Genomic DNA, 56,181 nt, shown 5'->3' with positions numbered 1-56,181 from the left:
AGCGGCCGTCGTCCCGGGCCGGTGCGACGGCGGCGGCCACGGCGCCGTCCTGACCGCCGTCCCGCGGTACGGTCGCGGTCCCGCCCCGGCGGGCGGCGGCGCGGTCGCCCGCCTCGGCCGAGGTGACCGGCGGGGACTGCGCACCGACGAGCCCGGCGAGGTAGGCGAGGTAGCCCGGGACCAGCGGGACGACGCAGGGCGAGGCGAAGCTCACCAGGCCCGCGGCGACCGAGACCAGCACTGCGAGCAGCAGCGGCCCCGAGATCGCCAGCGTCGTCGTCGCGTCCATCGCATCCCAGGGTAGAAGCCCTGCTCGGGGTGCCGCGCGGCGGGTTCTACAGCGTGTAGTTCACCGGGCGGCGCGCGACCGGCTGGTCACCCGGGGTCAGCGGGACGAACCGGCCCGCGGCTCGGCGGCCAGCCGCGTGATGAGCGGCAGCAGGTCGGAGCTGCCGACCGGGACCAGGAACACCGCGGCCACCCGGGAGTCGCGGTCGAGCACGATCGTCGAGGGGACGACGTTGCGCGGGTAGCCGTCGAGCCGGGCCAGGGTGCGGCCGGGCGCGTCGTAGATCGAGTCGTAGGTGATGCCGCGGTCGGTGACGAAGTCCAGGGCGGCCTGCCGGTCGTCGCGGACGTCGATCCCGAGGACGACGGCCTTGCCCTTCGCCGCCTCGGCCACCGCCTGCAGCTCGGGGGCCTCGGTCCGACACGGGCCGCACCAGGAACCCCAGATGTTGATGACCCGAACCGTGTCGGGGAAGTCGCCGATGCCGACCTGGGTGCCCTCGCGCAGCAGACTCTCGCCACGCAAGTCGGTGATCGTCTGACGGCTCTCCGGCGGGTCGCAGGTGATGCGCACCTGGCCGCCAGGAGCGACGAACTGGAAGTCCTGGCCCGGTCCCCCGCCCGCGGCGTCGCGGCCCACACCGCAGCCGGCGACGAGCACCAGCAGTCCCAGCAGGGCCGGCAGCAGGCGGCTCATGCGCCGGTCACCATCGCGCCGCTCGGGCCGGCCGGCTCGGCGTAGCGCAGCCCGGTCATCCGGGTGCCGGTGAACTCGATGCTGGTCAGCGAGGCCAGCGCGCACTGGCGGCGGCGCGGGTCGTGCCAGAGCCGCTGGCCCATCAGGTAGCGGCGCAGCGTCCAGATCGGCAGCTGGTGCGACACGCACACGACCTCGCGGCCGGGGGCGAGCGCCCGTGCGGCGTGCACGGCGCCGAGCATCCGGTGTGCGATCGCGATGTAGGGCTCGCCCCAGGACGGGGTGAACGGGTCGCGCAGCAGCCGCCACACCTGCGGGCGCTTGAGCGCGCCGTCGCCGACGCCGAACCGCTTGCCCTCGAAGAGGTTGCCGGACTCGATCAGTCCCTCGTCGGTGTGGATGTCGACGCCGTGGGCGTCCGCGATCGGGCGGGCGGTCTCCTGCGCGCGCTGCAGCGGCGACGCGACGACGGCGGCGACGTCGTTGCCGTCCAGGTACGCGGCGACGGTCTTGGCCTGGGCCCGGCCGTGGTCGGACAGGTGGTAGCCGGGGATGCGGCCGTAGAGGACGCCCTCGGGGTTGTGCACCTCGCCGTGGCGCAGCACGTGCACCACGGTCACCGGTCCCGACGCGGGCGGGCTGGTCCGGTCACCCATGGTCAGACCCCGTCCGGTCGGGTGGCGGCGGCCGCGGCGCCCGCGGCGGCGACGAGGCCGGTCTCGATCCGCTCGAAGGCCTCGTCGTCCAGCGCGGTGGAGACGAACCAGCCCTCGAAGGCGCTGGGCGGCAGGTAGACCCCGTGGTCGAGCATGGCGTGGAAGAACGCCGGGTAACGCCAGGTCTCGGCGGCCTTGGCACCCGCGTAGTCGGTGACCGGGTCGGCGGTGAAGAACGGGGAGAACATGGTGCCCGCGTACTGGATCGTGTGGGCGACGCCCTCCCGGTCCAGCGCCGCGGTCACCATGGCGCCGATCCGGTCGGCGTTGGCCGCCAAGGTGGCGTAGACGGCCTCGTCGGCGTGGCGCAGCGTGGTGAGCCCGGCGGCGACGGCGACGGGGTTCCCGGCGAGCGTGCCCGCCTGGTAGACCGGGCCGGCCGGTGCCAGGTACGACATGTGCTCGGCGGACCCGCCGAACGCGGCGGCGGGCAGGCCGCCGGACATGACCTTGCCGAAGGTGTAGAGGTCCCCGGCGACGCCGTCGCAGCCGAACCAGCCCTGACGCGAGGCCCGGAAGCCGGTCATGACCTCGTCGATCACCAGCAGCGCGCCGTGCTCGTGCGCGAGGTCGCGCAGCGCGGCGTTGAACCCGGGGACCGGCGGGACGACGCCCATGTTCCCGGCGGCGGCCTCGGTGATCACGCAGGCGATTTCCGGGCCGCGCTGCTCGAACACGGTGCGGACGGCGTCGAGGTCGTTGTAGGGCAGCACCACGGTGTCGGCGGCCTGGGCGCCGGTGACGCCCGGGCTGGTCGGCAGGCCGAGGGTGGCGATGCCGGAGCCCGCGTCGGCGAGCAGCGCGTCCACGTGGCCGTGGTAGCAGCCGGAGAACTTCACGATCACCGTGCGACCGGTGATGCCGCGGGCGAGCCGGATGGCGCTCATCGTCGCCTCGGTGCCCGAGTTGACCAGGCGGACCTGCTCGACCGGGGTGCGGTCGACGATCTCGGCGGCGAGATCGATCTCGCCCGGGGTCGGGGTGCCGAACGACAGCCCCTGCGACGCCGCGGACCGCACCGCCTCGACGACGGCCGGGTGCGCATGCCCCAGGATCATCGGCCCCCAGGAGGAGACGAGGTCGACGTAGGTGGCGCCGTCGGCGTCGGTGAGGCGGCAGCCCTCGCCCGAGACCATGAACCGCGGGGTGCCGCCGACCGAGTTGAACGCCCGCACCGGGGAGTTCACCCCGCCGGGGATCAGCTCGGTCGCCCGCTCGAAGAGGCGGGCCGACTCCTTCGGTTCCGGGTTGCTCACGGTGGTCCCTGCGCTTCCGGTGCTCACGGGCCCAGTCTCGCAGCCGGTGTCAGGACCGGCTCGCGCCCCCGAGCTTGCGGGCGGCGTACCACTCCTTCGCAGGGCGACCGAACAGCAGCGCGACCCCGGCAGCGGCGACACCGACGACCAGCACCGCGAACACCGGCTGCCCGCCGATCAACATGATCAGCAGTAGTGGGATCCCGTAGAGCACGAGCAGCACGATCAGCGCGATCCGCGCCCCGGCAGCACCGAGGAACGCGGCGACCGCCAGCGCGATCCAGACCAGTGCCAGCACCAGGAAGACCACGCCCATGACCCGCACCGCCTGGCCGAACTGGGCCATCGTCATCCCGGCCGCGGCCAGCGCGGCGTCGAACTCCCCGCGCGGGATGCCGGAGTCGTTCAGCAGCGACTCGTTGACGGTCACGAACAGCGAACCGATGCCGGTGACCACGAACGGCACCGCCGCCGCGATCAACGCGACGAGCGCGGTCACGACCTGACGAGGCCGGGCCGGACGGCCCTGTGGCCCGCTGCCGAGACCCGCCGGGGGGCGGTCCCCAGCCCGACGTGGTGTTCCACTGCGGGCCCTGCCCCGCCTGCGGCCCGGGGCCAGACTGCTGCCCGGGCCCCGGCTGCGCGGCAGAACCCGGCTGTGCTGCGGAGCCCGGGTGCCCGGTCGAGCCCGGCTGCGGTGCCGGCGCGGCGGGTGCCTGCGACGGCGACGGCGGCGTGGAGCCGCCGTGCCAGCCGTTCGGGTACGGGTTCTGCGGGTACTGCGGGTAGCGCCCCGTCGACGGCTCGGGCCGGTAGTACTGCGGGGCGTCGTGCTGTCCGGGGTCGCTGCTCACGTCGTCCACGGTAGCCGTGCCGGTGTCCGGTTTGCCACGTTCGGCGGTACCCGACGGCGCGATTCACTCTTCGCCGGACGCCCGGCCCGAGAGCCGCCCACAGCGCCGCCCACAGCACTGCCACGGCACGAGGCCGTACGCCGTCCGGTCGTCACCCGGCACGGCCACGATCGGGCGCGCGAGGTCCTCCGGCTCGTTCGGGAGGCGAACTCGAACTCGGGCCGGGAGCGGGGCCGGGCCCGGGAGCGGGCACGGGTCCGGGGCCGAGCTCGGGGCCCAGAGTCTGCGAATTCGCTTACCGGGTAAGCGAACTCGGAGAAAGGTGGCCTCGCTGGAACTTCCCCGGGCCGCCCACGGCGGACACGCTCTCCACCGCGCGAGCAGAAGATCGTCCCGACGGTGGCGGGATCAGCCCCGGTCGAGCCAGGACGCGACCTCGGTGGCCCAGTAGGTCAGGATCACGTCCGCACCGGCGCGGCGGATCGAGGTCAGCGTCTCCATGATGGTCCGCTCGCGCTCGAGCCAGCCCCGGGCGACGGCGGCCTCGACCATCGCGTACTCACCGGAGATCTGGTACGCCGCGACGGGCACGTCGGCGACGTCGGCCACCCGGGCCAGGATGTCGAGGTAGGCCAGGGCGGGCTTGACCATCACCATGTCGGCGCCCTCGTCGAGGTCGAGCGCGAGCTCGCGCAGGGCCTCACGCGCGTTGCCGCCGTCCTGCTGGTAGGTCTTGCGGTCGCCCGTGAGCTGCGAGTTCACCGCCTCGCGGAACGGGCCGTAGAACGCCGAGGCGTACTTCGCGGTGTAGGCGAGGATGCCGGTGTCGGTGAACCCGGCCTCGTCGAGCGCGGCGCGGATGACGCCGACCTGGCCGTCCATCATGCCGCTGGGCCCGACCAGGTGGGCGCCCGCGCGGGCCTGCTCGACACCCATCCGCGCGTAGATCTCCAGCGTCGCGTCGTTGTCGACGCCGCCGTCGGCGTCCAGCACGCCGCAGTGGCCGTGGTCGGTGAACTCGTCGAGGCACAGGTCGGACATCACGACAAGGTCGTCGCCGACCTCGGAGCGCACGTCGCGCAGGCCGACGTTGAGGATGCCGTCCGGGTCGACGGCGCCGGAGCCGGTCGCGTCGTGGTGCTCGGGGACGCCGAACAGCATCACGCCGCCGACGCCCGCGGCCGCCGCCTCCGCGGCCGCCTTGCGCAGCGAGTCGCGGGTGTGCTGCACGACCCCGGGCATCGAGCCGATCGGGACCGGCTCCGTCGCGCCCTCACGGACGAACATCGGCAGCACCAGCTGCCGCGGACGGACCTCGGTCTCGGAGACCAGCCGCCGCATCGCGGGGGTGGTCCGCAACCGTCGGGGACGCTGCGCCGGAAAACCCATGCGGACCAGGCTACGACCGCCCCGGACACACGTCGGCCCCGCACCACCTCGGAGAGGCGGGACGGGGCCGGACGGGGACGGCAGCGGCTCAGCGGCAGTGCCGATGCGCCCTTCGCTCCGCTCAGCGGCAGTGCCGATGCGCCCTTCGCACGCTCAGCGGCGGCGAGCCTTCACCTTCTTCGGCGGCGGCAGGTTGCCCTCGGCGCGCAGCTTCGCGGTGTGGCTGGCCAGCGCGTCGACCAGGGTCGGGACGCGGGACTCCTCGGGCTGCACGGCGACCCGCAGGCCGAACTCGCGCGCGGTCTCCGCGGTGGCCGGGCCGATGCAGGCGACCAGGGTCCTGGCGTGCGGCTTGCCGGCGATGCCGACCAGGTTCCGCACCGTCGACGACGAGGTGAAGCACACCGCGTCGAAGCCGCCGGTCTTGATCGCCTCACGGATCGGCGCGGGCGGCGGGGCGGCCCGGACGGTCCGGTAGGCCGTCACGTCGTCGACCTCCCAGCCGCGCTCCTGCAGCCCGGCCGACAGCGTCTCGGTGGCGATGTCGGCGCGCGGGAGCAGTACCCGGTCGACCGGGTCGAGGACGTCGTCGTGCGGCGGGAAGATGTCCAGCAGGCCCTCGGACGTCGAGGACTGGGCCTCGTCGATGTCGGGGACGAGCTCGGGCTCGATGCCGAACTCGCGGACCTTCTCCGCGGTCGAGCGGCCGACGCAGGCGATCTTCACGCCGGAGAAGGCGCGGGCGTCGAGGCCGAACTCACCGAACTTCTCCCAGACGGCCTTGACCGCGTTGGTCGAAGTGAACACGACCCACTGGTAGCGGCCGTCGACCAGGCCCTTGACCGAGCGCTCCATCTGCGCGGGCGACCGGGGCGGCTCGACGGCGATCGTCGGCACCTCCTCCGGGATGGCGCCGTGCATCCGCAGCCGCTCGCTCATCACGCCGGCCTGGTCCTTGGTGCGCGGCACCAGGACCCGCCAGCCGTAGAGCGCGCGCGACTCCCACCAGGACAGCTCGCCACGGCGACCGGCGGCCTCGCCGACGGTGAGGACGAGCGCGCCCTCCAGGTCACCGCCGTCGGCGGCGATCCGCCCGACCGACGACGAGATGGTCCGCTGGGTGGAGGTGGTGCCGCCCGCGGTGATGGCGACCGGCGTCTCGTCCGGGACGCCCTGGGCGGTCAGACCGGCGGCGACGTCGCCGAGCAGCGCGCTCGTCGCGTGCAGCACGACCGGACCCGGGCTCGCGGCCAGCGCGGCCCAGTCGACGCCCGCGCGGACGTCGGCCTCGACGTGCGCCGACCCGAGCGCGACACCGGCGTAGGCCGGGACCGCGGTCGAGGACGGGACGCCCGGAACCACGTCGAACGGCGTGCCCGAGGCGGACACGGCCATCGCCTCAGCGACGACGGCGTCGTTGGTCAGCGGGTCGCCGGAGACCAGCCGGGCCACCGAGCGGCCCTGGCCGGCCTCGCTGAGCAGGTCGCTCGCGATGTCGGCGGGCTGCCCGACGGCCGGGCGCACCTCGGCGCCGTCCGCGGCCAGGGCGAGGATGCCCTCGGGCACGTCCGGGTCGGTGATGACCAGCGGCGAGCCAGCGAGCACGTCCCGGGCACGCACGGTGAGCAGCGCCGGGTCCCCCGGTCCGCTGCCCACGAAGGCGATCCGCCCCGAGGTGTTGGCAGGTCCTGTCATTGAAGAAACTCCCGAATCAGCGGTTGGCGGGACCACCGGGACCTGCGGGGCGCAGGTCCTCGGCTCCCAGGTCGAGAAGCTCGAGGGCGACCGCGGCCCCGATCTTCTCTGCGTCGTCCATGTCTCCGGTGGCGGAGGCGCGCACCACGTCGCCCCCCGCGATGTCCCCGATCCCCAGCGCGCCGCGCAGCGACAGCCGGTCGACCGCGCGGCCGTCGTCGTCGAGGTCGGAGACGACCTCGGCGAGCGCGCCGACGGGGGTCGTGCACTCGGCCTCCAGCCCCGCCAGCACCGCACGCTCGGCGGTGACGGCGAAGCGCACACCGCTGTCGTCCAGCACCGCGGCCAGCACCGCCGCCAGGTCGGTGTCGGCGGTGCGGCACTCGATCGCCAGCGCGCCCTGGGCCGGGGCGGGCAGCATCTGCAGCGGGTCGATCAGCTCGTCCGCCTCGTCGACGCGGCCCAGCCTGCGCAGTCCCGCGGCGGCCACGACCACCGCGTCCAGCTCGCCGGACCGCACCTTCCCGATCCGGGTGTCCACGTTCCCGCGGATCGGCAGCACCTCCAGCCCCAGGCCGAGCGCGTGCAGCTGCACGGTCCGGCGCGGGGACCCCGTCCCGACCCGGGCACCACGGCCCAGCTCGCCGAGCACCCGACCGCCGGTGACCAGCGCGTCGCGGACGTCCTCGCGCTCGGGGACCGCCGCGATCGTCAGCCCCTCGGGCTGCGCGCTCGGCAGGTCCTTGTACGAGTGCACGGCCACGTCGATCTCGCCGGCGTAGAGCGCGTCGCGCAGCTGCGAGACGAACACCCCCACCCCGATCTGCGGGATCGGCGCCGACGAGCGGTCACCGCTGGTCGAGATGGTGACCAGCTCGCACGGGTGGCCGGCGGCGACGAGCCGGTCGGCCACGGTGGTGGACTGCGCGACCGCCAGCTTCGACGGCCGGGTGCCGATCTTCAGGACGCTCACGAGATCTGCTCCGGGGGACGGGACCCGATCGACGGGGTGACGTCGAACGGCACGGTGGGGTCGCTGAAGCGCAGGGCGGCGGCGACGTCGCCGCCGTCGACGCTGGCGTCGGCGCCACGGACCGGGGCGGCGACCGCGGCGGCGGCCTGCGGGTCGAGCTCGAACAGGGTGCGCAGCGCCGCGGCGTAGCTGTCCCCGTCCGGACCCTCGGCCAGGCGCTTCACCTGGACGGTGGGGGTGTGCAGCAGCTTGTCGACGACCCGGCGCACGGTGCGGGAGAGCTCCTCGCGGACCCGGGCGTCCAGATCGGGCAGCCGCGAGTCGAGGCGCAGCAGCTCGGCGTCGACGACCTCCGAGGCGCGCCGGCGCAGCGCGGTGACCGTCGGCGTGACCTCGGCCGAGCGCTGCCCGGCCAGGTACTGCTGGGCCTCGGCGTCGACCATCTTCTGGGCCACGGCGACCGAACCGCCGTCGGCGACGTCGAGCAGCCGACGCTGCAGGGTGATCAGGTCGACCATGCGCACGCCGGCCAGCTCGCCGACGGCCGGGTCGACGTCGCGCGGCAGGCCCAGGTCGCACACGACCAGGGGGGAGGTGCGGCCGTTCAGTGCCTGCGCGACCGGCTCGACGTCGACGACGTGGCCGATCGCGCCGGTACAGGCCAGCAGCAGGTCCGCGTCGCGCAGCTCGGCGGCCAGGTCGTCCATCACCGCGAAGCGCGCCGTGGTGCCCGGGTCCGCGTGCTCCCGGATCTTCTCGACGAGCCGCTCGCCGCGCTCGGCCGACCGGTTCAGCACGACGATCTTGCCCGCCCCGGCGCGACGCAGGTGGGCCGCGGCCAGCGCGCCCATCGCGCCCGCCCCGACGATGACGGCGCGGCGCCCGGCCAGACCGTCCCCGCCGAGCTCGCGGTCGGCGTCGCGCAGGGCCTCCGACACGACCGAGGCACCCGCCTCGTCGATACCGGTCCCGGCGTGCACCCGCTTGCCGACCCGCAGCGCCTGCTGCACCAGCTCGTGCAGGACCTTGCCGACGGCGCCCGCGCTGTCCGCGGCCGCGTAGGCCCCGCGCAGCTGACCGAGGATCTGCGACTCGCCGACCACCATCGAGTCCAGGCCCGCCGCCAGCGCGAACAGGTGCTGGACCGCCGAGCCCGCGTAGTGCACGAACAGGTGCTCGGACAGCTCGCCGATCGGGAACCCGGCATGGGCACCGAGCACGTCGGTGACGTCGCCGAGGCCGCCGTGGAACGCGTCCACGACCGCGCAGATCTCGATCCGGTTGCACGTGGAGAGGACGACCGCCTCCTCCACGTGCGAGCGGTCGAGCATCTCCTCGAGCAGCTTGGGCACGTCACCCGGAGCGACCGCGAGGCGCTCCAGCACCTCGACCGGCGCGCTGCGGTGCGACAGGCCGACCACGAGGACGCTCATGGCTCTACGACACCACCGATTCGTTCGTCTTGTCCGTCACCGCGGCGGCACCGGTGTGCCGTCGCGCCACGTGGAACGCGAGGACCTGCAGCTCGACCGACAGGTCGACCTTGCGGACCTCGACGTCGTCCGGGACCGTGAGCAGCACCGGAGCGAAGTTGAGGATGGACTGCACACCCGCCGCCACGAGCAGGTCGCAGACCTTCTGGGCAGCCGGCCCCGGCGTCGCGATCATCCCGATGGTGACGCCGTCACCGGCGCACACCTCGGGGATCTCGCGCGCGTGCCGCACCCGGATGCCGTTGATCTCACTGCCGACGAGGTCGTCGTCGACGTCGAACAGGGAGCTGACCGGGAAGCCCCGGCCCGCGAAGCCGGAGTAGCCGGCCAGGGCGTGGCCCAGGTTGCCGACGCCGACCAGCGCGACCGACTGCCGCTGGTCCATGCCCAGCTCGCCCTGCAGCCGACCCTGCAGCGAGGCGACGTCGTAACCGACGCCGCGCACGCCGTAGGAACCCAGGTAGGACAGGTCCTTGCGGAGCTTGGCCGAGTTGACCCCGGAGGCACCGGCGAGCTCCTCGGACGACACCGTCTCGACGCCCGCGTCGCGCAGCTCACCGAGCACGCGCAGGTACACCGCGAGCCGGGACACGGTCGCCTCGGGCACCGGGCGCGCGGGGCGCTCGCCGGTGCCGTCGGGCGCGGCGACGCCGGACTCGGGCGGCAGGGTCACGGGCCGTCCTCCTCGGGCGTCGGTCGGCGGGCGGCCGGGGTCCCGGTGGCCGTCCTGCTCACGGGGGCTTGTCCGCGGGCGGTCGGTCATCGAGACTGGGCGTGCTCCGTTCGGGGATGTACAGGGGCCGGTCGTCGGCGTGCTCGCGGCACGCCCGCGAACCGGCCGGGCGGGCCGGACGGGCTGCGGACGGACGAGACCCGGCGTCCTCGGCGCCGCAGGGGCACCGTGCCACCGGGACCGGCGACGGGAACCCACGGTAGCCGCTTGTGAAGGCACGCACAAAGTTGCGATCTTGGTCCTCTCCGTGCTCGACCCCGCCCCTGACCTGGAGCTACCGGTGATCGACGGGCAGGAACCGCTCGTCGTGCGACGACCGCCACGTCGTTCCCCACGACACCACCGTCACGCAGTCCTGACGACCGCTCGTGACACAGCTCTCCGCGCGGAGGGGGCCCACCGGGATCCAGGTCGGCGCCGCCCGTCGGCGCCGCTCAGGTCACGGTGACCGTGCGAGTCGGCCAGCCGGTCGCCGCCCCCGGCAGCGGGGAGCGGCGCTCGGCGGTCTGGACGACGCCGTCGCCGTCGGTGGCACGGCACACCAGGGTGTACCCGCCCGGCGGTAGGTCCAGCTCGGCGCGCCACTGCCGCCAGGTCGCCCCGCCGGCGGGCACCGGCGCGAGCTCGGCGGTCACCCAGGACCCGGATCCGCCGCCGTCCTGCACCCCGACCTCGACCCGGCGGATCCCCCGGGGCACCGCCCAGGCGGTGCCGGTGACCACGACCCGACCGGCGGGCACGCTCGCGTACGAGGCGGGCGACTCGATCCGCGCGGCCGTCTCCATCGGTCCGGGCGGGGCCCACCCGCGGGCGCGCCAGTAGTCGGCGCGCGCGCCGAACGTCGTGAACTCGATGTCGGTGACCCACTTGGTGGCCGAGACGTAGCCGTAGAGCCCGGGGACGACGATCCGCACCGGGAAGCCGTGCTCGGGCGGGAGCGCGACCGGGCCGTCGGGTCCGGCCATCGCGACCGCGAGCAGCGCGCCGCGGGCGGGGTCGAGCAGCAGCGACGACGGGCTGCCCGCCGTCCAGCCGTCGGTGGAGGTGGACAGCGCCTGGTCCGCGGCCGGGTCGGGCTCCGCGGCCGCGAGCAGCGGCGCGAGCTCGACGCCGGTGAACCGGGTGGTGGAGACGAGGTCGCCGCCGACCTCGTTGGAGACGCACGCCATCGTCACCCAGCGTTCGACGAGCGGGCGGGCCAGCAGGTCGTCGAGGGTGAGGGTGAGCTCGCGCCCGACCCGCCCGTGCACCCGCAGGCTCCACGACGCCGGGTCGACCGACGGGACCCGCAGCGCGGTGTCGATCCGGTAGAAGGCGTCGACGGCGGTGGTGAACGCGGCCGCGCCGGGCACCTGTGCCCCCGCGGGCAGCGTCGGTGCGGCCGCGATGCGGCCCTGCGCGGCGAGCATCCGGATCCGGGCGGTGAGCGCCTCGCGTGCAGGCCCGATGCGGCCCGAGGGCAGCAGCGGCGCGGCGGCCGCGGCCCCGGCGCCCAGCACGACCCCGCCCGCCCCCGCCAGCGCGGTGGTGCGCAGGAACCGCCGCCGGGTCAGCGACGACCGGACCGGCCGCCCGTCGGGCAGCGTCCCGTCCGCGGTCGGGGCGGGGATCCGGGCCGCCAGCGCGTGCAGCTTCCGGAACACCGTCACCGCGACGACCGCGGCGGCACCCGCCGGGACCATGTCGAGCTGACCGGCGCCCGACGCCGTCGCCGCGGCGACCACGCCCGCCAGCCCGAGCACCGCGAGCCCCCACGCACCGGGCCACGGTGAGCGGCGCGACAGCGCCCCGAGCCCGGCCGCGGCGAGCGCAAGGACGACGAGCACCCCGGCGACGACGGTGTAGCGGCTGCCGATCCCGGCCCCGACCGTCGCCGCACCGGCCAGCGCGGGCGGGGTGAGCGCCACGACCTGCTCGGCGACGGCGTTCACCGGCCCGGCGGCCGGGGCGATCAGCAGCGCGAGAGCCTGCCCGGCGCCGACGCCCAGTGCGGCCGCGGCCAGCCCGGCCAGGGCGGTGCGGGCGGGCGGCGCGGGACGGGCCAGCCGCGTCCCCCGGCCGGCCGGGCCTCCGGCGGGGAAGGCCCGACCGTCGACGGTGGAGGCCGGACCGTCCGGGGCCGGGCTCACCGCCGGGCCAGGTCCGCGCGCAGGCGCTCCTCGTCGACCCGGAACGAGTCGTGCTCACGGCCGTCGAGCAGCACCACCGGCACCTGGTCGCCGTACTCGGCGCGCAGCTCGTCGTCGGAGTCGACGTCGACGGTGTCCCAGCCGGTGTCCGTCTCGGCGCACACCCGGGCCAGCACCTCGGCGGCGTCGTCGCACAGGTGGCAGCCCACCCGGGTCAGCAGTCGTACCCGCATCTCACATCCTCGCCAGTGTCCTCCGGGCGATCTTGCCCGTCGGGGTGCGGGGCAGCTCGTCGACGAACGCGACGACGGCGGGCCGCTTGAACCGGGCGAGCCGGGCCGCGCAGTACTCGGCGACCGCCTCCTCGGTGAGCTCGGCGCCCGCGACGGGCACGACGACCGCCTTGACCGCGGCGCCGGTCCGGTCGTCGGGCACCCCGACGACGGCGACCTCGGCCACCGCGTCCAGCTCGGCGACGACCTGTTCCACCTCGCGCGGGTAGACGTTGAAACCGTTGACGATGACCAGGTCCGAGGACCGGTCGACGAGGTGCAGGTCGCCGTCGGCGTCGAGGTAGCCGACGTCGGCGGTGACGAACCAGCCGTCCTCACCGGGGCCGCCGCAGCCGTCGGGCCAGTAGCCGGAGAACAGGTTGGGACCGCGCAGCGCGATCAGGCCGGTGTCGTCGGCGGGGTCGGAGTCGTCGTCGTAGTCGAGGTCGTCGAGCGGGTCCTCGCCGCGCGGTGCCGGCTCCGGGTCGCGCTGCGGCAGCGGCTGCCCCGCGGGGTCGACCAGACGCAGCTCCACCCCGGGCAGCGGCCGGCCGACCGAGCCCGGCTTGGCCGGGCGGCCCAGGTCGTTGCTGGTGACGACGGGCCCGCCCTCGGTGAGGCCGTAGCCCTCGTGCAGGTCCAGCCCGCTCGCCGCGCGGAAGTCCGTGAGCCAGCTCGCGGGCAGCGGGGCGCCGCCGGAGGTGCACAGCCGCACCCCCGCCATCGCGGCGCGCAGCCGCTCGGGCCCGAGGTCGAGCAGCATCCGGAACATCGACGGCACCCCGGCCACGACGCTGACCCGCTCCTGCACGACCGCCTCGGCCAGCCGGTCCGGGGAGAACCGGCCGGGCAGGACGACGGTGGCGCCGGTCCAGCAGACCTGCAGCAGCCCGGCGGCGAGCCCGTAGACGTGGAACAGCGGCAGCGCCAGCAGGACCCGGTCGACCGCATTGACCGGTGCCGGGCGGAGCTCCCCCGCCTGCTCGCGGTTGGCCAGCAGCGCGCGGTGCGACAGCCGCACCCCGCGCGGACGCCCGGTGGTGCCGGAGGTGAACACGACCAGCGCGATCCGCTCGGGGTCGGCGGGGGCCCGGTCGACCGGGGCGTCCGGGACCGGGGCGGCCAGGTCCGGCGGGCCCAGCAGGGTCGCGCCGACGCCCTCGGCGCAGCCGGCCGCGACGGCGTCGTCGAGCCGGGCGACGACCGCGACCGGCCGGGCCTGGTCGAGCACGACCTCCAGCTCGCGGGTCACCGCGCCTGCGCCGAACGGTACGACGACCGCGTCGGCCCGCAGCGCTCCGAACAACGCCACGCAGTAGTCGGCCCCGTCGGGCAGGCCGATCGCGACCCGGTCACCGTGGCGGACGCCCGCCGCACGCAGCCGGGCGGCCTCGGCGGAGACCGCCGCGTCGAACGCCGACCAGGTCAGGGTGAGCGGTGCCGCGCCGGACAAGTCGCGGACGGCGTCGTGCCCGGGGCGCTCGGAGGCGTTGCGCGCCACCAGGTCGGCGAGGTGGGTGGGCCGCTCGGGACGGTGGCCCGGCGCGGGGTCGGAACTCGGCACGGCGGTCTCCATCCTCGGACCCCGCCGGGGCGGGGTCGGCTCGTCGGCACGCGTCACGGCCAGTGTTCCAAACCCGGCCGGGACCGTCGCGCCCCGAGGGACCGTTCACCGCTGTGTACGCCACGTGTCGATTCGGACACGCTTCGCGCACGGTTCGTCCACCGCGCGTATCGGGCCGCTCGCCGGAACGGGACGCGACGAGAGGCGGCGAGTGCGCTGCGCCACTCGACAGACGTCTATGCTCCGCCGCTACATGTAGTTCAACGCGTGAACCGCCGGTTCGTCGCGCGACTCACCCGAGGGAGTGGCATGCAGCTCGACGCCAGCGCGCCACGGTGCACACCGTGCCGCGGTGCACACCGTGCCGCGCCGCGCGGGACGCGCCGGCGGTCCCCGCCCGCCGGGTCGCCCGCCGAGCCGTACCCCGTCCAACCCCCCCGGGATCCATGACCCGGCCGACGCGACCGCACCGGCTGCTCCGACAGCAGCGCTCCGAGACCATCCCCGAGACCGTCCGTCCGCCCCGGGCCCCCGAACCCGGCCAGGACAGACCCGACACCGTCCGCCCCCAGCCGGACGGGGAGGTGTCCGTGACTTCAGCGACCTCTGCGCCGTCCCAGCCGACGGGGCCGATCGCGTCCGCTCCCCTGGTCGACGCTCCCCCCACGTACCCCGCAGGCCCTGCGCTACACCGCCCGGACGGCCGGACCACCCGGTCGGGTCCGCCGGGCCGTACCGAGCAGGACATGCCGATGCCACGACGGGCACCGCAGATCTCGCAGGAGCTGCAGCGACCGGAGGCCGACCCGGCCGACGAGGCCGCCCGCGCCGTCGAGGACGCGAACAGCTCCTGGGCGCTGGTCGAGGCCTGCCAGGCCGGCGACGTGGCCGCGTTCGGCGAGCTCTACGAGCGCTACCACGACGTCGTCTACCGGTACGTGCTGTTCCGGATGGGCGACCGGTCCTTCGCCGAGGACGTAACCCAGGAGACCTTCGTCCGGGCCCTGCGCCGGATCTCCTCGGTCAGCTACCAGGGCCGCGACATCGGGGCCTGGTTCGTCACCATCGCCCGGAATCTGATCTTCGACTACGTCAAGTCCAGCCGCTTCCGGCTGGAGCAGACGACCTCGGAGATCGTCGAGCTGTCGCCCAGCACCGGTGGCCCCGAGCAGCAGGTGCTCGACATGGCCACCAACGACGAGCTGCTGGCCTCGATCGCCAAGCTCAACTCCGACCAGCGCGAATGCATCCAGTACCGGTTCCTCAAGGGCCTCTCGGTCGCCGAGACCGCCGAGCTGATGGACCGCAACGAGGGTGCGGTCAAGGCGCTGCAGCACCGCGCGGTGCGCCGCCTCGCACAGCTCCTCCCGGACGGCCTGCGGTGAGCGGGTCTCCCGCCGGAACAGCCGGAACGCGAGAGGGTGTGTCGATCACTGCGCCGAACGCACTACTCGATGCGGTGAACGGTTGGAAGGCCGTAACCTCGTCCGCAGTCGGTCGTTGTACCGACCGGCGCGCACTGACGGCGCCACACGCGCCGACGAGCAGCGCGAGACTGCAGTGAGGACGGACGGCATGCCCAGGGCATGGGACGACGGGTATCCCGGCGACGACGGTTTCGACCGCGCGCCGGCGGGTGCCCCTGCATCGGAGGAGCTGGCGCACGAGATCGCGCTGGCCGCCGCGCTGGACCGTTCGCGGCGTGACCTCTCGCCCGATCCGCACGCCTCGGCCCGGATGCGGGCACGGCTGTTCGAGGTGCTGGCCCAGGAGGGCGTCGGGCAGCAGTCCGGCGGGCCCTCGTTCGGCGACCGGTTCGACCGCGTCGACCCGGCCGACCTCACCGCGCCGATCGGCCCGCCGATCGCCGACGACCTCGACTGGGACGCGGTGTCCAACCGCCGCGCCGCCGGCGAGCACGCCCCGGCCGCGGACGACCCGACCGGTCGCGGCGGCCGTCCGCGCCGTGGCCGCCACGTGCTGCCGTCGGACCACCCGGACCACCCCGAGCAGGTGAGCGCCCCGGCCGGACCGGCCCGCGACGCCGAGGCGGGGCCCGGCCGCGACGACTCCGCCCGTCCGGCGCCGTCCGGCGCCCGGATGCTGGACCGCCGCCGCCCGAGCGTGCGCAAGCGCTTCGGCGTCGTCGTCGGCGGGTTCGCCGCGCTCGCGGTGATCGCCGGTGTGACCTCGACCGTCAGCCGCGACGCCCTGCCCGGCGACGCGATGTACGGCATGAAGCGCGCCAGCGAGAGCGTCGGCGGGGTGTTCACCGTCGGCCAGCAGGCCGCGGCCGCCCGCCAGCTCGACCTGGCCCGCTCCCGGGTCGACGAGCTGGAGAGCCTGGTCGCGCGGTCCACGCCGCCGTCGCCGGACGCGGTGGCGTCCGCGATGGGCGACTTCGACCGGGCCACCAGCACCGGCAGCAGGCTGATGCTGGCCGGCGCGGGCACCGACGGCGCGGACACCTCGCGCCTGGCCGAGCTGCGGACCTGGGCGGCCGCCCAGTCCGGGCGCATCACCCGTCTGCAGTCCGACCTGCCCGCCGAGAGCCGCGGGGAGACCTCGGAGGCCATCCGCCTGCTGGACCGGGTGCTGACCCGGGCCGAGGCGCTGCGGGCCGGCACCGGCTGCGCCGCGGACAGCGGCGGCACCGTCGACGACCTCGGCCCGGTGCCCGGCGAGTGCCGCACCGCGGGTGGGCCGTCCTCGGCCCAGGCCGTCGAGCAGTCCGCGCCGGTGACGCCGTCGGAGACCGCGACCGGCACGCCGTCGCCGACCTCCGGTCCGGCCACCTCGACCTCCCAGACCCCGACCACCTCGGGGTCCTCGCAGGACGGCGGTGGGCTGCCGCTGCTGGACGGCGGTGGCTCGGCCACCTCCGAGAGCGGGTCGAGCAGCTCGTCGGAGCCGTCGGCGGAGCAGAACCGCCTGCTGCCGCCGATCACGATCCCGCCGCTGCTGCCGGGCCTCGGCCCGGTCACCCTCGGCTGATCCACCCCGGAGACCACGGGCACGGGCCCGGCGCCCGGTACGTCGACACGTGTCACGTACCGGAGGCCGGGCCCGCTCCCGCGTTCCGGCAGTAGGCTGGGGCCGCGCCCCGATCCCCTCGGGACGCGAGACGCCGTCGCACCAGGAAGGCCGCCGTGGTGAGTGATCCCGGGTCCGTCCCCCCTCTCGACCAGAGCGGGACCCGCGAGTCTCACCCGCCCATCGACACCGGGCTCTCCGAGGAGCCGGGGGTGCTGGAGCGGGCGACCGCACTCGACTCCGCGCAGCGGGCGGGGCAGGCCTCCGCCGCCGCGGCCGTCGCCGCCGAGGCCGACGACCACCCCGACGGCCCGGAGGGCGGGGACGGCGCACCGCCGGACCTCACCGCCGCCGCGTTCTTCGACTGCGACAACACGATGATGGTCGGCGCGTCGATCTTCCACTTCGCCCGTGGGCTGGCCGCGCGCAAGTTCTTCACCACCTCCGACCTGGCCGGGTTCGCCTGGCAGCAGATCAAGTTCCGGGTCGGCGGCCGGGAGGACAAGGGCGGCATCGCGGGGCACCGCGACACCGCGCTGTCGTTCGTCGCGGGCCGTCCGGTCGACGAGGTCGTCGCGCTCGGCGAGGAGATCTACGACGAGCTGATGTCGGACCGGATCTGGGCCGGGACCCGGGCGCTGGCCCAGATGCACCTCGACGCCGGCCAGCGGGTGTGGCTGGTCACCGCGACGCCGATCGAGCTGGCCCGCATCATCGCGCGGCGGCTCGGGCTGACCGGGGCGCTGGGCACCGTCGCGGAGTCCGTCGACGGGCTCTACACCGGGCGGCTGGTCGGCGAGATCCTGCACGGTCCGGCGAAGGCGCACGCGGTCCGCGCGCTGGCCGCGTCGGAGGGTCTGGACCTGCGTCGCTGCACCGCGTACTCGGACTCGGTGAACGACGTCCCGATGCTCTCGGCGGTCGGCACCGCGGTCGCGGTGAACCCGGACTCGGAGCTGCGCGACGTCGCGAAGGCCCGCAACTGGCAGATCCGCGACTTCCGGACCGGCCGCAAGGCCGCCAGGATCGGGGTGCCCTCGGTGCTCGGCGCCGGCGCCGTCGCCGGTGCGGTCGCGGCCGGGATGGCCTACCGCAAGCGCTGACCCGCCCGGCCGCTCAGGGCGGCGGGGCCCCGCGATAGCGCTCGGCGTAGCGGCGGGTGGCCTCGGCCCGCTCGTCGGCGGTGGCCTCCAGCCGCGTCGCGCGGGCGGTGCCCGCGGGGTAGCCGGCCTTCACCACCCGGTGCTCGACGGACTCCTCCATCACGAACAGCGCGTACTGCAGCGACACCAGCCAGCCGAGCAGCAGGGCGCTGAGCCGCAGCCACAGCGGGCCGGGGATCACCAGGGCCAGCGGCACCGACAGCAGCGTCAGCACCGCCGCGGTGCGCGCGAAGTGGCGCAGGTGCCAGGTCCGGCAGGTCGTGTCGTGCAGCACCCACTCGCGGTACCGCGGGGGCAGCCGCCCGCCGGCGGCGTACCACAGCCACCGCAGCGGGTCCGGCCGTCGGATCATCCCAGGAACACGTTGCGGCGCTGGGACAGCAACCGGTACAGCGTGTGCTGGATCGTCTCCCGGACCTGGTCGGTCAGGTTGAACACGAGCATCGGGTCGTCGGCGTCGGACGGCGCGTGGTCGTCGGTGCGGATCGGCTCGCCGAACTCGATGTACCACTTCGACGGCAGCGGGATCAGCCCCGCCGGGCCGAGCAGCGGGAAGATCGGCGTGACCGGGAAGTACGGCGCGCCGAACAGCCGGGCCAGCGGCGCCAGGTCACCGATCTTGGGGTAGATCTCCTCGGCGCCGACGATCGAGCACGGGATGATCGGGACCCCGGTCCGCAACGCGGCGGAGACGAACCCGCCGCGGCCGAACCGCTGCAGCTTGTAGCGGTCCCGGAACGGCTTGCCGATGCCCTTGAACCCCTCGGGGAACACCCCGACGAGCTCGCCGGAGGTCATGAGCCGCTCGGCGTCGGGGTTGCAGGCCAGCGTCGCGCCGGCCTTGCGGGCCAGCGAGCCGGACACCGGCATGGTGAACATGAGGTCGGCGCCGAGCAGCCGCAGGTGCCGGTGCGACGGGTGGTCGTCGTGCACCGCGACGGTGGTCATGACCGCGTCGAGCGGCAGCGTCCCGGAGTGGTTGGCGACGATCAGCGCGCCACCGGTCTCGGGGATGTGGTGGGTGCCGATGGTCTCGACCCGGAACCAGCGCTTGTAGAGCGGGCGCAGGGCGGGCAGCACCATCGCGTCGGTGAGCTCGCGGTCGAAGCCGAACTCGTCGATCGGGTAGTCGCCCGCGAGCCTGCGGCGCAGGAACTCCAGGACCTGCTCCAGCGCGGCCTCCCAGGCCGGGCCCTCGGTCTCCTCGGGCTCGGCCGCGGAGGGGACCGGCGCGGGTCGTGACGGCTCCTCCGCCCGCGCAGGCCGGGCAGGCCCCCGGTTGCCCCGGATCGGGATCACCCGCGCCTCGGCCATGCCGTCGCCCTTCCTCGTGCCACCGCGGCCGCCCGGCCGTCCCTGCTCGTGTGCCCGCATGCCGCCGTCCCGGCCCGTCACCGCAGCGCCCGGGCCAGGCCGAGCACGCCCCGTTCGATGGAGGCGATCCGCTCCGGGCCGAGGACCGGCGCCAGCGCCTTGCCGCGCACGAAGTCGTCGAACGCCTGGGTGGTGGTCCACCGTGGTTCGAAGCCGAAGTCGTTGATCAGCCGGGTGAGGTCCACGACCCGGCCGAAGTTGAGGAAGCGCATCTGCTCCGGGGAGAAGTCCACGACGCGCGCGCCCCGCAGCACCCGGCTGACCGGCCCGACCGCACCGCTCGGCACCGGGACGGCGATCTTGCCTGCGCGGCGGATGGCCTGGGACAGCATCAGCACCCCGTGCGCGGCGACGTTGAACACGCCCGGCAGCTCGTGGGTGGCGGCACGCTCCAGCACGGCGAGGCCGTCCTCCTCGTGCATCAGCTGGATCCGTGCGTCGTAGCCCAGCACGGTGGGGACGACCGGCAGCGCGAAGTAGCGCGACAGCACGGTGTCCATCCGCGGGCCGATGAAGTTGGCGAACCGCAGGACCGTGGTGGTGACGTCCGGGCGGCGACGGCTGAACCCGCGCAGGTAGCCCTCGATCTCGGCGGCGTCCTTGGCGTACCCGCCCGACGGCAGGTCCTTGGCCCCGATGGCCTCGTCGAACACGGCGGGGTCGCGCGGGCTGGAGCCGTAGACCGCGGTCGTCGACTTGAGCACGACACGGCGGACACTCGGCGCCTTCTGGCACGCGGCGAGGAGCTGCATCGTGCCGATGACGTTCATCTCCTTCATCGTCGCGCGGCCGCCCGACGATGCGGGGCTGGCCGAGAGCGACGCGTGCACGACCGTGTCGACGGCTCCCGAGGAGATGACCTTCGCGATGAGCGGGTTGCGGATGTCGGCGCGCACGAACTCGGCGCGGCCCATCCGCTTCAGCAGGTCCCGGGGCGGCGGGACGGTGTCGACACCGAGCACCCGGTCGATGGACGGGTCGGCCGCCAGCCGGGCCGCGAGGTGCCCGCCGAGGAAGCCGCTGACCCCGGTGACCAGCACGACGTTCGGGGTCGGCCGGTCCATGGGCGCTCCGTTCACCGGGGGCTGACGCGAGATCGTCCGATCGTAGACCCGCCCCGTCACACCGGGCAGGTACGCGGACACGTGAGGTGCGCGACGCGTCCGACCGGGGTACGGACCGCCACAACGACACCGGCCGCGCACCCGCCGGAGGGCGGGCACGCGGCCGGTGCGCGAGTCACTTGCCGAGCTTGCGGCGCTGCACCCGGGTCTTGCGCAGCAGCTTGCGGTGCTTCTTCTTCGACATCCGCTTGCGGCGCTTCTTGATGACCGAGCCCATGTGGGTGCTCCTCCTGTGTCGACGCAGATCGTCAGCGACCGCTCCACCGGGTGACCTCGGAGTGGGCCGCCCGCACGACCCGTGCACGTGGACACGAGGCGCGGGCCGGGCGACGCCCGCCGGAGCGGGCGACGACGCGATGCGACCGGTGGGGGTCGGCAGCCGGTTCACCAGTCTACCCGGGCGTACCGGCCGTCACCCCACCGGGGATCAGCCCGCGTCGAAGTAGGCGTTGCGCAGGTAGTCCTCGACCGCGCGCTGCGGCACACGGAACGAGCGACCGACCCGCGCAGCCGGCAGCTCGCCCGAGTGGACGAGCCGGTACACGGTCATCTTGGAGACGCGCATCATCGACGCGACCTCGGCCACCGTCAGGAACTGGACCTGGGACGACCGCAGGGGCTCGGGTCGTTCCGCCGCCATGGGGCACCGCCTTCCTCCCCCGAGAGGGGTTCCCCGGTTCGCCCGGTGGTGGGGGATGCAGGTGCAGTCTACCGGGGCGGATGTGACGATCGGTCCGCCAGAGGCGGGCTCGATCGTGCTACGGCACGGCGCGTCCGAGTGACTTTGCGTCATACGATGCGCTGAACGAGGTACCGCTGGGCCGGTCAGCCGCGACCGAGCGCCACCGAGCGGTCGTACGCTGCGGTGACCGCGTCGGCCAGTGCTGTGCGCAGCCCGTGCCGCTCCAGCTCGCGCAGGGCGGCGGCCGTGGTCCCGGCGGGCGAGGTGACGTTCTCCCGCAGCACCGCGGGGTGCTCGCCGGTCTCGCGCAGCATCCGCGCGGCGCCGAGCGCGGTCTGCACGGTCAGCTCGGTCGCGTCCGGGCGGGTCAGGCCCAGCCGGACCCCGGCCTCGATCATCGCCTCGGCGACGAGGAAGAAGTACGCGGGCCCGGAGCCGGACAGGGCGGTCGCGGCGTCCTGTTTCGCCTCGTCCAGGCGCAGCACCGCGCCGACGGTGGACAGCAGCGTCTCGGTCTCGTCGAGGTGCGCGGGGGTCGCGTGCGCGCCCGGGGAGATCGCGCACATCGCCGCGCCCAGCAGCATCGGGGTGTTCGGCATGACCCGCACGACCGGCGTGCCCTCGGGCAGGGCGCCCTCGAACAGCGAGGTCGGCAGGCCCGCGCACAGCGACACGACGAGCGCGCCAGGCTCCAGCACTCCGGCGACCTCGCCGAGCAGCGTGACGACGTCCTGCGGCTTGACCGCGACGACCACCGTCCCGGCCCCGCGCACCGCCTCGTCGACCGGGGCCGCGGTCACCCCCAGCGACGCGGTCAGCTCCTGCGCCCGGGCCGGGAACCGCTCGGCCACCACCAGGTCACCGGCGTCCCGCCCGGCCGCCAGCAGCCCGCCGAGCAGCGCCTCGCCGATCCGTCCCCCACCCAGTACCGCGATCCTCGTCATGGGAGGAGCGTAGGAACCCCTCAGCCGGCCTGTGGGGCCAGGGCGAGCTGGCGGGCCTGGCAGACGGTACGGCCGTGCGCGTCGACGACGGTGACGTCCTCGTCGAACTGCGCGCTCGACACCCCACCACCGGCGGACGGGCTCGCCACGGCGCCGGAGCGGGACTCGACCCGCAGCCAGCCCGGAGCCGGGCGGGCCCGCAGCAGCGCGGTGAGCTGCACCGTCGGCGCCCAGCCGAGGGAGCCGCCGAGGTTGAACACCGTCGGGGGCAGGATGTCGCCGGACATCAGCGCGAACAGCACGTCGGGCTCCTCCCCGCGCGGGCGGACCCAGCCGGCCATCTCCGGCGGCCCGGTCTCGCCGCGCAGGAACGGCAGGGCACCGCGCGGGTAGCGCAGCTCGCAGGCGGCGGCGAGGCCGCGCGCGCCCCCCTCGGCCGAGGCCGGGTCGAGCGCGTCCGGGTCCGGTTCGACGGCGAGCGCGGAGCCGTCGTCCAGGCGCGGGGCGTCGGTCGGGAGCACACCCGCGGTGACCGTGGAGTGCAGCATGAGCCGGCCCTGCTGGTGCAGGCGGACGGCGACCGTGGACACCGTCCGCCCGATCTTGAGCGGGTCGGTCGTGATCTCGACCGGCCCCAGGTCCGGCGCGCGCAGGAAGTCCACGGCGACGGCCAGCGGGTCGGGTGCGGGTGCCTCGTCGGCCGCGAGGCGGGCCAGCCCGGACTTGGCCATGAGCACCATCAGCAGGCCGCCGAACGCCTTGTCCCCGATCGCCCAGGTCCCGTCGAGCCGGGCGCGGAACCGGCCGTCACCGAGGTGCTCGATGTCGTGCGCGTCGGCGAACGGCCGGACCGTCGTACTGCTCATGCCGGCATGTTACCCACGGGTAGGAGCGATGGCGGACATCGTCGGCGTGAGGTGCAGCCGGGCGAACAGCAGCGACTCGGCGAGCAGCCCGGTGCGTTCCTGGCGGGTGCGGCAGCGCCGGGTCGACACCTCCAGCACGACGGTGCCGCCGTCCGCGGCGAACCGGGAGTCGGCCAGGCGCTCGCACACCTCGGCGCACGGCTGCGTCCCGCGGCCGGGGACCAGGTGCTCGTCGCGCGGGGCTCCGGAGCCGTCGGTGAGGTGCAGGTGGGTGAGCCGGTCGCCCATCCGCTCGGCGAGGTCGAGCGCGTCGACCCCGGCCGCGGCGGTGTGCGACAGGTCCAGGGTGTACGCGCCGAACCCGATCTCCGTCGGGTCGTGGCCCAGCGCGTAGGGCACGGTGCTGATCGCGCCGCGGGTCACCGGGAACATGTTCTCCACCGGCAGCGTGACGTCGTGGACCTCGTGGGCGCGGGCGACCTCGTCGGCGAAGACCCCGGCGTAGCGGCGCTGCCAGCGGAACGGCGGGTGCACCACCACGGTGCGCGCGCCCAGCCGGGCGGCGACCTCGACGGTGCGCCGCAGCCGGTGCACCGGGTCGGCGCCCCAGACCCGCTGGGTGACGGCCAGACAGGGCGCGTGCACCGCGAGGATCGGCACCCCGTGTCGGTGGGCGAGACGCTCGACCGCTCGCGGGTCCTGGCTGACCGGGTCGGTCCAGATCATGAGCTCGACGCCGTCGTAGCCCAGCTCGGCGGCGATCTCGAACCCGGCGGCGACGCCCTCCGGGTAGACCGAGGCCGTGGACAGCGCGACGGGTGCCGACCCGGTCGGGTGGGCGACGGGCGGGCGCGACGGTGTCACGAAACGTGGAGTCGTCGCGCCGTCGCTCATCGTTACCGGTCCAGCAACACCAGGATCGCCGGGGACACGGTCAGCAGCAGTCCGACGAGCACCGCGAACAACGTGGTCTTCAGGTCGTCGTTGCGCAGCAGGGCCCGCACGCCGAGCACCAGCCCGACGGTCAGCACGACCGCGAGCGACAGCGCGACGATCGGCAGCGAGGTCCACAGGAAGCGGAACAGCACCCAGATCGCCGCACCGGCGACGGCGCCGCCGATCCACTGGGCGATGACGACCGCCCAGGCCTGGCCGGTCCCGGCCGCACCGGCCGGGGCCTCGTCGTCGAGGCCCGCGGGCGGCTGCGCACCGCTGTCGGTGACGCCGTCGCGGCGCCCGGAGCGGCGGCGCGGGGGCTCGTCGTCCTCGACCGCGCCGGCGGCGAGCTCACCGTGGTCCTCGTAGTCGTCGTAGTTCTCGTGGTCGGCGTAGTCGGTGTAGTCGTCGTGGTCGCGGTCGTCCTGGGGGCGCTCGGGGGCCAGCACACCGGTGCGACCGCCGTCGGCGGAGCCGGGCCCGTCGTCGTATCCGGCGGGGCCGTGCCGGCCGTCGTAGCGGGGGTCGGCGTCGTAGCCCCGGTCCCGGTCGTCGTAGCCCTGGTCCCGGTCCTGATAGCCCTGCCGGACGTCGTAGCCCCGGTCGTCGTAGCCCTGCTGGTCGCCGTAGCCCTGCCGGTCGTCGTAGTCGTCGGCGAACGGGTCGTAGGCGCCGGTGGGCGGGCCCGCGTCGGCCGGACGCGCACGTCCGGTGGGGCCGTCGTGCTCGTCGTCCAGCGGCGGGGCGCCGAACTGGGTGGGCGGGCCACCGTCGTCGTCGGCCGTGGGGGTCGGGCGGCGGGCGCCGAGCCGGCTGGTCGGGATCTCGTCGGCGACGCCGTCGGCGGTGCCGGGCGGGGGGCCGTACGGACCGGACGGGCGCGGGGCGTCGCCGCGGGGTCCCCAGTCCTGGGTGGCGGGGCCGTCGTCGCGGCCGTAGGGGCGACCGTTCGGCGGGCCCTGCGGCTCGGGGGCGAACGGACGGGCCTGCGTGGCCGGTCCGGGGCCCGCGGCCCACTGCCCGGGGGGCGGGCCCTGTGGCCTGCGGGGCGGGGCGCCGCCGAAGGCCGCGGCCCCGTTCGGGCCGCTGCCGTTCGGGCCGCTGCCGTTCGGGCCGCTGCCGTTCACGGCGCTCCCGTGCGGGGCGCCGCCGTTCGGAGTGCCACCGTGGGCGGCACCGCCGTTCGGCGCGTTGCCGTTCGGCACGAACGGCTCCGGCGCGCGCCCGGTCGAGCCCTCGGAGGGGTCGGGGCGGCGCGCGGGCGGGAACGAGGGGTGGTCGAGGGGCGGCGGACCGTCGCCGCCGCGCGGGGCGAACCCGCCCGCGCCCTCGGGCGGACGGACACGGTCGGCGGCCGCCGGGCGTCGCGGCGGGGCGGCCACGTCGGTCCGCGCGGGTGCCGCGGACGACGGGGCGCCGGGGCCCTCGTCGTCCTCCGCGGCGCGACGACGGCGGCGTCGTCCGGGCTGCTGGCCGCCGTTGGCGGCCAGGAGCTCCGCGACCGTCCGCTGGCGAGGCTCTCCGCTGTCCACACTCATCACGACCACCGTGCCCTGTGCGTTGTCAAGGGTCCAAGCCCGCCCGGGGATGTCTGCGCCGAGCGGTCGTCCCCGTTCGTCCCATCGAGCATGTCGAAGCGCCGGAGGATCACTCCCTCGCGCAACGCCCACGGACAGATCTCGAGTTCGGTCACGCCGAGGGCGTCCATCGCCGCCTGCGCGACGACCGCCCCGGCGACGAGCTGGTGCGCCCGGCTGGCGCTCACGCCGTCGAGCTCGGCGAGGTCGGGGCCCGACATCCGGGTGATGAACGCCGACAGCTGGCGCAGGCCCTGCGCGGTCAGCGTGCGGCGGGCCCCCGGCCCGGCGCTGGACGGCGCGGCGCCGGCCAGCCGGGCCAGCGTCCGGAAGGTCTTGGAGGTGCCCACGGCCCGGTCCGGGCGGCCCGCGGCACGCAGCCGTCCGGCGATGGGGGCGATCTCGTCGCGGACCCGTTCGGTCAGCGCGGCGACCTCCGCCCGCGACGGCGGGTCGGAGGTGAACGCGTCGCGGGTCAGCCGCCCCGCGCCGAGCGGCACCGACGCGGCGACGTCGGGAGTCTCGTCCCGCCCGACGGCCAGCTCCAGCGAGCCGCCGCCGATGTCGAGCACGAGCAGCCGCCCGGCCGACCAGCCGCACCAGCGGCGGACGGCGAGGAAGGTCCAGCGGGCCTCGTCCTCGCCGGGCAGGACCTCCAGCGCCACCCCGGTCTCGCGCTGCACCCGGGCGAGCACCTCGGCGGAGTTCGTCGCGTCGCGCAGCGCGGAGGTGGCGAACGCCAGGAGGTCGTCGCAGCCGGCGGCCCGCGCGGTGTCCCGGGCCCGGTGCACGCTCTCCAGCAGCGCCTTCACCCCGTCGCGGCTCAGTGCGCCCTTGCGGTCGAGGTGCTCGGCCAGACGCAGCTGGTCCTTCTCCGACGACATGGGCTTCGGATGGGCACCCCGGTGGGCGTCCACCACCAGCAGATGGACGGTGTTGGACCCCACGTCGAGAACGGCCAGGCGCACCCGGTCAGGTTACCGACCTGTTATCGGCCGTCGGGCAACCCCTGGCTCACACGTCGAACTTGTAGCCGAGCCCGCGCACCGTGACCAGGTGCTTGGGCGCCGAGGGGGCGCCCTCGACCTTGGACCGCAGCCGCTTGACGTGCACGTCGAGGGTCTTGGTGTCGCCGACGTAGTCCGCGCCCCACACCCGGTCGATCAGCTGGGCCCGGGTGAGCACCCGCCCGACGTTGCGCAGCAGGTACTCCAGCAGGTCGAACTCCTTGAGCGGGAGCGCGACCTCGTCGCCGTTGACCGACACGACGTGCCGCTCGACGTCCATCCGCACCGGGCCGGCCTCCAGGACGCCGGTGCCGCCCTCGGTCTCGCCGCCGGCCTCGCCGCCGCGGCGCAGCACCGCGCGGACGCGGGCGATGAGCTCGCGCGCCGAGTAGGGCTTGGTGACGTAGTCGTCGGCGCCGAGCTCCAGCCCGACCACCTTGTCGATCTCGCTGTCCCGGGCGGTCACCATGATCACCGGCACGGCGGAGCGGGAGCGCAGCGCCTTGCAGACGTCGGTGCCGCTCATGCCGGGCAGCATCAGGTCCAGCAGCACGATGTCGGCACCGTTGCGGTCGAACTCGCTCAGCGCGTCGTTGCCGTTGGCCGCGACGGCGGTGGTGAACCCCTCCTTGCGCAGCATGAACGCGAGCGGGTCGGCGAAGGACTCCTCGTCCTCGACGATCAGCACCCTGGTCATCTCATCCTCCGGTTCCGGCGGTCTGGGGGGAGCTGCCGACGGCAGCCTCACCGTGCGGGGCGCCGCCGATGCCCATCCGGGCGGGCAGGCGCATGGTGAAGGTCGATCCGGTGCCGGGGCGGCTCCACAGCCGCACCTCGCCACCGTGGTTGGCGCAGACGTGCTTGACGATCGCCAGGCCGAGCCCGGTGCCGCCGGTGGCCCGCGAGCGGGCCGGGTCGACCCGGAAGAAGCGCTCGAAGACCCGCTGCTGGTGCTCGGGGGCGATGCCGATGCCGCGGTCGGTCACGGCGATCTCGATCGAGCCGTCGACCGCGCGCCGGCTCACCGACACCGACGAGTCCGCCGCGGAGTAGGCGATCGCGTTCTCCAGCAGGTTCGTCAGCGCGGTGACCAGCAGCGTGCGGTCGCCGTCGACGACCAGCCCCGAGTTCTCGTCGGCGGTGATCTCGACGGCGTGCGACTCGGCGGAGTTGCGGCTGCGGGCCAGCGCCTCGGAGACGACCTCGTCGACGTCGACGGCGGCCAGCGCGGGCAGCCGTTCGGCACCGGTGAGCCGGGACAGCGCGATCAGCTCCGAGACCAGGTTGCCCATCCGGGTCGCCTCGCGCAGCAGCTTGTCGCCGAACCGGCGGACCTCGCCGACCGCGTCCGGGTCTGGCTCGCCGCCGTCGGCGCGCTCCAGGCCGTCGAGGCTGTCGAGCAGGGCCTCGGCCAGCAGCGCGACCGCGCCGACGGGGGTCTTGAGCTCGTGCGAGACGTTGGCGACGAAGTCGCGCCGGGTCGCCTCCAGCCGGGCCACCTCGGAGGTGTCAACGGCCTCGACGAGCGCGAAGCCGTCGCCGAGGGAGCGGATCCGGGCCTGCACCGCGACCGGGCCGCGGGGCGTGCGGTCCAGCGGCGAGAGGTCGACGGTGTAGTCGCCGGAGGCGAGCAGCCGGTCCCCGCCCTGCACCCTCCGGCAGGCGGCGAGCGCGCGCGGGTCGAGCCGCTCGCCGGTGACGGCGCCGAGCGCGGCGGCCCGCCGGTTGTGCAGGAGCACCTCACCCCCGGCCCCGACGACGGCGAGCCCGGAGCTCGACTGCCGGAACGTGCGGTGCAGCAGCTCGCCGAGGGTGGGGCCGTCGACGGCGACAGGGTCCGCCGGAGGGCGGCCGGTGCCGGGGCTGGTCCGGCCGTGCGACGACCGTCGCGCCAGTGCCACCCCGGCGGCGAGACCGAGGAGCAGGGCGAGGGCCGAGATCAGCCACGCGAGCGTGGTCACGGGTGCATGGTAGGCAGCCGGGGGTACCCCCTGACCAGCGCCGGACACCGGATGGTGACGCCCGCGACCCCTTCGCGCGACACTGTTCGGTCCCCGTTCACCGTGGGTTCAGCGAACCCCGTCCGGTCCCCTCGTGTCCCACGAACGGGCTCCTCGTACGAGAGGTGCGTGCGAGGGGCCCGTTCGGGTGCGAGAGAGGGGTGGGCGCGGTCAGCGCCCCTGGTTCGCCACCACGGCGATGGCCTCCTGCGCCGCGGCCGGGTCGAGGTAGCGCCCGCCCGGGTTCGTCGGCGCCAGGTCGTCGGCGAGGTCGTAGACGAGGGGGATGCCGGTGGGGATGTTGAGGCCGGCGATGTCGGCGTCGGAGATCCCGTCTAGGTACTTCACCAGCGCGCGCAGCGAGTTCCCGTGCGCGGCGAGCAGCACGACCTTCCCGTCGCGCAGGTCCGGCACCACGGCCTCGGTCCAGTACGGCAGGAACCGGTCGACGACGTCGGCCAGGCACTCGGTCAGCGGCGCGTCGACACCGGCGTAGCGCGGGTCGGCGTCCTGGGAGAACTCCGAGCCCTTCTCGATGGGCGGCGGCGGGGTGTCGTAGGAGCGGCGCCAGAGCATGAACTGCTCCTCGCCGTACTGCTCCAGGGTCTGCTTCTTGTCCTTGCCCTGCAGGGCGCCGTAGTGGCGCTCGTTGAGGCGCCAGTCGCGCCTGACCGGGATCCAGTGCCGGTCGGCGGCGTCGAGGGCGATGTTCGCGGTGGAGATGGCACGGCGCAGCAGGGAGGTGTGCACGACGTCCGGCGCGACGCCCGCCTCGGCCAGCAGCTCGCCGCCGCGGCGGGCCTCGGCCTCGCCCTGGGAGGAGAGCGGCACGTCCACCCAGCCGGTGAACAGGTTCTTCGCGTTCCAGTCGCTCTGACCGTGACGCAGCAGTACGAGGGTCGGCATGGCGGACAGCCTGCCACCTACCCGCGGGAAAGGTCTCCGAGCACGTCCCCGAACGTGTCCACCAGCACGTCGACCTCGTCGTGGGTGACCACCAGCGGCGGGGACAGCCGCACCGTCACGCCGTGGGTCTCCTTGGCCAGCACCCCGCGCCGGGCGAGCGCGACGCACACGTCGCGGCCGGTGCCGATCCGCGGGTCGACGTCGACGCCGAACCACAGCCCCACCCCGCGCACGGCGGTGATCCCGGGCAGCGCGCGCAGCCGCGTGTCCAGGTGCGCACCGAGCTCGCGGGCCCGGGCCTGGTACTCCCCCGTCGCCAGCAGTGCGCACACCGCGGACCCGACGGCGGCGGCGAGCGGGTTGCCGCCGAAGGTGGAGCCGTGCTCGCCGGGGCGCAGCACGCCCAGCACGTCGCGCCGGCCGACGACGGCGCTGACCGGCACGATCCCGCCGCCGAGCGCCTTGCCGAGGGTGTAGAGGTCGGCGCGCACCCCGGACAGGTCGGTGCACAGCGTCGCCCCGGCCCGGCCGAGCCCGGACTGGATCTCGTCGCAGACCAGCAGCACGCCCCGCCGCTCGGTGAGCTCGCGGACCGTGCGCAGGTAGCCCGGCGGCGGCACGAGGACCCCGCCCTCGCCCTGCACCGGTTCGAGCAGCACCGCGACGGTGTCGTCGGTGAGCGCCGCGGCGAGCGCGTCGGCGTCGCCGTAGGGGACGCGGTCGAAGCCGGGGGTGAACGGGCCGAAGTCGTCGCGGGCGACCGGGTCGTCGGAGAAGGACACCACCGTCGTCGTGCGGCCGTGGAAGTTCCCCGCGGCGACGACGATCCGGGCCGCCCCCGGTGCCACGCCCTTCACCCGGTAGCCCCAGGCGCGGGCGATCTTGACCGCGGACTCGACGGCCTCGGCCCCGGTGTTCATCGGCAGCACGGCCTCGGTGCCGGTCAGGGCGGCGAGGTCGCGCTGGAACCCGGGCAGGCGGTCGTTGTGGAACGCCCGCGCGGTCAGGGTCAGCGTGTCCAGCTGGGCGTGCGCGGCCGCGGTGAGCGCGGGGTGGCGGTGCCCGAAGTTGAGCGCGGAGTAGCCGGCGAGCGCGTCGAGGTAGCGGACGCCGTCGACGTCGGTGACCCAGGCGCCGTCGCCGTGGGACAGCACCACCGGCAACGGCGCGTAGTTCGCCGTGCCGAACTCCTCGGCGAGGGCGATCTGCCGGTCGGTGCCCGGGACCACGGCGGTCACGACCGCAGCTCCAGCGTGGCGCACTTGATCCCGCCACCGCCGCGGCGCAGCTCCGAGGTGTCGACGCCGACGGTGCCGAACCCGCGCTCGGCGAGGTCGGCGGCGAACTTCTCGGCCTGCGGCGCGTGGACGACGGTGCGGCCGTCGGAGAAGCAGTTCAGACCCAGCACCGACGCGTCCTCGTCGGAGACGATCACCGCGTCCGGGAAGCGGAACCGCAGCACCTCCTGGGAGGCGTCGTCGAACGCCGCCGGGAGGTAGGCGACCGCGCCCGGCCCGCCGGCCGGGTCGAGCACCGCGAACGCCGTGTCGAGGTGGTAGTAGCGCGGGTCGACGAGCTGCAGGGACAGGACCTCGCGGCCGAACACCTCCGCGGCCTCGGCGTGCGCACGCGGGTCGGTGCGGAACCCGGTGCCGGCGTAGACGGTGTCGCCGACGAGCAGCAGGTCGCCCTCGCCCTCGTTGACGTGGCGGGCCTCGTGCACGGCGAACCCTGCGGCGCGGAACCACGCGCCGTACGCGGGCCCCTCGGCGGCGCGCTCGGTGTGCCGGAACCGGGCGGTCAGCGCGGTCCCGTCGATCACGGTGCCGCCGTTGGCGGCGTAGACCATGTCCGGGTACCCGGGCAGCGGGTCGACGAGCCGGACGTCGAACCCGAGGTCCCGGTAGACCGCGTGCAGGGTCTCCCACTGGGCCAGCGCGAGCCGGGTGTCGGTCGCCTGCTCCGGACGCATCCAGGGGTTGATCCGGTAGCTCACCGTGAAGTGCTCGGGGCGGCACATCATCACAGAGGTCATGCGCACAGCATGGCGCGCACACCCCGTGCGTTTCCCGGCATACAGCGCACGATCCGTGCGTGCCGCATCGGTTCCGAGCCGGATCCGGGCGTGCCGGGCTAGCATCCGGCGTCGTGGACGGGATCGACGCGATCGACCGCAGGCTGCTGGACCTCCTGCGGGTCGACGGCCGGGCGAGCTGGGCGGACCTGGGCGGGCGGGTGGGCCTGTCGGCGTCGGCGGTGCGGCGGCGGGTGGACCGGCTGACCGCCCGCGGCGTGGTGCAGGGCTTCACCATGCAGGTGGACCCGGACGCCGAACGGACCCCGGGCGTGGCGGCCTACGTCGAGCTGTTCTGCCGCGGCACGGTCGCGCCGGCCGAGCTGCAGCGGATGCTCTCCGCGGTGCCCGAGGTCGTCACGGCGGGCACGGTGACCGGGGAGGCCGACGCACTGGTCCTGCTGCGCTCGCGCGACGTGCAGTCCCTGGAGGACGCCCTGGAACGGCTGCGACTGGCGGCGAACGTCGACCACACCCGCTCGGCCGTCGTCCTCACGTGGCTGGTCACCCGTTGAACTCGCCGGGGCACGGGCGTACCGTATGAGTTGAGAGTTCAACTTCTTTCGATGGAGACCGGGATGCCCGTCCAGCGCCTCAACCACGCCGTCCTCTACGTCCGCGACGTCGCACGCAGCGTCGACTTCTACCGCGACACGCTCGGCTTCCGCCCCGTCGTCGAGCTCCCCGGTGGCCGTGGCGCGTTCCTGCAGGCCGAGGGGTCGACCAACGACCACGACCTCGCCCTGTTCGGGATCGGCGCGCAGGCCGGGGCCTCGCAGGCGGGTCGCGGCACCGTCGGGCTCTACCACCTGGCGTGGGAGGTCGACACGCTCGGCGAGCTCGCCAGGATCGGTGAGCAGCTCCAGGCTGCCGGGGCGCTGGTCGGCGCCTCGGACCACGGCACCACCAAGGCGCTCTACGCGCGGGACCCCGACGGGCTGGAGTTCGAGGTCTGCTGGTTGGTCCCGGCCGCCCTGGTCGACGGCGCCGACGACCACGACATGCGCATCGAGCCGCTCGACCTCGCGGCCGAGATCGCCCGATACGGCGCGGACACCCGCGGCGGGATCGGCGTCTCGGTCCCCGCCTGAGGCCCTGCGGCCCGAGGCGTTCCGGTTCCGGCGTGCGGCGTTCCGATCCCGGCCCGCGGCGATCCGGTTCCGAGTGCGGTGTTCCGGCCCCGGTCCGAGGCGCCCCGGTCAGTTCGGCTCGTTGAGGTCCACCCGGTAGCCCGAGCGGGCCGAGAACTGGGCGGTGACCGAGAACCGGTCGCCGCGGACCAGGGTGTGCCGCCACTCCACGGGACGCCCGGCGGACAGGCCGAGCCGCTCGATCGACAGCGCGGCGACGCCCTCGTCGATGCCGAGCAGCTCCCGCTCGCCGCGCCCGGGCAGCACCGCCCGGATGTTCTCCATGCCCCCGTCGACACGGATCCCGCAGCGGCGCCGGTACTCGGGGTAGATGCCGGTGTGGGTGAAGTCGACGTCGAGCAGGGGCGCCGCCAGCTCCTCGGGCAACCACACCCGGTCGACGGCGAGCGGCTCGGCGTCGGCGAGCCGCAGCCGCTCCAGGTGTACCAGCGGCGTGGACTCCTCCAGTCCCAACCGGGCCGCGACCACGCCGTCCGCACGGACCTCGAAGGTCCGCACCACGCTGCGCTGGGTGCGCCCGGCCGACTCGACCGCCACGTAGAGCGAGTACGGCTCGTCGAGCGGCTGCTCGATCTCCGAGCGCACCGTCGGGCGGGCGACCCGCCCCCGCCCGGCGACGACGGCGCCGTCCTCCCGCAGCCGGCGCAGCGCCTCCCGCACCGTGTGCCTGCTGACCGCGTAGTCGGCGGCCAGCGCGAACTCGCCGGGCAGTGCCTCGTCGAACTCACCGTCGGACAGCCGGCGGCGCAGGTCCGCCAGCAGCTGCTGCCACAGCGGCATCGCGCCGTTGCGGACCAGTGCTCGCGCCGTCATCGCCCACCCCCTTCGCGCGTGATCACCGTAGGCGAGCGCCGCGGGCTCACCGCACGGCGGCCCGCGTGTGACGCCGGGTGAGCAGCACGCCGACACCCACGACGACGGCCGCGATGAGCCCGGTCATGCCCAGTTCGAAGCGCGAGCCCTCGCGGGCGGCCATGTAGACGAGCACCACCGGGATCACGACGATCACCGCCCAGGTGAGCACCGGGTAGGCCCACATCCGCACCGGCATCGCGACGCCGTCGCGCTCCAGGACCCGGCGCATCCGCAGCTGGGACACCGCGATGACCAGGTAGACCAACAGTGCGATCGCGCCGGAGGTCGCGAGCAGGGTCTTGAAGACCTCCTCGGGGAAGGCGTAGTTCGCGATCACCGCGACGAACCCGACCAGCGTCGACCCGAGCACCGCGAACCGCGGCACACCCTGCGAGGTGGTCCGGTTGACCAGGCCAGGGGCCTGCCCGCGGCGGCCGAGCGAGAACAGCATCCGCGAGGCCGTGTACAGCGCCGAGTTCAGGCAGCTCGCGACGGCGACGAGCACCACCACGTCGACGATGAGCTTGGCCGACGGCACGTCCAGCGCCTCCAGCGCCGCCTGGTACGACCCGACCGCGGGCAGCCGCGGGTCGTTCCACGGCACGATCGCGACCACGAGCAGGATCGAGGCCAGGTAGAACACCGCGATCCGCCAGATCACCGAGCGGGTGGCCCGGCCGATCCCGCGCGCCGGGTCGCCGGACTCGGCCGCCGCGATCGTGACGATCTCGGTGCCCATGAAGCTGAACATCGTCACCAGCACCGCGGCGACCACCGCGCCCGGCCCGTTCGGCAGGAACCCGCCCTCGGACACCAGCCGGGACAGCCCCGACACCGACGAGTCGTCGCCCACGAACCCGGGCAGCAGGCCCAGCACCGCGAGCACCCCGACGACGATGAACGCGATGATCGCGACCACCTTGAGCAGGGCGAACCAGAACTCGAACTCGCCGTAGTTGGCGACGGAGAACAGGTTGGTCACCGTCAGCAGCACGGTGACGGCCAGCGCCCAGCCCCACTGCGGGACCCCGGGCAGCCACGAGTTGAGGATGAGCGCGGCGGCCGTCGCCTCGACCGGGATGACGAGGACCCAGAACCACCAGTACAGCCAGCCGACGGTGAACCCGGCCCACGGCCCGATCGCCCGGTCGGCATAGGTGGAGAACGAGCCGGAGTCCGGCTCCGCGGCCGCCATCTCGCCGAGCATCCGCATCACCAGCACGACCAGCGTCCCGGCGAAGAGGTAGGCCAGCAGCACCGCGGGGCCCGCGGTGGCGATCGCGCTGCCGGAGCCGATGAACAACCCGGCGCCGATCACCCCGGCGATGCTGATCATGGTGACGTGCCGGTCGCGCAGCCCCGCCCTCAGCTCGCCACCGGCCTCCGGCCGGTGCGTGGTCTCCGTCATGGCGCCTCCCCCTCCTCGGTGCCACAGCCGGCGGTGGCCGGTGCGATGCGCAATGGTCACCCGGGCGTCGCCCGTTGTCACACCCCGGGGAGGTCTCCGGGGGTGACGCCTAGCCTGGGCGGCATGGGATTCAGCGCGCAGCTGCGGGAGTCGACGGCCGCGACCTGGGACGCGGCGGTGGGGCACCGGTTCGTCGAGGAGCTGTGGTCCGGCGCCCTGGACCGTGGTGTGCTCCGGCACTACCTGGAGCAGGACCTGCAGTTCGTCGACTCGTTCCTCGCGCTGCTCGGCGCCGCCGTCGCGACGGCAGACCGGCCCGGCCCGCGGGTCCGGCTGGCCCGTCAGCTCGGGCTGGTCGCGAGCCCGGAGAACGACTACTTCGAGCGCTCGCTCGGTGAGCTCGACGGGAACGCCGAACCGGAGCGGGCCGCGCCGACCGTCGGGTTCGTCGACCTGATGGGCGAGGCCCGCGACGCCGGGTACGCCGAGACCCTGGCCGTACTGGTCGTCGCCGAGTGGCTGTACCTGGACTGGGCGACCCGGCCGGGCGCGACCACCCCCGACGACCGGATCTCCCGCGAGTGGATCGAGCTGCACCGCGGTGTCGAGTTCGAGGAGTGGGTCGCGTTCCTGCGCGACGAGCTCGACCGTGCCGCCGACCGGCTCGACCCCGCCCACCGCGAGCGGGTCGCGGCGCTGTTCGTGCGCGCGGTCGACCTGGAACTGGCGTTCTTCGACGCCGCCTACGCCGGCTGAACGCGGACGACGGCCTTCACGATCTGCGCCCTGGCGACGACGGCGCCGGCGCAGACGGCGGTCACCGAGGTGAACGCGGACCGGCCGGTGCGCCGGTCGAGCGTTCCGCGGAACGCGACCTCCCCGCCCCGCGGGGCCTGAGCGGGCAGCGTGACCGCGGTGGACACCGACACCGCGTGCTCGGCCTCGGTGAGGTGCGGCAGGACGGCGAGCAACGCCCCCACCTCCAGCCCGACGGCCAGCGCACCGGCGTGCGCACCGCCCGCGCCGCCGTCGGCGAGCTCACCGATCTCGAACGCGACCCCGGCGGCCGGGTCGGCGTCGTCGACCGGCCGGGCGCCCAGCGCGGCCTGCAGCGGGACGGCGAGGACGAGTGCGACCCGGTGGGCCAGGGCCGGGCCGGTCAGCAGCGGTGCGGTCACCGGGCCGAGTCTGCGCGCCGGGGGTGACCGGGCGTCGACGTCCGGATGACGATCCGGGGCAAGCGGCTGCGAGGATCGCCGGCATGGGAGCCAACCGACGGGCCGTGGTGGTCGGCGCCGGGATCGCGGGCCTGAGCTGCGCGCTCCGGCTGCGGGAGCGGGGCTGGTCGGTCCGGGTGCTGGCCGACGTGCCGGTGGAGGCGTCGACGTCGCACCTGGCCGCGGCCGTGTGGTTCCCGACCCGGGCCGGTCCGCGGGACAAGGTCCTCGACTGGGGACGGCGCACCTTCGCCGAGCTGGCCCGTCAGGCGGCCGACGGCGTCCCCGGCGTCGTGATGCGGGAGTCGCTGACCCTCTACCGGGCGGCGCCGGAGCCGCAGTGGTGGGCCGACGCCGTCGGCGACGTCCGCCCGGCCCGGCCCGACGAGCTGCCGCCCGGCTACGCCCACGGCCTGCGCTTCGCGGTGCCACTGGTCGAGATGCCGGTGCACCTGCCATGGCTGGCCGCCGAGGCGGGGCGGCGCGGGATCGCCCTGGAACGCCGGCGCGTCACCGGGCTCGACGAGGCAGGGCGGGACGCCGACCTCGTCGTGCACTGCTCCGGGCTGGGCGCGCGCACCCTGGTCGGCGACAGCACGGTGACCCCGGTGCGCGGGCAGATCGTGCGCGTCACCAACCCCGGGCTGACGATGTCGGTCCGCGACGAGGCGCACCCCGGCGGCCGCGCGTACGTGCACCCCCGCGCGCACGACTGCATCCTCGGCGGCACCCTCGACGACGGCGTCTGGGACGCGACACCCGACCCGGCCGCCGGCGAGGCGATCCTGCGGCGCTGCCGCGACATCGTCCCGGCCCTGCGCGACGCCGAGGTCCTGGAGCATCTCGCGGGCCTGCGCCCGGCCCGCCCCGAGGTGCGGCTGGAGGCCGAGCCCGCCACCGCGACCCGCCCGCGGGTGATCCACGACTACGGGCACGGCGGCTCCGGCATCACCCTGTCCTGGGGCTGCGCCGACGACGTCGCGGATCTCGCCGACGCCGCCTGACCCCGGTCCGGCCGTCCGCGGACGGCCGCTCGAGGCGGACGACCCGCCGTCGACGGGCAGGTCGGCGGCGAACCCGGCGCGGCCCCGGCGCCCGAGCCCTCCCGGGTGATGATCGGGGGCCTCACACGATGCAGAAGTCGTTGCCCTCCGGGTCGGCCATCCACAGGTGGTCCACATGTGGAGAACCTGGGGACAGGTGCTCCTCGACGACCCGTGCGCCCAGCGCACAGAGCCGTCGCGCCTCCGCGCCCAGCCGCTCGCCGCGCAGCTCGTCCGGCAGGTGCCGACCCCCGGTGACCTGCAGGTCCAGGTGCAGCCGGTTCTTCACCGTGCGGGGCTCGTCGACCCGCAGGAACGAGATCCGCGGGCCCGCGCCCTCCGGGTCGCTGATCGCGGCGACGTCGCCCCACTCGTCGGCGGGCACCTCGTGGTGGACCAGCCACGCCTCCCAGGTCGCGAACCCGGTCGGTGGCGGGGCGGGGGCGTAGCCGAGCGCAGCGCTCCAGAACTCCGCGAGCAGGTGTGCGTCGGCACAGTCGACGGTGATCGTCCAGGGAGTCGCCATGGGTGGAGGCTACGGCCGAACCCCGACGGTTCCGCGGCCGCGCGAGTCGCGCCGATGCCCGGTCACGGGGTAGCTTTCCGCTTCCGATCACCCGGTGCACCGGTGGAGGGCGAGTGAACGGTCAGCCTCCCGGCAACGGGGTGCGACGCCTGAGCTTCCGCATGGAGTCGGCGGCCGACGTCGAACGGTTCGTCGCGGAGTTCTACGGGGGCGCGGTGGTGCTGCCGGCGGGCGACGGCCGCGACTTCGAGGTGGGGAACGAGACCGTCGCCGCCCCGGGGTTCTCGCTGAGCGACCTGTGGGTCACCGCCGAGATCGACGCGATGGTCGACCCGGTCGAGAACGAGTTCGTCGTCGATCTGGTGCAGGGCGGACGCATGCGCCTGGACACCGAGGCGTACGGCACCGTGGTGCTGCGGCCCGGTGACGTCGGGGTGCTCCCGCCCGAGGGCCGTTTCCGCGACCTCGCCGAGGACATCGACCTCGACGTCGTGGGCCTCGACCCGGCGGCCCTGACCCGCTGGGCGGGGCAGGTGCACGGCGTCGCGACCGACCGGGTGCGGCTGACCGGGATCACCCCGCTGAGCGAGGAACACGCGCGCCGCTGGGCCGCCACCGTGGTGCACGTGCGGGACCGGGTGCTCGGCAACCCGATGCTGCTGGACGGGTCCGTCGCGCTGGACGAGGCGTTCGGGCTGCTGGCGTCCCGGTTCCTGGAGACGTTCCCGAACACCGTGCTCGACGAGGTCACCCGCCGCGGGCCGGCCCGCACCCCGGCGCTGCCCGCCCGCCTGGTCCGCCGCGTCACCGAGCACCTGCGCGCGCACGCGCACCGTCCCGTCGACCCGACGGAGCTGGCCCGGCTGACCGGGGCCCCGGCCCGGACCGTGCTGGCCGGGCTGCGCCGGGCCGGGACCGACCCGGCCACCGTGCTGTGGCGCGCCCGGCTCCACGGCGTGCGCGACGACCTGCGCGCGACGGGCGACGCGACGGCGGTGGAGCGCATTGCGGGCCGGTGGGGCTTCGTCCGGCCCGGCGGGTTCCGGGTGGCCTACACCCGCGCCTTCGGTGAGACGCCGGAGGAGACCGCGGGCCGCTGACCCGCCCCGTCGCACCGGTACGGTCGCCGGGTGTGGATCGAGCTGGCGCAGCGGCTGTTCGACGTCGTCGAGCCTGCCCGGCCGGCCTCCCCGGACGACGTCGATGCCATCGGCACCGAGCTGGGCCACGAGGTGCCCCCGGACCTGCGGGCGCTGCTCCTCGAGACCGACGGACTGCACGGCCGCCACGGCGCCGCCCTGGTCCATCCGGCCCGGCAGATCGTCGACGACAACCTGGCCCTGCGCCGCGACCCCGGCCTCGCCGAGCTCTACCTGCCCTTCGACCAGCTGATCTTCTTCGCCGACAACGGCGGGGGCGACCTGTTCGGCTTCCCGGCACTGCCGAACCGCCCGGAGGTGGTCGTGTGGGACCACGAGACCGACTCGCGCCACCGGGTCGCCGGATCACTGCGGGACTACCTCATCCGCCGGGCGGGCGGCGACGGCGACGACTGGTACCGCCACTGACCCACCGCCCCTCGGGGAAGTGGTCACCCGCTGCCCCGGCCGCCCGGACGACGTCGACCAGTACATGAGCGCTGTCCGGGCGGCCCTCGACAGCACTCAGGTACTTCTCGACGTGCCGGATCACGGCCGTCAGTAGGAGAACAGCTGGATCAGGTTCCCGCAGGTGTCGTCCACGACCGCGATCGTCACCTCACCGGCGGGGGTAGGTCGTTGGACGACGGTGGTGGCGTGCTCCGAGACGAGCCGGTCCACCTCGGCCTGCACGTCGTCGACCTCGAAGGCCGCCAGCGGGATGCCGTCCTCGACCAGCGCCGTCTTGTAGGTCTTCACGGCGGGGTGCACATCGGGCTCGAGCAGCAGCTGCGGCCCCTCCGGGTCACCGGGGGCGGTGACGGTGAGCCAGCGATGCTCTCCGATCGGAATGTCGTGCTTGATCTCAAATCCCATCACATCGCAGTAGAACCGCTTCGCCTGGTCTTGGTCGTCGACATAGACATTGAGGCTTATTCAGGCTCCGTCAGGTAAGTGTGTAGAAGATGAGTCCGATGACTGCCGAGATTGTCGTTTTAAATGTGGCGTAGGGCCGCCGGTAGTCTGCGTGGAGAACTTTCCACGTTTTGATATGGGCGATGACTCGTTCGATGGTGGCGCGTGTGTGGTTGAGGCTCTTGTTGAATGTTTTTTGCCAGTCGAGAAGTTCCCGGCCGGGTGGTTTTTTGAACGGGGTGAGCATGCCGCGCCCGATGTATCCTTTATCGCCGATCGGGGGGTATGTGGCGAGGTGGTCGAGGGCGCCGGATTGGTCGAGGCAATATAGGTCGTGTCGGGAGCCTGGGGTCGGGTCGGAGATCCACGACAGCTGCCCTTCCAGGGTGGCTGCGACCTGGACGACGACGCCGGTGGTGCGATGCTTGCCCGACCACAGACCCGGCACCGCGGCCCATGACCAGCAGGGCAGCAAGGTTCCATCGATGATGTACTGCCGATCGGCACGAAGCTCCTCTGCCGTCGGAACGACACTCCGCAGCGCCTGTGCCAGCAACGGTGTCACCCCCGTGATCGCTCGACTAACCGTCGACTGCGACACCCCATAGGTTTCCGCCAACTCCCACTGCACACGATTCCCGCGCAGATACGCCAACGTGATCACCACCGACCAGAACAACCCCAGAACCGGCGGCCAAGACAAACGTGCCTCCGTCGCGTCCCGCTGATCCTGCTCATACACTATAGCGACAAGATCCTGAATTTCATCACGCCGGAAACCAGTGGTATAGTACATACTGCGGCAGCCCGTTCATCTCGGATTGATTCGGCAAACCAATATTCGCGATGGACGGGCTGTCGCCCAACCCGACACGCCGGGCTAGATCGTTATTTCACGGGGCCTGAATAAGCCTCATTGCAGTAGGACACCTTCGCCATCACGTCGCTCCTGGAGGCTCTGGCCAACGCTGCGCTATCTCACGCAGCGGGCGGGTATCGATGTCGTGGAACTTGTAGCGGCCCTGCCGTCGGACGGTGACCAGTCCGGCGTCCTCCAGAACTGCGAGATGCTGGGAGACGGCCTGCCGGGTCGGAGAGAAGCCTCGTTCGAGTAGCGCGCCACAGAGCGCGAACAACGTCTGTCCATCGGTCGCCGTGAGCGCATCGAGCAGCGCGCGCCGAGTGGGATCGGCGAGAGCCCGGTAGATGTCACCCACGTCCGGAACTATAGGCAAGTAGCAACTTGCCTGTCCAGAGCGGCGGCGGGCCATGCCCGGCGACTCGACCCATGTCGAGCACGGCGGCGGCGTCCTAGGCTTTCGACACCGCGCGCAATGCCGATCACGAGGGTGGCCACAGGTGAGCCAGGGGCAGCTATCGAAGCAGCTGGTCCGATACATGCAGGAGCGGGGCATGACCGTGGTCGGCCCGCTGGAGCCACTTGCCGATCAGGGACGAGCCGGCAACGTGTACCGGTTCGTGGCAGCGCAGGCAGATGACCCGACATCCGCGAAAGCGATGACGCTCAAGACCTACGGCGCCACCGAAGCGGGAGCCGAACACGCGAGGCACGAATGGAATGCGCTCGTCTGCCTGCACCGAGAGCGCTGTGCGGTCCCCCCGCCGTACTTCGTTGAACCGGATATGACCGCCTTCGCCTGTCCGGTTGTCGCGATGGACCACATCCCCGGTGAGTCGCTGTGGAGCACCCTGCAGGAGACACCCGGCAGCCAGAGGACGCGACTTCTCGGCGAGTTCGTACGCACACTCGTGGCACTGCATCGGATCCAGCCATCGACGCTGCGCGGGCCGGCTCCGGAGGTCGACCCGCTCGACTCTCTCGGCCAGGAGATCTCCGAGATCCGACGCGACTGCGAAGGACTGCACGCCCCAGGCATGGCCGGAGTCGCGGAGTGGATACAGGAGAACAGGAACTCGGTTCACCCGGCGACCGATGTGATCCAACATCGCGACTACCACCCCTGGAACGTACTCGTCGGCCCCGATCGAGATCTGTGGGTCGTCGACTGGAACTGGGGCGTCGGGGATCCTCGATTCGACGTGGCGTGGACATGCAGCCTGCTCGCGCGAAGTGGACACGACGACATCAGCACCTTCGTCAAGAACGACTACGTCCGACAGAGCGGGAACCCGCTGGAGAGCTTCAGCTACTTCGAGGTGCTGGCAACGATCCGCTGGATGCTCAACGTGTTGCTGCCTTCACGATCTGACGCGCCGAAAGGCGACGTCGCGCTGCAGGACTTTCGAGACTTCCTCGTCGGCCCCATCGAACAGGCGGTGCGGACGATCAGAACGAACACGGGCCTTCACATCGAAGTCGCCCCCTAGTGCGGCGGCGAGCATCCCGTACCTGTTCCGTGAACCCCGTCACGGGCGGCTCGCCCACGTGGGTTCGACGCCCGCCGCCCGCAGCTCGGCGACGATCTCGTCGCGATCCTCCCGAACCTGACGCCGGTCAGCCGCGGTGAGACGGAACCAGATCAGGTCCGTGACCGCGCCGGCAATGTCCTCACGGACACCCAGCAGCCGCCCTACCGCCGCTCGCGCCTCGTACTTGTCCGCGGACGCCGCGATCGCCTCCGAGACCTCCGCGTACCGGTTCTGGGCCAGCGCGACGGCATCGAGGACCTCCAACCGCTGCGTCGCCAGCTGGATCTGACGCGCCTGGTCGGTCGAGTCCACCTGTCGCTCGACCTCGACAAGTGCGGCTCGCTCCAACGCCTCGCATTCGTCGTCGACAGGTCGAGCCAGCGAATATCTCAGGCGCTCGACCACGAGACGCCACAGGCCAGGCGACATCCTGATCTCCAGAGCCTGGTCCATCGGGGGCCACTCACCGTCGATCCAGGGAACCTGGTCCCAACCGGCCTGACGAACAGCGAGGGCGGCATCTTCGAGCTGGGTGTCCTCGTCGAATCTGGCGGAGTGACCGACATTGTCCATCATGGCGTCGATGACGGACCAGGAGCGGGCGGTCAACCGAGCGGTCGTTGCGTCGCTGTCGGTCATACCGTCGATGCTCGCCGATCAGCAGGACACGTACAACAACCGGATCTCGGGAGCGCCGGATCGGTGAAGCGCTACTCGATGTCGGCCCAGACGACGAACCCGCTCGTGCCGAAGACGACGTTGATGCGGTCGAACCGGAAGTCGTCCTCCCGCCACGCGTCCCGGGTGACGTCGCGGAACGCCCACCCGAGCGCCCCTGCCCACGCCCGCGCCTCACGTGGCGTGAGCCCCAGAAACTCGTCCGCGGTGTGCGTGGCCACCGTGAGAGTGTGGAGCGCGAGCGGCGGAACGGCCAGCGGTTTCGTCCGTCCACACCGGACTGCACCGTTCTGGACACCCCCCGGACCGCCCGGCATGCCCCCACAGACGACGGGACGGCGCCGTCCCCGCAGGTCACGACGCCGTCCCGGCAGTCCAGAAGGGTCAGGCCTGCTCGGTCTCCCGAGCCCGCAGGTCCTTCCGCAGGATCTTCCCCGCGGCCGACTTCGGGATCTGGTCGATGAACTCGACCACGCGCACCTTCTTGTGCGGCGCGACCCTCTCCGCGACGAAGGTCATGACCTCGTCCTCGGTCAGGTCCCCACCCGAGGACTGCTTCACCACGAACGCCTTCGGGACCTCCTCGCCGTCGGCGTCCTTGACCCCGATGACCGCGGTGTCGGCGATCTTGTCGTGGGTCAGCAGCAGCGCCTCCAGCTCGGCGGGCGGCACCTGGTAGCCCTTGTACTTGATGAGCTCCTTGACCCGGTCGACGATCGAGTAGACGCCCTCGTCGTCGACGACGGCGATGTCGCCGGTGTGCAGGTAGCCGTCGGCGTCCTTGGTGGCGTCGGTCGCGGAGTCGTTGTTGAGGTACCCGACCATCACGTTCGGGCCCTTCACCCACAGCTCGCCGCGCTCGCCGACACCGACCTCCTTGCCGGACTCCGGGTCGACCAGCTTGCACTCGATGTTCGGCAGCGCGAAACCGGACGAGTTCAGGTCGAGGTCGCCGCGGTCGTCGGGCATGCAGTGGCTGACCGGGGACAGCTCGGTCATGCCGTAGCCCTGCAGCACGGTGCAGTTCAGCCGCTTGGCGACGGCGCGGCCGAGCTCGCCGTCCAGCGGGGCGGCACCGGAGAAGATCGTCTTCACGCAGGACAGGTCGAACTTCTCGACGATCGGGTGCTTGGCCAGCGCGACGGCGACCGGCGGGGCGATGTAGAGCCGGTCGACCTGCAGGTCCTGGGTGATGGTCAGGAACTGCTCGAGGTCGAACTTCGGCATGGTGACGACGGTGGCGCGCGCGTGCAGCCCCTGGTGCATCATCACGGTCATGCCGTAGATGTGGAAGAACGGCAGGAACGCCATGATCTTGGTCTCGCTGGTCACGTTGCCCATGACCTGGATCTGGAGCAGGTTCGCCACCAGGTTGCGGTGGGTCAGCACCACGCCCTTGGCCAGACCGGTGGTGCCGGACGAGTAGGGCAGCACGGCGGTGTCGGTCGCGGAGGTCGTCAGCTCGGGCGCCGGGGCGCCGGAGCTCACGAGGTCGCGCAGCGAGTCGTGGCCCTCGGTGGCGTCGATGGTGAGGACGACGTCCTCGGACAGCCCGGCCTCCTTCGCCCCCACCACGGCGCGGTCGAGGAACGGCGAGACGGTGATGACCATCTTCGCGCCCGAGTCCTTGAGCTGGTGGGCCAGCTCGCCGCCGGTGTACATCGAGTTCGCGCTGGTCACGATCCCGTTGGCACGCAGGATGCCGTGGAACAGTGCCGCCCACTGCGGCAGGTTGGGCGCGAACAGCGCGACGACGTCGCCCTTCCCGATGCCGCGGGCGGCGAGCCCACCGGCGATCTTCTCGACCAGACCGTGGAACTCGGTGTAGGTCAGCTGGTCGCCGGTGGTGCCGTCGACGATCGCCGGCGCATCCGCCCGGTCGCCGAAGCCGTCGGCGAACAAGAACTCGGTGAGCGAGACGTCGGGGATCTCGACGTCCGGGTACGGGCTGCGCAACGACAAGGGTCGCTCCTTCGCGAGGTCCTACGGAGCAGAGGCGACGCCGATCATCGCCCATGAGGGGCGGCCGTGCCAGGACGGCACCGCGGGACCGGCCGGGGAGGTCCGGTCCCGCGGAACGGGCCGGGACCGCTGCCGGACCGGAAGGCCGGTGGCGAGGTGCCGTGCGGGGCCCCGTCGGGCCGGGTGACCCCGCCGCTCACCCCTCCGGTCGTGGCTCCGTCCGTGGCTCCGCCTGCGCCTCCGGCCGCGTCTCCGGCTGTGGCTCCGTGCGACGCAGCAGTTGGTGGGCCAGGGCCCCGACCAGCGCGGCCATCGTCACGCCGCTGCCCAGGACGAGCCGCAGTGTGACCGGGAGCGCCTGGTAGACCGTCGGCATCAGGACCGGCAGCAGCCCGGCCGCCAGGGCGAGCGTCGCCGTCATCAGCGCCCGGTCGTCGCCGAGCCCGCTCCGGGCGACCATGCCGACGCCGAGCGCGGCGACCATCGCGAAGACCACCACACCCGCGGCGCCGACCACCGCGCTCGGCACGGCCGCGACCCAGCGGGCGACCGGGGCACACACCGACAGCACCACGAGCAGCACGGCCGTGCCGACGGTGACGTACCGGCTGCGCACCCGCGACAGCCGGACGATGCCGATGTTCTCGCCGCTGGTGACCATCAGCGGTCCCCCGAGGAGCCCGGCGAGCACCGAGGTGACCCCGTCGCCCCGCACGGTCCGGGTGACGTCGTGCCGACCCACCGGCCGGTCCACCGCCTCGGCGGTGAGCACCGTCTGCCCGGCCGCCTCGGCCATCGCGCCGATCGAGAACAACAGCAGCGGCACCATCGCGGGCAGCAGGAGCTCGGGCGCGCCGAACGGGAAGGGCTCGGGCAGCGCCAGCAGCGGACCGGGCGCCGGCGGGGTGATCCGCCCCGCGACCGCGGCCACCACGGCCCCGGCGACGATGCCGAGCAGGACCGCGAGCCGGCTCAGGCCACCGGGCAGGACCCGATGGGCGACGACGATCGTGCCCACCGTGACCGCGACCAGCGCGAGCGCCCACGGCGACGGTCCCGCCGGGGTGTCCGACACGAGCCCAGCGTTGATCTTCACCAGGTTGACGCCGACGACGATGATCATCGTCCCGAGCACCACCGGCGGGAAGAACCGCATGAGCCGGGTGAACACCGGCGCCAGCACGACGACGGCCAGCCCGGTGACCACGACCGCGCCACTCGCCGCGGCCGGTCCCGCTTCCCGCGCGATCTGCGCGAACAGGGCCACCGCCGCCCCACCGGGCAGCATCACGAAGGGCAGCCGGGCCCCGATCCCGAACGGACCGATGGACTGCAGTGCCGTGCCGATCCCCGACACCAGCAGCAGCGCGGCGAGCAGGCGGGCCCCGGCGGCGGCGTCGAGCTCCAGCGCGGCGGACAGCAGGAAGGCCGACGAGACCGGCCCGGCCACCATCACCAGCAGGTGCTGCACGGACAGCGGCGCCAGCACCCGCAGCGGCACCCGCTGCCCGGTCGGGTCGACCGTCGGCGCGCTCACCGGTCCAGCCAGGGCAGCTCGTCGGGGGCGTACCGGTAGGCCCGGAACAACGCGTTCGACGGCCCGGGGAAGTTCCGCCGGACCCGTTCGTCGGCGTAGGTGCCGATCTCGGGCAGCACGTACTCCCAGCAGACCCTGCCCTCCCCGGTCACCTCGAACAGCCTGCCGAACCCGGACTCGGTGATCAGGGTGTTGCCGCCCGGCAGCCGCTGGACGGCTCCCATGAACGGGGTGAAGAACGCCTCGGGCTGCGGGTCCCGCCAGCTCCACACGACCTCGTGCAGGTCGGGGTCCAGCTCGACCACCCTGCTGAAGGGGACGCTCTCCCCCGGCCGGAACACGCCGTTGTCGAAGACCAGGATGTTGCCGTCCGGGAGCTCCTGGGCGTGGTGCTGCTGGGACACCGTGCCGGGCGCCGACCGGCGCAGGACCTTCCCGCTGGCCCGGTCGATCACGATCACCGCGGAGACCGACCGCAGGCTGGCGAGCACGGTGCCGTCGGCCATCGGCACGACGCTGTTGACCAGGGGCCAGTGCTCGCGCGGGTAGTGCGCCCCGAGCGGGTACTCGTCGGGGTCGAGGTGCTCGGCGGCGTGCCAGCGCCACGTCTCGGTCCCGTCGGCGTCGACCTCGGTGATCACGTCGGCGTACACCGCGCCCGCGTGCTCGGTGCCGGGGACGCCCCCGCGGACCGCCTCCGAGGCGGCCGGCCCGAGCTCCTCCAGCACCGTGTAGAGCACGCGGCCGTCGACGAGGTGGTGCGCGTCGTGGTGGGCGAGCGGGTCGCGGTGCTCGCGCACGACGGTGCCGTCGGGGGCGAGCTCGGCCATCACCCCGCCGCGGTACTTCTCCCAGAACGGGAAGAGCTCCGGGCCGTCGGGATGCACACCGTTGTACGCCAGGTTCCCGTTCGGGAGGATCCGCGCGTGTCTGCCCGCCCGCCACGGTGGCCGCCACTCGTGAACGACGGTGCCCGCCATGTCCACCAGCCGCACCAGGCCGGTCTCCGCGCCACCCGCCGCCAGCGGCGTGTACAGGGTGTACCCGGGGAACGCGTGCTCCGGATCGTGCCCGATCAGTCCGGTGCGCCGCCGTGCCAGCGTCCACTGGTCCATGAGAACCTCCCACAGGGATCAAACTTTTGACATCAAAAGTTTGAGCCAGTCCGGGCCGGGAGACCAGGCCCGTGTGTGAAAGGTGTGTGACATGTCAGGGCCTCAGGTGGGCGCCGTCGTCCGCGCGCTGCGCCGGGAGCGCCGCGCCACCCTCGCCGACGTGGCCGCGGCCAGCGGCCTGTCCGTCCCCTTCCTGTCCCAGGTGGAGAACGGCAGGGCCGCGCCCAGCATGCGGTCGCTGCAGGCACTGGCCGCGGCCCTGGACACCACCGCCGTCGCGCTGCTCTCGGCCGCGGAGGAGGCGGGCCGGGTCGACGTCGTCGCCCCGGAGGACAACGCCAACGCCGACGGGGCGGGCCGGGTCCGCACCCTCGTCCGCGGGGATCGGCACCTGCACGCGCTGGAGTTCACCGGCAGCACGGGCCGCGCCGGGGACTCCTTCCGCCACCCGCACGACGAGCTGCTCTACGTCGTGCGCGGGACCGCGCGGGTCTGGGCCGGCGACGAGGAGTTCGAGCTCGCCGCGGGCGCCGCGTTGTACTGCTCCGCCGGTGTGGACCACCGCTGGACCGCCCTGACCGATGACACCACCGTGCTGCTCGTGGGCATCAACGATCGGGCCAGGGTGTCGCTGCCGGCCGGCCCGCCGCGGGCGGCGGACCGCCCGTGAGGGTCAGTCGTCGAACAGGTGCTCGAACGCCGTGAGGTTCGCCGTGGACTCGCCGTGTTCGGTACGCCAGGCGTACTCGCGGCGGATGGAGGAGGCGAAGCCCAGCTCCAGGAAGGTGTTGAAGTCGCCGTCGGCGGCCTCCAGCACCGATCCGAGGACGCGGTCGAGCTCGTCCGCGGTGACGGCGTGCCGCGCCAGCCGCCCGACGAGGTGGATGTCCCCGACCCGGTCCAGGCAGTAGTGCACGCCGTAGAGCTTGGCGTTGCGCAGCAGCATGAACCGGTAGACGCCCTCGTGGTTCTCGTCGGGCCTGCGGCACACGAACGCCTGCACCGCGAGGGTCTGTTCGCGCAGGATCAGCCAGGTCTGGGTCTGGAGCCTGGCCTCGCCGGGGAGGGTGACCAGCCACTGCCCGGGTCCACGGTGGACGTACTCGGCCCCGGAGTCGGCGAGCGCGGCCCCGATCCGCTGCTCCAGCTCGCTCATGCGTCCCCCCGTCGCCGCGCCGCGAACTCGGTGCGGGCCTCGTCGTAGGCGCCCAGCAGGGCGTCGGTCGTCCGGTCCCAGGAGAAGCGGTGCGCGTGCGTCGCCGCGGTCCGCCCCATCTGCTCGCGACGGCCCGGGTCGAGCGCGAGCTCGCCCAGCGCGTCGGCCCAGTCGGAGATGTCGTGCCCGGTGACGAGCAGCCCGGACCGGCCCTCGGCGACGGCGACCGGCAGCCCGCCCACCCGGGTGGCCACCACCGGCGTCCCGCAGGCCTGGGCCTCCAGCGCGACCAGCCCGAACGACTCGTTGTGGCTCGGGACGGCGACGACGTCGGCCGCCCGGTAGACCGTCACCAGCTCGTCGCCGGCCCGCGGCGGCAGGAACCGGACCAGATCGGTGATCCCCAGCTCGGCGGCCAGCTCGTGCAGCGAGGTCGGCTCGGCCAGCCCCGACCCCGACGGCCCGCCCGCGACGAGCACGACGAGGCGTTCACGCAGCCCCGGTACCCGCGCGACCAGCTCGGCGGCGGCGCGCAGCAGCACGTCGGGGGCCTTCAGGCGCTGGATGCGCCCGACGAACGCCAGCACCACGGCCTCGGCCGGGAGCCCCAGCTCGGCGCGGGCCGCGGCCCGGTCGCCGGGCCGGAAGCGGTCGGTGTCCACCCCCGGCGGGATGGTGACGGTGCGGTGGGGGTCGGCGTCGTAGAGGTCGAGCAGCTGCTTGGACTCGATCTCGGTGTTCGCCACCAGCCGGTCCGCCTCCGCGACGACCTGGTCCTCGCCGATCACCCGGACCCGCGGCTCGGGGGTGTCCCCGGCGGCGAGCGCGGCGTTCTTGACCTTGGCCAGGGTGTGCGCGGAGTGCACCAGCGGCACCCCCCAGCGGTCCCGGGCCAGCCACCCGACCTGGCCGGACAGCCAGTAGTGGGAGTGCACGACGTCGTACCAGCCCGGGTCGTGCCGGGCCTCGGCCCGCAGCACCCCGGCGGTGAAGGCGCACAGCTGGCTCGGCAGGTCGTCCTTGCCGAGCCCCTCGAAGGGGCCCGCGGCGACGAACCGGACCGTCGCGCCCGGCTCCAGCTCGACCGTCGACGGCTGCTCCGACGACGTGGCGCGGGTGAAGATCTCCGCCTCGACGCCGCGGCGGGCCATCCGGATCGCCGTCTGTGCGACGTAGACGTTCATCCCGCCGGCGTCGCCGGTGCCGGGCTGCTCGGTCGGGGAGGTGTGCACCGACAGCACCGCGACACGTCGGGGCAGTCGTTCACTCACCCGAGCATCCTGACACGGCGCCGGAGCGCCAGCGCAGCCACCAGCGCCCGCAGCGGGTCGGCGGCGTGCCAGTCGTCGCCGCGGCCGGGCCACGCCGGGACGGTCACCGTCCCGCCGTCGTCGAGGTCGACGACCAGCTCCTCGTGCCGGTGCAGCCGCCCCGGGGGCGCGGGTTCCCCCAGCGCGGCCAGTACCGCGGCGACCTCGGGGTCGGCCGTCCACGGGCCGAGGGTGCCGGTGCCGCGGGCCGTCCCGGCGACCCGGTCCGAGGCCAGCGGCGCGTCGAGCAGCTCCGCGAGCGCGGCCGGATCGGGCCCGCCGGGGACCGCGGGCACCGCGTCCAGCGCGGGCAGCACCCACGGCGCGTCGAGGACGACGGCGCGATCGGTCGGCGCGACCTGCCCGGTCGCCGTGCGGACCCGGTCCGGCGGGTCGACGTCGTCGAGGTCCACCCGCCCGTCGGCGACGGCCGCGGCGAGCGCGGCGTAGGCGGCCGCGGCGACCTCCCCGCTCACCGTGCGGGCCGGGTCGGCCAGCCGGTCGAGCAGTTCGACGACCTCGTCCGGCCCGTCGACGACGACCCGGTCCCGGACCCCGACCGCGGCGAGCACCGCGTCGTCGACGCCGGGCAGGGCCGCGACCTCGTCGTAGAGCCCGGCCAGACCGGTCGCCGAGCGCAGCCGCCACGTGCTGGGCAGCCGGCCGTCGAGGCGGACGTGGCGCGACAGCCACCAGGCGGTGTAGCCGGTGAGCAGCGCCGCCCGGGTGTCGCGGTCGGCGGCGAGCAGGGCCAGCGCCGCGGGCCAGCGGTCGTCGGCGACGAGGTCGAGGTCGCGCACGGCGGGCGGGGTGTCACCGTCGTCGGGGTAGTGCTCGGCGTCGTGCAGCACGTCGGGGTCGAACGGGACGACCGTGAACCGGTCCAGCACGCCCGCGGCGACCAGGGCGTCGCGGGACACGTCGGCCCACTCCGGCCCCAGCACGCCGACCGGGGCGTCCGGGTCGAGCAGGTCCCGGACGGCGGCGTCGGGCAGGACGAGCTCGTCGGCGCGGGCGGGGCGGCCGTCGTCGTCGGTGAGCGCCAGGGACCCGAACCGCGGGTCCGGCGCGGCGGCGGGGGTGTCGAGCAGGGCGAGGACGGCACGGGCCGCCGCGGTGGTGTCCAGGCCGGCCTCGGCGTCGTCGACGGACCGCTCGACGGCCGCGTGCAGGGCGGGGGCGTCGAGCAGGGTGTCGCGGTCGGCGTCGGCGGCACCGAGACGGCGCAGCAGCGGATGGACGGCGTCGGGGTGGGCGATCCGCAGCTCGGGGAGCGCCGTCACGGCGGCCGGGGCGTCGCCGTCGGGGAGCAGCACCGAGGCGGGCCCGGGCACCAGACGACCGTCGACGAGTGGGACGGGCAGCGCGCCCAGCTCGGCCGCCAGCCCCGGGACGGTGTCGACGGCCGGGGCGAGGGCCGCGTACAGCTCCCGCCACCAGCCGGGAGCCGCCTCGACGCCGGTCAGCCGCTCGGCCAGCGCGGCCGCGCCGACCCGGTCCACGCCGAGCGCGGTGGGCGGGACGAACCCGGACGCGACGAGCCGGGAGAACGCCGGGTCGCACGCGGCGAGCAGCTCGGGCAGCCCGTCGGCGGGTACGTCGAGCCACTCCGCCCGATTCGGCGCGAGCAGTCCCGCGTCGTCCTCCGTGCCGTCCTCTGCGTCCTCCGCCGCCGCCGCCGGTGCGGTGCCGGTGGGGGATGCGGCGGCGGGGAGCCACGGGGTGTGGGTGAGGGTGGCGAGGAGGGCGTCGCGGAGTCGGCCGTCGAGCGGCGAGCGCGGGAAGCCCGGCTCCGGCACCAGCCCGGCGCGGTCGGCGGGGTCGACCCGCCGGACGAGGTCGGCGTAGGCGGCCGCCGCGGCGTCCACCAGCACGTCGACGGCCGGGTCGTCGGCACGGATCCGGCGGCGGTCCGGGTCGAGCGGGAACGGCGCGATCAGCCGGGCGGGCAGCGACAGCTGCTCGGCGCTGCGGGTGGGTGCGTGCAGGACCTCGCCGTCGTCGGGTCCGTACGGGGCGGGCCGGTCGCCGCGCAATCGCAGCGCCCAGCGGACGCCCGCGTCCCCGGTCACCAGCAGGTACCCGGTGTCCCCGACCCGCACCCGGCCGTCGCCGAGGTCGGTGCGGGCGACGGTCACCGGGCCCGCGGTCACCGACTCCAGCCCCGGGAGCGCCAGCAGCAGGTCACCGGCGGTACGGGCGAGCTCGTCGAGCAGGTCGTGCGGGTCGATGCCGGGTACCGGACGCAGCCGGACCTCGGTGGCGAACCCGGGCGGCGGCGGCTCCTCCTCCGGCGCGGGCCAGGCCAGCCGCAGCACCGGCACCCGGGCGTCGCGGGCCAGCTCGGCGGCCGCCTCGCCGCCCAGTGCGGCCACCTCGACCGCGGTCCGGGCGGCGGAGAACGCGACGCCGCCCGCGGCGGTCACCAGGCGCGGCGCGGTGCAGACGGCGAGGACCGCGGCGAACCCGACGCCGAAGCGGCCGGTGGCGCCTGCGGTGTCCCGCTTGGCCGAGGCCCGCAGCGCGGCGAGCGCGGCGACCCCGGCGCCGTCGAGCGGGGCCCCGGTGTTGGCGACGCGCAGCTCACCGTCCACCACGACCGCCCGGACCCGGCCGGGCAGGTCCGCGGCGAGCGCGGCGTCGGCGGCGTTCTGGAGCAGCTCGGCGACCCAGGTGTCGGCGTAGCCACCGCGGCGCAGGTCGTCCTCGGCGTTGACGTCCTCCCGGAACCGGGTCGGCGACGACGACCAGGCCGTCAGGACCCCGTCCCGCAGCGCCGCCGTGCCGAACGGGTCGGTGCCGTCCGCGACGCCGGTGGGGCTCAGGACCCGACCGGCTCGAGGTCGACGCCGTCGGCGTAGACCAGCGCCGAGACGTGGACCGGGGAGCCGGACGGCTCGGTGACCGAGGAGTGCGCGCCACAGCCGAACTCGACGGCGACGACCTGGGCGTCGGCCGGGGAGGAGCCGTTCGCGCAGACCCCGAACACCCCGTGCAGCGACCCGGCGAGCGGCACCAGGAACCCGCAGGTCCCGCAGGACGCCGGCGCGGACCGGGCGAGGTCGGCGGCCGGGCCGCGCTCCCCGTCCTGCCAGCGTTCGGCGGCGGCGATGCGGCCCTCGTAGGACAGCACCCGTTCGCGGCCGAGCCCGACCTCGCGGGCGAGCGCGTCGACGGCCGGGTCCCCGGAGTCGACGTAGCCCGGCACCAGGCGCGGGTCGTCGGCCGGGGTGGGCAGCAGGTCGCCGGGCTTGAGGTCGCCGGGACGCACGCGCTGGTCCCACGGCACCCAGTCGGGGGCGACGAGCGCGGTCGAGCCGGGCAGCAGCACCGACTCCGAGACCGTCACCGGGCCGTCGTCGGCCGCGGCGGCGACGGTGACCGCCCAGCGCCAGCCGCGGTAGCCGGGCAGGTGCGCGGCGAAGGAGTGGGTGACCGAGCCGTCGTCCTCGACGGTCGTGCCCAGGTGCGCGCCGACGGCGGCCACGGCCGCGGCGGCTCCCAGCTCGTCGGCTGCCTCCTCGACGGCCGCGGCCCGCGCCTCGTCCACCGCGTCGAACAGGTGCGACGGCGCGGGAGTCACCCTGGGCTGCGGCGTCTCCGCCCGCTCGTCACCGCAGTCGCCGACCTCGACACCCACCTCACCAGTGCTCACCTCACCAGTGTGCCACCCGCGCCCGGGCATCCTGGGCGGGTGCCCGCCCGAGCGCTGCTCCCCCGCCCGTCCGCGACGGGCCTGCTCCCCCTCCTGCCGGCCCTCGTGCTGGCCCTGGTGGCCTGCGGTGCCGCCGCCCCGGCGCCCGGACTGCCCGCCCCGGGCCCGGTACCGGTGGTCCGGCCGCAGGTCCTGGCCGAGATCCCGCACGACCCGCAGGCGTTCACCCAGGGCCTGGAGCTGCGCGACGGCACGCTCTACGAGGGGACCGGCCGGGTGGGGCGCTCACAGCTGCGCGCGCTGGACCCGGCGACGGGTGCGGTGCGGGCGGCCAGCCCGCTGCCGCCGGCCTACTTCGGGGAGGGCATCACCGTCGTCGGGGACCGGATCTGGCAGCTGACCTGGCAGGACGGGGTGGCGGTCGAGTGGGACCGCGCGACGCTGCGGCCGCTGCGCGAGGTGCCCGTCGACGGCGAGGGCTGGGGGCTGTGCCTGCTCGGCGACCGGGTGGTGCGCTCGGACGGCAGTGACCGCCTGTTCTTCCACGATCCGGCCGACCTGGCGGCGACCGGCTCGGTGGCCGTCACGCTGGACGGCGTCCCGGTGACCCGGCTCAACGAGCTGGAGTGCGTCGGGGACCGGGTGTGGGCCAACGTCTGGCAGACCGACGACATCGTGCGGATCGACCCGGCGACCGGGGTCGTCGACGCCGTCGTCGACGCGACCGGGCTGCTGCCGGCCGGGCAGCGGGCCGGTTCCGACGTGCTCAACGGCATCGCCCACGTCGACGGCGACGAGTACCTGCTCACCGGCAAGCTGTGGCCGACGACGTTCCGGGTGCGGCTCCCGGTGCCCCCGGCCTGACGCACGCTGCGCCGGCCGGGTGACACCACCCGCCGGGATCGCCGGAACCGGCGGTACCCGCCTGCACAATGACCGGGTGGCACCGATCCCGTTCCGCAGCCGCCGCCGGGCGGCCGCGTCGAGACGTGGCCGGGACCCGCGCACCACCCCGGTCAGGGCTCCGGCCACGACCCCGATCGCCTCGGACCCGGCGCTGCGCCGCGGGCGCCCCGCCGGTGCCGCCACCGACGAGCTGCCCCGCCCCGGCCCGGCCTCCGTCCCCCGCAGGCCGACGGTCACCCGGGTCGCCGTGCACCGCACCCGCGAGCTGGGCGGGCGCGCGGTCGCACTGTTCCGGCGCGCCGCGACCGCCGACGGCGCCGACCGGTCCGGGCTGACGGCGCTCACCTACGCCACGATGCTGACCTACGCACTCGACGCGGCGGTCGCCGTCGCGCTGGCGAACACGCTGTTCTTCGCGGCGGCGACGGCGGAGTCCACCGCGAACGTCGCGCTCTACCTGGCGATCACCGTCGCACCGTTCGCGCTGGTGGCGCCGGTGATCGGTCCCGCGCTGGACCGGTTGCAGCGGGGCAGGCGAATCGCGATGGCGGTGTCCTGCGCCGGGCGCGCGGTGCTCGCGGTGGTGCTGGTGTTCCACCTCGACGACTGGCTGCTCTACCCGGCCGCGCTGGGGATCATGGTGCTGTCCAAGTCGTTCCTGGTGCTCAAGGCGGCCGTGACCCCGCGGGTGCTGCCCTCGACGATCACCCTGGCGACGACGAACTCCCGGCTCACCACGTTCGGGATGGCCGCGGGCGGGGTCGCCGGGGCCGTCGCCGGCGGGGCTGCGCTGGTCGCGGGTGGGGCCGGGCCGCTGTGGTGGACGGCGCTGCTCGGGGTCGCCGGCGCGGTGCTCTGCCTGCGGATCCCCCGGTGGGTCGAATCGACCGCGGGCGAGGTGACCGCCGCGGTGCCCGCCGCCCGCCCGGGCTCGCGCCGCTCCCGCGTCCCCGCCACCCGGGCAGTGCTCGTCGCGCTGTGGGGCACGAGCACGGTGCGGGTGCTGACCGGGTTCCTCACGCTGTTCGTCGCCTTCGTGGTGAAGGCCGGGGCCGAACGGTCACCCGACGGCGACCCCGCCGGCCAGCTGGTGGTGATCGGGATGGTCGGTGCGGCCGCCGGCGTCGGGCTGTTCGTCGGCAACGCGGTGGGCGCGCGCAGCCGCTTCTCCCGGGTCGAGCCGGTGGTGCTGGCCGCGGCCGCGGCGGCGGTGCTGGCCGCGGCGGCGGTGGCGCTGCTGCCGGGCGTGCCGACGGCGGTGGTCGCGGCGCTGGTCGCGTCCACGGCGAGCGCGCTGGCGAAGGTCTGCCTCGACGCGGTGGTGCAGCGCGACCTGCCCGAGCACGCGCGGGCGTCGGCGTTCGGGCGGTCGGAGACCGTGCTGCAGCTGGCCTGGGTGCTGGGCGGCGCGATCGGGGTGCTCGCCCCGCACGACACGTTCCGCACCGGGTTCGTGATCGTGACCGGGGTGG

The 56,181-nt window shown here is 74.4% G+C and carries 57 protein-coding genes (2 of these 57 cut by a window edge); 13 read left to right on the top strand and 44 right to left on the bottom strand.

From position 1 onward, the window contains the following. The 13 genes from KPL59_RS21220 to KPL59_RS21160 all read right to left on the bottom strand — a co-directional run. Positions 1–289 carry the 5' end (the start) of a cytochrome c biogenesis CcdA family protein gene (locus tag KPL59_RS21220; protein WP_226361777.1) on the bottom strand. The gene continues 575 nt to the left of window position 1, outside the view, so 289 of the gene's 864 nt are visible here — the first part of the coding sequence; the start codon lies at positions 287–289; its stop codon lies off the left edge, out of view. A 96-nt stretch (positions 290–385) separates the two neighbouring features. Beyond that, positions 386–985, bottom strand: a complete 600-nt coding sequence (locus KPL59_RS21215; RefSeq protein WP_226361776.1) for a TlpA disulfide reductase family protein — start codon at positions 983–985, stop codon at positions 386–388. Continuing rightward, positions 982–1,641, bottom strand: coding sequence for a histidine phosphatase family protein (locus KPL59_RS21210; protein ID WP_020626104.1), 660 nt, complete (start codon positions 1,639–1,641; stop codon positions 982–984). The genes KPL59_RS21215 and KPL59_RS21210 overlap by 4 nt, the downstream gene beginning before the upstream one ends. Before the next feature lie 2 nt (positions 1,642–1,643). Beyond that, a complete protein-coding gene (gene hemL / locus KPL59_RS21205) occupies positions 1,644–2,984 on the bottom strand; it encodes a glutamate-1-semialdehyde 2,1-aminomutase (RefSeq protein ID WP_374111650.1) in 1,341 nt (446 codons plus the stop codon). A 22-nt stretch (positions 2,985–3,006) separates the two neighbouring features. Continuing rightward, the gene (locus KPL59_RS21200; RefSeq protein ID WP_226361775.1) at positions 3,007–3,456 is read right to left on the bottom strand and encodes a hypothetical protein; all 450 of its coding nucleotides are present in this window, start codon (positions 3,454–3,456) and stop codon (positions 3,007–3,009) included. A gap of 763 nt (positions 3,457–4,219) precedes the next feature. Beyond that, positions 4,220–5,200 (bottom strand): porphobilinogen synthase, encoded by a 981-nt coding sequence (gene hemB / locus KPL59_RS21195; protein ID WP_226361774.1) that lies wholly within the window; start codon positions 5,198–5,200, stop codon positions 4,220–4,222. A gap of 153 nt (positions 5,201–5,353) precedes the next feature. Next, a complete protein-coding gene (locus KPL59_RS21190) occupies positions 5,354–6,895 on the bottom strand; it encodes a uroporphyrinogen-III synthase (RefSeq protein WP_226361773.1) in 1,542 nt (513 codons plus the stop codon). 16 nt (positions 6,896–6,911) lie between these two features. Further along, positions 6,912–7,868: a hydroxymethylbilane synthase gene (hemC, locus tag KPL59_RS21185; RefSeq protein WP_020626099.1), complete on the bottom strand. Its 957-nt coding sequence runs from the start codon at positions 7,866–7,868 to the stop codon at positions 6,912–6,914. After that, the gene (locus KPL59_RS21180) at positions 7,865–9,301 is read right to left on the bottom strand and encodes a glutamyl-tRNA reductase (RefSeq protein WP_226361772.1); all 1,437 of its coding nucleotides are present in this window, start codon (positions 9,299–9,301) and stop codon (positions 7,865–7,867) included. Before KPL59_RS21180 ends, hemC begins: the two co-directional genes overlap by 4 nt. Positions 9,302–9,305: 4 nt before the next feature. After that, complete coding sequence (locus KPL59_RS21175; protein WP_075553411.1) at positions 9,306–10,034, bottom strand: redox-sensing transcriptional repressor Rex; 729 nt, start codon at positions 10,032–10,034, stop codon at positions 9,306–9,308. A 494-nt stretch (positions 10,035–10,528) separates the two neighbouring features. After that, positions 10,529–12,223: a molybdopterin-dependent oxidoreductase gene (locus KPL59_RS37075; RefSeq protein WP_226353512.1), complete on the bottom strand. Its 1,695-nt coding sequence runs from the start codon at positions 12,221–12,223 to the stop codon at positions 10,529–10,531. Beyond that, the gene (locus KPL59_RS21165; protein WP_060710448.1) at positions 12,220–12,456 is read right to left on the bottom strand and encodes a glutaredoxin family protein; all 237 of its coding nucleotides are present in this window, start codon (positions 12,454–12,456) and stop codon (positions 12,220–12,222) included. The genes KPL59_RS37075 and KPL59_RS21165 overlap by 4 nt, the downstream gene beginning before the upstream one ends. 1 nt (position 12,457) lies before the next feature. Then, positions 12,458–14,059 (bottom strand): AMP-binding protein, encoded by a 1,602-nt coding sequence (locus KPL59_RS21160; RefSeq protein ID WP_308187928.1) that lies wholly within the window; start codon positions 14,057–14,059, stop codon positions 12,458–12,460. 746 nt (positions 14,060–14,805) lie between these two features. Here KPL59_RS21160 and KPL59_RS21155 point away from each other — a divergent pair. The 3 genes from KPL59_RS21155 to KPL59_RS21145 all read left to right on the top strand — a co-directional run bounded on the left by KPL59_RS21155 (position 14,806) and on the right by KPL59_RS21145 (position 18,195). Further along, the gene (locus KPL59_RS21155) at positions 14,806–15,444 is read left to right on the top strand and encodes a sigma-70 family RNA polymerase sigma factor (RefSeq protein WP_043280249.1); all 639 of its coding nucleotides are present in this window, start codon (positions 14,806–14,808) and stop codon (positions 15,442–15,444) included. A 190-nt stretch (positions 15,445–15,634) separates the two neighbouring features. After that, positions 15,635–17,053, top strand: a complete 1,419-nt coding sequence (locus KPL59_RS21150; RefSeq protein WP_226361770.1) for a DUF5667 domain-containing protein — start codon at positions 15,635–15,637, stop codon at positions 17,051–17,053. A 251-nt stretch (positions 17,054–17,304) separates the two neighbouring features. Then, positions 17,305–18,195: an HAD family phosphatase gene (locus KPL59_RS21145; protein ID WP_075309978.1), complete on the top strand. Its 891-nt coding sequence runs from the start codon at positions 17,305–17,307 to the stop codon at positions 18,193–18,195. Between the two features lie 13 nt (positions 18,196–18,208). Here the strand turns inward: KPL59_RS21145 and KPL59_RS21140 are convergent, their stop codons facing one another. From KPL59_RS21140 to ddaH, 15 genes are all read right to left on the bottom strand, one after another. After that, positions 18,209–18,607, bottom strand: a complete 399-nt coding sequence (locus KPL59_RS21140; protein ID WP_226361769.1) for a DUF5313 family protein — start codon at positions 18,605–18,607, stop codon at positions 18,209–18,211. Continuing rightward, on the bottom strand, positions 18,604–19,569 hold the full coding sequence (locus KPL59_RS21135) for a lysophospholipid acyltransferase family protein (protein WP_374111663.1): 966 nt from the start codon (positions 19,567–19,569) through the stop codon (positions 18,604–18,606). Before KPL59_RS21135 ends, KPL59_RS21140 begins: the two co-directional genes overlap by 4 nt. A gap of 77 nt (positions 19,570–19,646) precedes the next feature. Then, on the bottom strand, positions 19,647–20,693 hold the full coding sequence (locus KPL59_RS21130; protein ID WP_226361767.1) for an NAD-dependent epimerase/dehydratase family protein: 1,047 nt from the start codon (positions 20,691–20,693) through the stop codon (positions 19,647–19,649). Positions 20,694–20,868: 175 nt separating this feature from the next. Next, on the bottom strand, positions 20,869–20,970 hold the full coding sequence (locus tag KPL59_RS21125) for a 30S ribosomal protein bS22 (protein ID WP_010241351.1): 102 nt from the start codon (positions 20,968–20,970) through the stop codon (positions 20,869–20,871). A gap of 210 nt (positions 20,971–21,180) precedes the next feature. Beyond that, on the bottom strand, positions 21,181–21,393 hold the full coding sequence (locus KPL59_RS21120) for a helix-turn-helix domain-containing protein (protein ID WP_020625776.1): 213 nt from the start codon (positions 21,391–21,393) through the stop codon (positions 21,181–21,183). A gap of 185 nt (positions 21,394–21,578) precedes the next feature. Further along, entirely contained in the window at positions 21,579–22,379 is an 801-nt protein-coding gene (proC, locus tag KPL59_RS21115) for a pyrroline-5-carboxylate reductase (RefSeq protein WP_226361766.1), read from the bottom strand. 20 nt (positions 22,380–22,399) lie between these two features. Then, a complete protein-coding gene (locus KPL59_RS21110; RefSeq protein ID WP_075333922.1) occupies positions 22,400–23,245 on the bottom strand; it encodes a thioesterase family protein in 846 nt (281 codons plus the stop codon). Between the two features lie 9 nt (positions 23,246–23,254). After that, positions 23,255–24,139 (bottom strand): sugar phosphate isomerase/epimerase, encoded by an 885-nt coding sequence (locus KPL59_RS21105; protein ID WP_226353598.1) that lies wholly within the window; start codon positions 24,137–24,139, stop codon positions 23,255–23,257. Between the two features lie 2 nt (positions 24,140–24,141). After that, entirely contained in the window at positions 24,142–25,719 is a 1,578-nt protein-coding gene (locus KPL59_RS21100; RefSeq protein ID WP_226361765.1) for a hypothetical protein, read from the bottom strand. Beyond that, the gene (locus tag KPL59_RS21095; RefSeq protein WP_226361764.1) at positions 25,719–26,726 is read right to left on the bottom strand and encodes a Ppx/GppA phosphatase family protein; all 1,008 of its coding nucleotides are present in this window, start codon (positions 26,724–26,726) and stop codon (positions 25,719–25,721) included. Before KPL59_RS21095 ends, KPL59_RS21100 begins: the two co-directional genes overlap by 1 nt. 46 nt (positions 26,727–26,772) lie before the next feature. Then, positions 26,773–27,462, bottom strand: coding sequence for a response regulator transcription factor (locus KPL59_RS21090; RefSeq protein ID WP_226361763.1), 690 nt, complete (start codon positions 27,460–27,462; stop codon positions 26,773–26,775). Between the two features lies 1 nt (position 27,463). Next, positions 27,464–28,726 carry a cell wall metabolism sensor histidine kinase WalK gene (locus KPL59_RS21085; protein ID WP_060710437.1) on the bottom strand — a complete coding sequence of 421 codons (1,263 nt, stop codon included), beginning with the start codon at positions 28,724–28,726 and terminating at the stop codon, positions 27,464–27,466. Between the two features lie 210 nt (positions 28,727–28,936). After that, the gene (locus KPL59_RS21080) at positions 28,937–29,671 is read right to left on the bottom strand and encodes a phosphoglyceromutase (RefSeq protein ID WP_374111649.1); all 735 of its coding nucleotides are present in this window, start codon (positions 29,669–29,671) and stop codon (positions 28,937–28,939) included. 17 nt (positions 29,672–29,688) lie between these two features. Next, entirely contained in the window at positions 29,689–30,909 is a 1,221-nt protein-coding gene (gene rocD, locus KPL59_RS21075) for an ornithine--oxo-acid transaminase (protein WP_226361762.1), read from the bottom strand. Further along, the gene (gene ddaH, locus KPL59_RS21070) at positions 30,906–31,811 is read right to left on the bottom strand and encodes a dimethylargininase (RefSeq protein WP_374111648.1); all 906 of its coding nucleotides are present in this window, start codon (positions 31,809–31,811) and stop codon (positions 30,906–30,908) included. The genes rocD and ddaH overlap by 4 nt, the downstream gene beginning before the upstream one ends. A gap of 8 nt (positions 31,812–31,819) precedes the next feature. Here ddaH and KPL59_RS37070 point away from each other — a divergent pair, with 8 nt between their 5' ends. Both KPL59_RS37070 and KPL59_RS21060 read left to right on the top strand, forming a co-directional pair. Then, on the top strand, positions 31,820–32,260 hold the full coding sequence (locus KPL59_RS37070; protein WP_308187927.1) for an Lrp/AsnC family transcriptional regulator: 441 nt from the start codon (positions 31,820–31,822) through the stop codon (positions 32,258–32,260). A 63-nt stretch (positions 32,261–32,323) separates the two neighbouring features. Further along, complete coding sequence (locus KPL59_RS21060) at positions 32,324–32,836, top strand: VOC family protein (protein WP_075312749.1); 513 nt, start codon at positions 32,324–32,326, stop codon at positions 32,834–32,836. Between the two features lie 108 nt (positions 32,837–32,944). Here the strand turns inward: KPL59_RS21060 and KPL59_RS21055 are convergent, their stop codons facing one another. Both KPL59_RS21055 and gabP read right to left on the bottom strand, forming a co-directional pair. Beyond that, positions 32,945–33,709 (bottom strand): GntR family transcriptional regulator, encoded by a 765-nt coding sequence (locus KPL59_RS21055; RefSeq protein WP_060710434.1) that lies wholly within the window; start codon positions 33,707–33,709, stop codon positions 32,945–32,947. A gap of 46 nt (positions 33,710–33,755) precedes the next feature. After that, entirely contained in the window at positions 33,756–35,159 is a 1,404-nt protein-coding gene (gabP, locus tag KPL59_RS21050; protein ID WP_226361760.1) for a GABA permease, read from the bottom strand. A gap of 123 nt (positions 35,160–35,282) precedes the next feature. On the opposite strand from gabP, the gene KPL59_RS21045 reads away from it, so the two are divergent. Further along, positions 35,283–35,915 (top strand): TenA family protein, encoded by a 633-nt coding sequence (locus KPL59_RS21045; protein ID WP_226361759.1) that lies wholly within the window; start codon positions 35,283–35,285, stop codon positions 35,913–35,915. Here the strand turns inward: KPL59_RS21045 and KPL59_RS21040 are convergent. Then, a complete protein-coding gene (locus tag KPL59_RS21040) occupies positions 35,903–36,337 on the bottom strand; it encodes a hypothetical protein (protein ID WP_226361758.1) in 435 nt (144 codons plus the stop codon). The genes KPL59_RS21045 and KPL59_RS21040 overlap by 13 nt on opposite strands. An 83-nt stretch (positions 36,338–36,420) precedes the next feature. On the opposite strand from KPL59_RS21040, the gene KPL59_RS21035 reads away from it, so the two are divergent. Beyond that, a complete protein-coding gene (locus tag KPL59_RS21035) occupies positions 36,421–37,380 on the top strand; it encodes an FAD-dependent oxidoreductase (RefSeq protein ID WP_226361757.1) in 960 nt (319 codons plus the stop codon). A 121-nt stretch (positions 37,381–37,501) separates the two neighbouring features. On the opposite strand, the gene KPL59_RS21030 is transcribed toward KPL59_RS21035, so the two are convergent. Next, positions 37,502–37,945, bottom strand: coding sequence for a VOC family protein (locus KPL59_RS21030; protein WP_226361756.1), 444 nt, complete (start codon positions 37,943–37,945; stop codon positions 37,502–37,504). Positions 37,946–38,058: 113 nt separating this feature from the next. On the opposite strand from KPL59_RS21030, the gene KPL59_RS37065 reads away from it, so the two are divergent. Both KPL59_RS37065 and KPL59_RS21020 read left to right on the top strand, forming a co-directional pair. Next, on the top strand, positions 38,059–39,045 hold the full coding sequence (locus KPL59_RS37065; protein ID WP_226361755.1) for an AraC family transcriptional regulator: 987 nt from the start codon (positions 38,059–38,061) through the stop codon (positions 39,043–39,045). A gap of 30 nt (positions 39,046–39,075) precedes the next feature. Next, positions 39,076–39,513, top strand: coding sequence for an SMI1/KNR4 family protein (locus tag KPL59_RS21020; RefSeq protein WP_226358050.1), 438 nt, complete (start codon positions 39,076–39,078; stop codon positions 39,511–39,513). Between the two features lie 129 nt (positions 39,514–39,642). Here KPL59_RS21020 and KPL59_RS21015 read toward each other — a convergent pair whose 3' ends face one another. The 3 genes from KPL59_RS21015 to KPL59_RS21005 all read right to left on the bottom strand — a co-directional run bounded on the left by KPL59_RS21015 (position 39,643) and on the right by KPL59_RS21005 (position 41,216). Further along, positions 39,643–40,020, bottom strand: a complete 378-nt coding sequence (locus tag KPL59_RS21015; protein ID WP_226362120.1) for a VOC family protein — start codon at positions 40,018–40,020, stop codon at positions 39,643–39,645. A gap of 10 nt (positions 40,021–40,030) precedes the next feature. Continuing rightward, positions 40,031–40,795, bottom strand: coding sequence for a transposase (locus KPL59_RS21010; protein ID WP_226360452.1), 765 nt, complete (start codon positions 40,793–40,795; stop codon positions 40,031–40,033). 142 nt (positions 40,796–40,937) lie between these two features. Beyond that, positions 40,938–41,216, bottom strand: coding sequence for a metalloregulator ArsR/SmtB family transcription factor (locus KPL59_RS21005; RefSeq protein ID WP_020621658.1), 279 nt, complete (start codon positions 41,214–41,216; stop codon positions 40,938–40,940). Positions 41,217–41,412: 196 nt separating this feature from the next. Between KPL59_RS21005 and KPL59_RS21000 the strand changes: the two genes are divergently transcribed. Further along, entirely contained in the window at positions 41,413–42,348 is a 936-nt protein-coding gene (locus KPL59_RS21000) for a phosphotransferase family protein (RefSeq protein ID WP_226361754.1), read from the top strand. Positions 42,349–42,387: 39 nt separating this feature from the next. On the opposite strand, the gene KPL59_RS20995 is transcribed toward KPL59_RS21000, so the two are convergent. The 5 genes from KPL59_RS20995 to KPL59_RS20975 form a co-directional block, all read right to left on the bottom strand. Continuing rightward, positions 42,388–43,029 carry a hypothetical protein gene (locus KPL59_RS20995; RefSeq protein WP_226358055.1) on the bottom strand — a complete coding sequence of 214 codons (642 nt, stop codon included), beginning with the start codon at positions 43,027–43,029 and terminating at the stop codon, positions 42,388–42,390. A gap of 71 nt (positions 43,030–43,100) precedes the next feature. Next, positions 43,101–43,289, bottom strand: coding sequence for a hypothetical protein (locus KPL59_RS20990; protein WP_226358056.1), 189 nt, complete (start codon positions 43,287–43,289; stop codon positions 43,101–43,103). Between the two features lie 163 nt (positions 43,290–43,452). Further along, the gene (locus KPL59_RS20985; protein ID WP_226361753.1) at positions 43,453–45,030 is read right to left on the bottom strand and encodes an AMP-binding protein; all 1,578 of its coding nucleotides are present in this window, start codon (positions 45,028–45,030) and stop codon (positions 43,453–43,455) included. A 196-nt stretch (positions 45,031–45,226) separates the two neighbouring features. After that, on the bottom strand, positions 45,227–46,567 hold the full coding sequence (locus tag KPL59_RS20980; RefSeq protein WP_226361752.1) for a uracil-xanthine permease family protein: 1,341 nt from the start codon (positions 46,565–46,567) through the stop codon (positions 45,227–45,229). After that, entirely contained in the window at positions 46,564–47,682 is a 1,119-nt protein-coding gene (locus KPL59_RS20975) for an aryl-sulfate sulfotransferase (RefSeq protein WP_226361751.1), read from the bottom strand. The genes KPL59_RS20980 and KPL59_RS20975 overlap by 4 nt, the downstream gene beginning before the upstream one ends. A gap of 91 nt (positions 47,683–47,773) precedes the next feature. Between KPL59_RS20975 and KPL59_RS20970 the strand changes: the two genes are divergently transcribed. Next, positions 47,774–48,352: a helix-turn-helix domain-containing protein gene (locus tag KPL59_RS20970; protein ID WP_226361750.1), complete on the top strand. Its 579-nt coding sequence runs from the start codon at positions 47,774–47,776 to the stop codon at positions 48,350–48,352. Between the two features lie 3 nt (positions 48,353–48,355). Here KPL59_RS20970 and KPL59_RS20965 read toward each other — a convergent pair whose 3' ends face one another. The 4 genes from KPL59_RS20965 to KPL59_RS20950 all read right to left on the bottom strand — a co-directional run bounded on the left by KPL59_RS20965 (position 48,356) and on the right by KPL59_RS20950 (position 53,803). Next, entirely contained in the window at positions 48,356–48,838 is a 483-nt protein-coding gene (locus tag KPL59_RS20965) for a YbjN domain-containing protein (RefSeq protein ID WP_020625459.1), read from the bottom strand. Continuing rightward, positions 48,835–50,109: a D-inositol-3-phosphate glycosyltransferase gene (gene mshA / locus KPL59_RS20960; RefSeq protein ID WP_226361749.1), complete on the bottom strand. Its 1,275-nt coding sequence runs from the start codon at positions 50,107–50,109 to the stop codon at positions 48,835–48,837. Before mshA ends, KPL59_RS20965 begins: the two co-directional genes overlap by 4 nt. Then, entirely contained in the window at positions 50,106–52,907 is a 2,802-nt protein-coding gene (locus tag KPL59_RS20955; RefSeq protein ID WP_374111662.1) for a sacsin N-terminal ATP-binding-like domain-containing protein, read from the bottom strand. Before KPL59_RS20955 ends, mshA begins: the two co-directional genes overlap by 4 nt. 62 nt (positions 52,908–52,969) lie before the next feature. Further along, positions 52,970–53,803, bottom strand: coding sequence for a DUF3027 domain-containing protein (locus KPL59_RS20950; RefSeq protein ID WP_308187926.1), 834 nt, complete (start codon positions 53,801–53,803; stop codon positions 52,970–52,972). Between the two features lie 39 nt (positions 53,804–53,842). Here KPL59_RS20950 and KPL59_RS20945 point away from each other — a divergent pair, with 39 nt between their 5' ends. Both KPL59_RS20945 and KPL59_RS20940 read left to right on the top strand, forming a co-directional pair. Continuing rightward, complete coding sequence (locus tag KPL59_RS20945) at positions 53,843–54,667, top strand: glutaminyl-peptide cyclotransferase (RefSeq protein ID WP_226361747.1); 825 nt, start codon at positions 53,843–53,845, stop codon at positions 54,665–54,667. Between the two features lie 76 nt (positions 54,668–54,743). Beyond that, positions 54,744–56,181, top strand: the 5' portion of a protein-coding gene (locus KPL59_RS20940) for an MFS transporter (RefSeq protein WP_226358065.1). 92 nt of this gene lie beyond the right edge of the window; only the first 1,438 of its 1,530 coding nucleotides appear in the window; it begins with the start codon at positions 54,744–54,746; its stop codon lies beyond the right edge, outside the window.

This window comes from Pseudonocardia sp. ICBG1142, from assembly GCF_020496255.1.
GTDB lineage: Bacteria > Actinomycetota > Actinomycetes > Mycobacteriales > Pseudonocardiaceae > Pseudonocardia.
Note: the sequence above shows the minus strand (reverse complement) of the source record. Positions and strands in the feature narration are given on the sequence as shown.

What these genes read in the sequence shown, in the direction of transcription:
- KPL59_RS21215 (WP_226361776.1), bottom strand. Translation starts at nt 985, where the DNA reads ATGAGCCGCCTGCTGCCGGCCCTGCTGGGACTGCTGGTGCTCGTCGCC.
- KPL59_RS21210 (WP_020626104.1), bottom strand. Translation starts at nt 1,641, where the DNA reads ATGGGTGACCGGACCAGCCCGCCCGCGTCGGGACCGGTGACCGTGGTG.
- hemB (WP_226361774.1), bottom strand. Translation starts at nt 5,200, where the DNA reads ATGGGTTTTCCGGCGCAGCGTCCCCGACGGTTGCGGACCACCCCCGCG.
- KPL59_RS21190 (WP_226361773.1), bottom strand. Translation starts at nt 6,895, where the DNA reads ATGACAGGACCTGCCAACACCTCGGGGCGGATCGCCTTCGTGGGCAGC.
- KPL59_RS21180 (WP_226361772.1), bottom strand. Translation starts at nt 9,301, where the DNA reads ATGAGCGTCCTCGTGGTCGGCCTGTCGCACCGCAGCGCGCCGGTCGAG.
- KPL59_RS21165 (WP_060710448.1), bottom strand. Translation starts at nt 12,456, where the DNA reads ATGCGGGTACGACTGCTGACCCGGGTGGGCTGCCACCTGTGCGACGAC.
- KPL59_RS21155 (WP_043280249.1), top strand. Translation starts at nt 14,806, where the DNA reads ATGCCGATGCCACGACGGGCACCGCAGATCTCGCAGGAGCTGCAGCGA.
- KPL59_RS21150 (WP_226361770.1), top strand. Translation starts at nt 15,635, where the DNA reads ATGCCCAGGGCATGGGACGACGGGTATCCCGGCGACGACGGTTTCGAC.
- KPL59_RS21140 (WP_226361769.1), bottom strand. Translation starts at nt 18,607, where the DNA reads ATGATCCGACGGCCGGACCCGCTGCGGTGGCTGTGGTACGCCGCCGGC.
- KPL59_RS21135 (WP_374111663.1), bottom strand. Translation starts at nt 19,569, where the DNA reads ATGGCCGAGGCGCGGGTGATCCCGATCCGGGGCAACCGGGGGCCTGCC.
- KPL59_RS21130 (WP_226361767.1), bottom strand. Translation starts at nt 20,693, where the DNA reads ATGGACCGGCCGACCCCGAACGTCGTGCTGGTCACCGGGGTCAGCGGC.
- KPL59_RS21125 (WP_010241351.1), bottom strand. Translation starts at nt 20,970, where the DNA reads ATGGGCTCGGTCATCAAGAAGCGCCGCAAGCGGATGTCGAAGAAGAAG.
- KPL59_RS21120 (WP_020625776.1), bottom strand. Translation starts at nt 21,393, where the DNA reads ATGGCGGCGGAACGACCCGAGCCCCTGCGGTCGTCCCAGGTCCAGTTC.
- proC (WP_226361766.1), bottom strand. Translation starts at nt 22,379, where the DNA reads ATGACGAGGATCGCGGTACTGGGTGGGGGACGGATCGGCGAGGCGCTG.
- KPL59_RS21110 (WP_075333922.1), bottom strand. Translation starts at nt 23,245, where the DNA reads ATGAGCAGTACGACGGTCCGGCCGTTCGCCGACGCGCACGACATCGAG.
- KPL59_RS21105 (WP_226353598.1), bottom strand. Translation starts at nt 24,139, where the DNA reads ATGAGCGACGGCGCGACGACTCCACGTTTCGTGACACCGTCGCGCCCG.
- KPL59_RS21100 (WP_226361765.1), bottom strand. Translation starts at nt 25,719, where the DNA reads ATGAGTGTGGACAGCGGAGAGCCTCGCCAGCGGACGGTCGCGGAGCTC.
- KPL59_RS21090 (WP_226361763.1), bottom strand. Translation starts at nt 27,462, where the DNA reads ATGACCAGGGTGCTGATCGTCGAGGACGAGGAGTCCTTCGCCGACCCG.
- KPL59_RS21080 (WP_374111649.1), bottom strand. Translation starts at nt 29,671, where the DNA reads ATGCCGACCCTCGTACTGCTGCGTCACGGTCAGAGCGACTGGAACGCG.
- ddaH (WP_374111648.1), bottom strand. Translation starts at nt 31,811, where the DNA reads ATGCTAGCCCGGCACGCCCGGATCCGGCTCGGAACCGATGCGGCACGC.
- KPL59_RS21060 (WP_075312749.1), top strand. Translation starts at nt 32,324, where the DNA reads ATGCCCGTCCAGCGCCTCAACCACGCCGTCCTCTACGTCCGCGACGTC.
- KPL59_RS21055 (WP_060710434.1), bottom strand. Translation starts at nt 33,709, where the DNA reads ATGACGGCGCGAGCACTGGTCCGCAACGGCGCGATGCCGCTGTGGCAG.
- gabP (WP_226361760.1), bottom strand. Translation starts at nt 35,159, where the DNA reads ATGACGGAGACCACGCACCGGCCGGAGGCCGGTGGCGAGCTGAGGGCG.
- KPL59_RS21045 (WP_226361759.1), top strand. Translation starts at nt 35,283, where the DNA reads ATGGGATTCAGCGCGCAGCTGCGGGAGTCGACGGCCGCGACCTGGGAC.
- KPL59_RS21035 (WP_226361757.1), top strand. Translation starts at nt 36,421, where the DNA reads ATGGGAGCCAACCGACGGGCCGTGGTGGTCGGCGCCGGGATCGCGGGC.
- KPL59_RS21030 (WP_226361756.1), bottom strand. Translation starts at nt 37,945, where the DNA reads ATGGCGACTCCCTGGACGATCACCGTCGACTGTGCCGACGCACACCTG.
- KPL59_RS21010 (WP_226360452.1), bottom strand. Translation starts at nt 40,795, where the DNA reads ATGTACTATACCACTGGTTTCCGGCGTGATGAAATTCAGGATCTTGTC.
- KPL59_RS21000 (WP_226361754.1), top strand. Translation starts at nt 41,413, where the DNA reads ATGACCGTGGTCGGCCCGCTGGAGCCACTTGCCGATCAGGGACGAGCC.
- KPL59_RS20995 (WP_226358055.1), bottom strand. Translation starts at nt 43,029, where the DNA reads ATGACCGACAGCGACGCAACGACCGCTCGGTTGACCGCCCGCTCCTGG.
- KPL59_RS20975 (WP_226361751.1), bottom strand. Translation starts at nt 47,682, where the DNA reads ATGGACCAGTGGACGCTGGCACGGCGGCGCACCGGACTGATCGGGCAC.
- KPL59_RS20970 (WP_226361750.1), top strand. Translation starts at nt 47,774, where the DNA reads ATGTCAGGGCCTCAGGTGGGCGCCGTCGTCCGCGCGCTGCGCCGGGAG.
- KPL59_RS20965 (WP_020625459.1), bottom strand. Translation starts at nt 48,838, where the DNA reads ATGAGCGAGCTGGAGCAGCGGATCGGGGCCGCGCTCGCCGACTCCGGG.